We start from the raw sequence: 42840 nt of genomic DNA, 5'->3' as shown, positions 1-42840 counted from the left end.
GCGCCAAGAGCCGCGACCTGCACTACGAGCCGCTGCTGGCCGACGAGCTGGTAGCCGTGCGCCGGGCCACGCCCGCCGGGCCGCCGCCCGCGCCGCTGCCACTGGCCGAGGCTTTGGCTCACCCGCTTCGTGGAGGGCCGCGCCAAGAGCCGCGACCTGCACTACGAGCCGCTGCTGGCCGACGAGCTGGTAGCCGTGCGCCGGGCCACGCCCGCCGGGCCGCCGCCCGCGCCGCTGCCACTGGCCGAGGCTTTGGCTCACCCGCTGGTGCTGCGCGAGCGGGGTTCCGGCACCCTCGAAGTGCTCGAATTCGCCCTGCGTGAGCAGAACATCCGGCTCGCCGACCTGCGCGTGGCCTTCTACTTCGACAACACCGAGGCCATTAAAACCTACCTCGAAGCCGCCCCCGAAGCCCTGGGCTTCGTATCGCGCCGGGCCCTGACGCGGGAGTTGGCCGCCGGCCGGCTGGAACTGGTACCGATAGCCAGCCTGTGCCTGCCCCGGCAGTTCGAGGCGCTGTGGGTGCAGGGCCAGCCGTTAAGCCGTCCCGCCGAGTTGTTCTGGCGCTACGCCCGGCAGCAATATGGGTAGCATGACAGGCCGTTTCATGCATTCGTTATAACCAGAGGTTATACTCTATAACTATTTTAGATTATCGAACGGGGAGGGGTAAACGTACCTTTGCAGAGGTGTATCAACCCGCCCCAATTATGCCCCAAGTCCTGCCTGCCAAGCCCGAAACGGCAGTTCCTGCATCAGGCTCGGCTGGCCCTGGGCCTCATGCCGGCTTGCTGCCGAAAGTGGTATTCGGGCTGTTGCTGGCTTTTTGCCTCACGCCCTGGGCCTCGCCGCCGGTGGCGTTGGCGCTGGGCCTGGTGCTGGCCCAAACGCTGGGCAACCCCTTCCCGGTCTTTACCAAAAAATACACGGCCAAGCTGTTGCAGTTCTCGGTTATCGGGCTGGGCTTCGGCCTGAACGCCCACGCCGCAGTGCAGGCCGGCCGCGAAGGCATCCTGTTCACCATCGTCTCCATTTTTGGCACGCTGGTACTGGGCTACTTTGCGGGCCGCTGGCTGAAGCTGGGCCGGGTGCTTACCCACCTTATTTCCTGTGGCACCGCCATTTGTGGAGGCTCGGCCATTGCGGCGGTGGGGCCGGTAGTGGGGGCCAAGGATGAGGAAATGTCGGTGGCGCTGGGCACGGTGTTCGTGCTAAATGCGGTGGCGCTGTTCGCCTTTCCGCCCATCGGGCACGCGCTGGCCATGTCGCAGCAGCAATTCGGCCTGTGGTGCGCCATTGCCATCCACGATACCTCGTCGGTGGTGGGCGCGGCGGCGGCGTACGGCTCCGAGGCGCTGGGTGTGGCCACTACCGTGAAGCTGGCGCGGGCCCTCTGGATTATTCCGGTGGCGCTGGGCACGGCGTATTTTTTCAAGCAGAAAGATGTGAAGGTGAAGTTGCCCTGGTTTATTCTGGGCTTCATCGGGGCCATGCTGCTCAATACCTACGTGCCCGCTACCCACGCCGTGGGCCCCTGGCTGGTGCAGCTGGCGCGCCTGGGACTGGTGGTAACGCTGTTCTTCATCGGCGCGGGCCTGTCGTTTAAAACTATTAAGGCCGTCGGACTGCGGCCGTTTGCGCTCGGCGTGCTGCTGTGGGTGGTGATTTCCGCAGCATCGTTGTACGTTATCGTGAAACTGTAGGTAAAGGCGTTGTCATTGAGAGGAGAACCAAACAGTTTGGGCTGGTAAATCCTGATTTCCTTTTGAACTGAAAGTCCTTGTTGCCCATGCTGGCAGCAGGGGCTTTCGGCGTTTCGGGCAGGGGGCGGCCCGGACTGCGTATCTTCGCCCCGTTCTGCTTCGTTGCCCGTTACTTATGCGCCAGCTCGCCATCATCCCCAATCCGCACGCCAAAATCACGCTCTTCAGCTGGAATGGTAAGTACCTCATCAAGCTTGAAAAGGGCTCGTTTGAGCAGACCTACAAGGTGAGCGAGCTGGACCTGACCGGCGAGGAGGACATCCACCGGCTACTCGACAACGAATTTGTGCAGGCTGCCGTGGCCCGCTTCGCCGCCATGCAAACCGACCTGCAGGCCGCCTTCGACCGCCACGATATCTAACCCAGAGGCAACTGATGTGGGCCATGTGAGCGTAAGGCGGATAACGTGCGGAATGTATCGGAGCCACCCGTTTCACTCAATAGCTCATGCAGTTCGGCCCATACAACGCACATGCTGGCCTCATTTCTGTCTTAACTTTCCTTCCGATGAAAGCGCTATTGCCATTTCTGGTGCTGCTGTTGGCTGCTGCTACGGCCCAGGGCCAGTTGTACGAGGCCCGCGTGGGTAGCGTGAGCTTCGAAAAAAGGTCGCGTGATGCTGTGCAGGTGCAGGTGGAAGCTACCGCCGACTGGACCCGTGACTATTGGCAGCGCTGGCTCAAAGACAACTATAAAATCAAGCTGAAAGGCAACGGCGTGCTGAGGGTGGGCAAAAGCGACTACCTAACGGCCAGCCAGGTGCTGATTTCCAGCACTACCAACCAATTTGTCGACCTGTATTCGACGATAACGGCCCCATCCGATACGGTGGCCGAACTATCGGTGTGGGCTGCTACTGGCCCCGATACGTTTTTGGCAGCGTCGGGCCGCGAGTTCGGACCTATGCGGGATATTGTGCAACGCTTTGCTACGGCTGCCCGCCTGCAGGCCATCCGCGACGGAGTGAATGAAGCCGAAAAGGCCTTGGCCGCTGCCACCAAAGACAAGGAAAAGCTGGAGCGCAGCCGGGCAAATCTGGCCGGCAACACCAAATCCAACCTCGCTCGTATTGAGCAGCTGCATCAGCAGAACGCCGAAAACAAGCTCAAATCGGCTGACGATTCGGTAAAGCTGCTCGATAATGCCCGGCTGCTGGAGCTACGCCAGGCCCAGCTGGAACGCAATCGGACCCGATTGCTCAATCTCGACCGTCCGTAACGCCGTTTTTGTCGCGCTTCCCTATGGAGAAAGATCCCTCGCCCCTCGATACGCTTCGCCAACTCAAGGAATGGCTTGACGCCGGCACCATCACGCCCGACGAGTTTCAGACGCTGAAGCAGAAGCTGGTATTTGCGCCGGCTACTCCGGACGTTGCGCCCGAAGCCGCCGCGCCGGAGTTCCGTAGCCCCGAATTGCCGGAACCCGCGCCCACCGAGCCGGAACCTTCTGTTGCCATTGTGCCCGGCGTGGTACCCGAGACGCCGCCGCCGCCCGCTCCACCGGTTTGGCCAGAGCCGACCACCGTGGCTCCGGTAGAAATGATGCCCATGCTGCCGCCGGTTACCCACTTCCCGGCAGCCGGGCCCAACAGTGGCGCCGAGCAGGAATATGTGGAGGAAGATGCCTACACCGCCCCGCGCAAAAGCCCACTGATGACGATTGTGGTGGTAGCCGCCATTCTGGCCCTGCTGGCCCTGGTGGCATATCTGCTCACGGACGGCCGCGACTCGGAGCGCCTCACCAGCACCTCCCGCACCACTGCCGATTCGGTGGCGGTGGCCCCGGAAATCGGGCCTCAGACTGAGCAGATTGAGCTGCCGCCCGTTGCCGCCCCCGAAACTATTCGGGTGGCGCCTGTGGTCCCGCCTGTTGTAGCCCCGACACCCGCCGATACGGCTGCGACCGAAGCGCCTGTTGCGCCCACTGCCAGCCCGGTTCCGGCCGCGCCCGCCGCCGCAGATGCTTCGGTCGGGCTGTCGGCCAGCGCTGCCAAGGCCCGCGTAGAAACGATTCTGCAGCGCTATTACGCCGATTTGCAGGCGGCGCCCTTCACGGCCGCGGCTTACTTCGCGCCCCAGATTGAACGGTTTTATCTGATGCAGAACACGACTCCGGCCGCCATCAATGCCGAGCTGGCCAGAAGTCACTTTCCCGAGTTCCTGGAGGGCCAGAGCAGCATCCGGCCCGGCACGCTGCAGGTGAGCCCTCCGGTAGCCGACGGTTCGCGGGTGGTCACCTACGTGGAAAACGGTACCGCCTTCCGCCAGTCGCTGCAGAAGCGCCAGCAAACCGCCGCCCAGCTACGAGTACGGTTTGATAAGGACTTTAAAATCGTGTACCTGCGGCAGGAAAAGCTGCTGGAGAACAACTTTGAAGAGTAAGATTTCGACTCGCCTGAGGAAGCATGACACCGTCTCACTACGCCGGTTGACACCTCCCAATCCCGCTATGCATATCCGTCCCGTTCTGCTATCCGCCGTTGTGCTGCTTGGCCTCGGCTCCTGCCTGAAAGTCATCAAGCCGAGCAAGGATTTCGGTCAGTACGAGAACCCCATCGCGCCCGATTACGCCCAGGAGGCCAGCTGGGCCGCCCTGCCCACCCGCCGCGACTCGGCCGATGCGGTGCCGCGCAACACGCCCTTCAAAGACCGGCAGGCCACCGCCGCGGCCGACGTGTTTTACGTGCACCCTACCACTTACTACTGGCGCAAGCAGTGGAACGCCAGCCTCGCCAACGACCGGCTCAATCAGTTCACCGATGACGATGTAATTCGGAACCAAGCCTCGGCCTTCAACGCGGCGGCCCGGGTGTACGCGCCCCGCTACCGCCAGGCCACGCTATACAGCTTTTTCGTGGATGACCAGAGCACCAACGGCCAGAAAGCGCTGGACTTGGCGTATTCCGACGTAAAATTGGCCTTCCAGTACTACCTCGCCAACTACAACCAGGGCCGCCCCATCATTATTGCCGGCCATAGCCAGGGCACCGTGCACGCTACCCGGCTGCTACACGAGTTCTTCGACACCGACCCCCAGCTGCGCCGGAAACTGGTGGCGGCCTACCTCATCGGCTTCAAAGTAAAAACCGACGAGTACCAGACCCTGCGGCCCTGCGCTGACTCGACTCAAACCGGCTGCTACGTGGCCTGGAACACCGTAGCCTGGGGCAACGCCTACCCGCCCTTCGAAAACGGCGTGGCCGTCAACCCGCTCACCTGGACGCTCGACACGCTGGCCGCGCCCGCCCGCCTCAACCTCGGTGGGGTAGGGCAGGATTTCAACCGGCTCGATGTGGGCGTAGTCGATGCCAAAATACACCAGGGCCTGCTGTGGGTGCATCCGGCCAAGCCCTTGGGCTACCCGCGCTTTCTGCTGCCCGGCCAACCCCAGCTCTGGCACTCCTTCCACATTTCCGACTATGGCCTGTTCTACGCCAACATCCGCCAGAACGCGGTGGCGCGGGTACGGGCTTGGCAGGAGCGGGCGAAGTAGCCGTTCAGGACGACGCCTAAAGTCAAAAAAGGCCCCGCCGGCGAATTGCCAGCGGGGCCTTTTTAAATCCTGAACGGAAAGCTAACGGCTAAAAGCTGTCAGCTAACGGCTCAAACAAACCTAGCCTACAATGGCTACGCGCTTGAAGTCGGAAATCGTCAGGCCCTTGCTCGTCTTGTCGAGCAGCTGGGCGATGGTCATCGAGTTATCCTTCACGAACTCCTGGTTGAGCAGGGTGTTCTCCTTGTAGAACTTGTTGAGTTTGCCCTGGGCAATCTTCTCTAGCATCGCCTCGGGCTTGCCATCGGCGCGCGCCTGCTCTTTGCCAATCTCGATTTCGCGCTCGATGGTAGCGGCATCCACGCCGTCCTTGTCGAGGGCGACGGGCTTCATGGCAACAATCTGCATGGCTACGTCGCGGCCCACGGTAGCAACGTCGGCACCGCCTACGTTCTTCATGGCCACGAGCACACCCTTCTTGTTGTCGGAGTGAATGTAGGAAGCAACTTTCTCGGCCGTGATGTTCTCGTAAGCCGTTACGTCGAGCTTCTCGCCGATTTTGCCCATCAGGTCGGTGATGTGCTCCTGCAGCGAGCGGCCGTCGTCCTGCTTGGCAGCCAGCAGCTCCTCCTTCGAGGCAGCATCGCTCTTCACAGCCGTAGCCAGAATGCGCTGGGCCAGGTCTTTGAAATCGGGAACCTTCGAAACCGGCTCGGTTTCGCAGGCCAGCGACACCAGCTTGCCGTTGGTGCCATCCTCGCTTACGGCGGCCAGCACCACGCCTTCCGACGTTTCGTTCTCGGCGCGCTTGTCGGCAATTTTCTGGCCCTGCTTGCGGAGCAGGTCGCGGGCAACTTCGAAGTCGCCTTCAGCCTCTACGAGGGCTTTCTTGCAATCCATCATGCCGGCACCAGTCATGGTGCGGAGCTTATTTACGTCAGCGGCGGTAATTGTGGCCATTTGGTAGAAGTTAGGAGCTGGAAGCTAGAAGTCAGAATCTCAAAGGATAAAGCTGGTAGCTAAAAGCTAAATGTTAGAATTGAATGAAAGGAAAGAGCAGATGCGGATAGATGCAAAAAAGTCAGGAGCTAAGAGCTAGAATTTGCCAGGCGGTTTCCCTCTGATTCTAGCTCCTGGCTCCTGACTTCTAGCTTCTACAGAAGCGCCTATTCGTCGGCGTCCTGCTTTTCTTTGATGCCTTCTTCTTCAGCTTGCTTCTTGTCGGCGTCCTCTTTGTCGACTTTACGCTCCGACAGACCTTCTTCAATAGCCTTACCCACGATGCCCACGATGAGCTGGATAGACTTCGAGGCGTCGTCGTTGGCTGGAATCGGGAATTGTACCGACTCGGGGTTCGAGTTCGTGTCGCAGATAGCGAATACCGGGATACCCAACTTCTGGGCTTCCTTCACGGCAATGTGCTCGCGCTTCACGTCGATTACGAACAGGGCCGATGGCAGGCGGCTCAGGTCGGCAATGCCACCGAGTACCCGGTCGAGCTTCTCCCGCTCGCGCGACAGCATCAGCCGCTCGCGCTTAGCCAGGGCGGCGTAGGCCGTGTTTTCCTTCACCATCTTGTCGATGGTGCTCATCTTCTTCAGCGACTTGCGCACGGTGGCGAAGTTGGTGAGCAGGCCGCCCAACCAACGGTCGGTTACGTAGGGCATGTGAAGGCGCTTGGCCTCTTCGGTCACAATTTCCTGCGCCTGCTTCTTGGTCGCCACGAACATAATCTTGCGGCCGCTCTTCGCGATGTTGCGAATAGCGCTGGTCGCGTGTTCGAGCGAAGCAAGCGTTTTGTTGAGGTCGATGATGTGGATGCCGTTCTTCTCCATGAAGATGTACGGAGCCATTTTGGGGTCCCACTTGCGGGTGAGGTGACCAAAATGCGAACCGGCGTCCAGCAATTCTTTATAGGTGGTAGTCTGGGCCATGATAGGGTTCCTCTGGAATATTAGCGTTTCGAGAACTGGAACGAACGACGGGCTTTACGCTTGCCGAATTTCTTGCGTTCTACCATGCGCGGGTCGCGGGTCAGGAAGCCTTCCTTCTTCAAGGCAGGACGAACCTCCGCGTTGTCGCCCACGAGGGCTTTCGAGATGGCCAGACGGATGGCTTCGGCCTGGGCCGAAATGCCACCACCGCGCACGTTCACCTTGATGTCGTACTGGCCGACTTGCTCGACAGTAGCCAAAGGCTGGTTCACGATGTTTTCCAGGAGTTCATTGCCAAAATAGGCTTTCATTTCCCGGCCGTTGATAGTGATATTCCCTTGCCCGGCCTGCATGTAGATGCGGGCCACCGAGGTTTTTCTTCTACCAGAGGTATTGAGGATTTCCATTAAGTGGAGAATTAGAGAAAAAAGGAGCCGGGTTGCGGCTTACAGATGCGAGAAAGAAAGCGCCTTGGGCTGCTGCGCCTCGTGCGGATGCTCGGTACCAGCGTACACAAACAGGTTACGGAACTGCTCGGCACCCAGCTTGTTGCCCTGCAACATGCCGCGTACTGCGTGCTCAATCACCCGGGTCGAGTCCTTGGCCTTCTTGTCGCGCAGGTTAATGCGCTTCTGTCCGCCGGGGTAGCCCGAGTGGGTGATGTAGATTTTGTCCGTCAGCTTCTTGCCCGTTACCCGCAGGTTGTCGGCATTGATGACGATGACGTTGTCGCCACAATCCGAGTTGGGCGTGAAGGAGGGCTTGTGCTTGCCACGCAACATGTTGGCAACCTGGCTGCACAGCCGGCCCAAAGTGGCGTCGGCGGCATCAACCACAACCCAGCCCTTGTTGGCGTTGGCTTTGTTGACGGCAACCGTCTTGAAGCTCAGATGATCCATTGGGGAGGAGGATAAACGTTTGAAAATGAAGAAGAAGCCGCTGCCCGGGGGGGCAAAACGGACACAAAGTTACCGACTTCCGGCAAATATTCAAGCCAGGAGCTTAATAATTGTCTGAAAAGCAGTGGGAAAGGGGCGACAGAGGCAGTAGGAAAACAGCTGTCATTCTGAGCGCAGCGAAGAATCTCGCGTGCCAAAGCAACCTGTATTCTTGGGTCGCTTTGACACGCGAGATTCTTCGCTGCGCTCTGAATGACGTTCTTTCGTTGGTCCTCGTTTACCACTTATGCATACTGCCGCATGTTTTCCACCAGTACCCGAAAATCCTTGGGGTAGGGAGCCTCGATGGTCACCGGCTCGCCATCGAGCTTGGCGAATGTGAGCTGGGCGGCGTGGAGGGCAAAGCGCTTGATAAACGGCTGCTCTTCCTCGCCCTGCTTCACGTTGAACTTCTTCTTGAGCGTCGACAGGTAGAAGTTCTCGCCCCCATACATTGTGTCGCCCACGATAGGCGCCTGTAGGTAGGCCAGGTGCAGCCGGATCTGGTGCATGCGGCCGGTAATGGGCTGGCATTCGAGCAGCGTGTGGTGGGCGAATGCCTCCATGGTGCGCACTACCGTAACGGCTGGCTTGCCCTTATAGGCCAGCCGGGCTTTCCCCTTGGTAGTGGTTTCTATGCTTCGGTCGACGCGCAAACCGTCGTAGTGGTGCACGCCCCAGGCCACGGCGTGGTATACCTTGCGTACCTGCCGGTCTTCGAACTGCATGGCCAGGTGGCGGTAGGCGGCCGGGTTTTTAGCCAGCGCCAGCGCCCCGCTGGTTTCCTTGTCGATGCGGTGGCAGGCCTGTACGTCTTCGTACTGCTCGCGGGCCAGGCGCAGAATGTTGGGAGCCCCGCCGAACCGCTCGTCGAGCGTGGCCAGGAATGGGGGCTTGTTGATGACTACGAAATCGTCGTCTTCAAACAGAATCAGGTCTTCGAAATTGGGCAGCTTCATATAGAGCTGCAAAGGTAGGGGGTAGAGAAGTGAGAAGTGGGAGAGGTTGGTATGAAGAAGTGGGAAGTGAGAAAAAGGAACGTCATTCTGAGCATGTGGCGCATAGAGCCAGGGTCGAGCGGAGTCGAAGAATCTCTACCGCAATACTACTCCTGTCGGCTGCAGCGAAGCAGTAGAGATTCTTCGACTCCGCTCCGACCCTGGCTCTATGCGCCACATGCTCAGAATGACGTTCATACCCGCCTCTCACTTCTCCCTGGGCCTCGACAGCTTGAATTCGAGCGTGGTTCCTTCGCCCGGCTCACTTCGCACCCGAATGATGGATCTGTGGGCCTCCACTAAGTGCTTGCTGATGGCCAGGCCTAGCCCCGTGCCCCCCGCCGCCCGCGACTCGCGGGTGCGGCTTTTGTCGATGCGGTAGAACCGCTCGAAAATGCGCTGCTGGTGCTGTTTGGCAATGCCTTCGCCATTATCATGCACTTGAATGAGTACCTTTTTGGGCCCGGTTTCCAGGGTTACAATCACCTGCCCTTGCTCGCGGCCGTATTTAATGGCATTGTCAATCAGGTTGATGAGTACCTGCCGGATGCGGCCGCGGTCGGCCACCACGAGTACCGGATGGGTTGCATCAGGCGATTGTGTTTCGGGACCGGTAACTTCGGTGGACGCTAACCGCAACTCCAGGCGCACCTGGCGGCGAGCGGCCTGCAACTCCAGCTGCTCGAAAATGTCGTGCACCAGCTGGGTTAAGTCGAAGGACTGGCGGCGCATCCGCAACACGCCTTTTTCGAGTTGGGAGATAGTCACCAGATCCTGCACGAGCTGGTCGAGGGCGTCGAGGCTGGTGGCGGCTTTGCGCAGGAACTTGCGGCGCGTGGCCGCATCCATGCTGCCATTCGGACTTTCCTCCTCCTCGTCGAGCACGGTATGCACGAAGCCCTGCGCGGCGAAAATGGGCGTCTTCAGTTCATGCGACACGTCGGCCAGAAATTCGCGCCGTAGCTCCTGCAGGCGCTTCAACTCGTCAATTTCCTGTTGCTTGCGCTGGGCCATGTCCAGAATTTCCTCGCGCATGCGCTTGAGTGGCTCGGGCCGAAACAGCAGCTTGTTCGACAAGCGCCGGAAATCCTTGCGCTTGATGTGGTCCAGCTCCTGGTAAATGTTGTTGACCTCGCGGAAAATCAGGGCCTCAAACAGTAAATACAGCAGTAAAAAACACGCCGCCACGGTAATGCCGGCCGCCAGCACGGCCTGTTCGCGCGGCATCGTGGGCACCACCAGCACCAGCGCCGTCAGCACCAGCGCTACCAGCCCCGACAGTAGCAGGGCAATGCTGCGGGAAGATAAAACCAGGCGCATGTTTTTAGGTATTAGGCATTGGGTGTCAGGTCCTTCTGGTAGTGACTGAGAAAAGCGCAAATCAAGACCAGGAGCTCCTTCAGGCAAGTTGTTGTGGCAATCAATACGAAGCTTCTAATCCTCAATCCTTGACTCAATCAATATTGAACTTATAGCCCACACCCTTGATGGTCTGGATGTGGTGGTCGCCTACCTTTTCGCGCACTTTGCGCACGTGCACGTCTACGGTGCGGGCCAGCACGAACACGTCGCTGCCCCAGATATTCTGCAGCAGTTCCTCGCGGCCGAACACCTTATGGGGCGAGGCGGCCAAAAAGGCCAGCAGCTCGAACTCTTTTTTGGGCAGCGTGATTTTGCGGCCATCCTGGTACACGGCAAAGCCCGTGCGGTCGATGGTGAGGCCGTTGATGCTGATGGTGTCGGACACGTGCTGGGGCTCCTTGTCGCGGCGCACGTAGGCGGCCAGGCGGCTGAGCAGGGCCCGGGGCTTGATGGGCTTGGCAATGAAGTCGTCGGCGCCGGCATCGAAGGCGGCTACTTCCGAAAACTCCTCGGCCCGGGCGTCAGGAAAATGATGTAGGTGTCTTTGAACCGGGGCTGCTCGCGTAGCTGGCGGCAGGCGGCAATGCCGTCGAGGTGGGGCATCATCACATCGAGCAGCACAATATCGGGGCTGAATTGGGGCGCAATTTCGAGGGCCTGGCGGCCGTCGGCGGCGCTGGCCACCGTGTAGCCTTCCTTGCGCAGGTTGTATTCGAGCAGCTCCACAATGTCGGGGTCGTCATCGACTACCAGAATCTTGTAGGCGTTGGGGTTGGCGGCTGGTTGCACGGGCAGGGGCGGTTTAGGGTAGAACAGCAGGCGGGCAGATAAAAGTACGGCTGGCCGGCGTGACCGGCGTGTTATCGTTTCGTTACCCGGACCGCGGCGCCAGCCCACCAGCGCCGGCCGGGGCAGCTTGGCCGGCACTGGGTTCGGAATAGGCCACACGAAATCGGCCAGCCCGGCCCGCCGGGCCGGAGCAGTGGCGGCGGCAGTTACCAGCACCAGGCGGTAGCGAACGGGGGCAGATAGCAGCATCGGGGAAAAAGCGGGTAACGAAGTGAAAACGGCAGCCTGATGAACCCGGAAGGGCAAAAAAAAGGCGGCCCCTGTTGGGAGCCGCCTGGTGATACGTGCTATTTCTGAGCCACCATATTGAGCCGGTTTCGCAGGCCCTTGTACTTGTAGAGGTCCACTTTCACGGCCCCGACCAGCATATCGGCCTGAATAAGCACCGGTATCTTATTCTGGTCGTCGGAGAGGTAAACGGAAACGGCGTTTTCGCCTTTGAACAGCTTGTTCTTGGGCATTTTAGGCACCAGCCGGATAGCGCGAATGGTGCCGGCCTTGGTACTCACCGTTTCGCGGCCCTTGTAAATCACGTCCATGGGCAGGTTTTCCTCATCGAAGAAACCCTGCACCCGAATAACCTCGCCGGGCCGGCGCAGGTCGTAATTGAGGGTGCGCAGGTAGTAGAAGGCGCTGACGATGTCCTGCACGTTGGCCGGAACCTTAAAAGTGCCGCGCTTCACGTCGTTCTTGTCCTTCTTGTAGCTCTCCATGGTAGCCACGCCGCGCTGGTGGTCAAAATCGACGGTTTCGCGCTTGCGGTAGTTGTTTTCCTCGATGTTGCGATAGAAGCGCTGGGGCTGAATGCTGGCCGTGTCGATGTAGGAGCGCCAGGTGTCGCGGATGCGCAGGAAGTAGTCGAAAGAGCCGATAGTGCGGCCCGTAACGGTAGCCCGGTAGCAGGACCTGTCGTTGATGCGGTGCACGTTGTTGTCGAGCTCAATGGTAGCGTCGGCCGCGTTGATAAGGCCGTAATGCACTTTGTAATGTAGGGTCTCGCCCGTCTGGAAACTGGTGTTGTCAGCCGAGCGGGCCGGTTGTTTGGTTGGTCCGAAAGCCGCCAAACCCGTAATCAGCAAACAAAATATAAGTGAAAGCAGAAGCCGACGGCGAATAAGCATGAGCAGGTGCGGAACAATGAATCGGCCGATTCATTTCAAAAGCGGTGCCAGTAAAGATACTGGGTTTTAGGCGGGAGAAAACCTGCCGGTGTAAACCAAGGCAATTAAGCAACCCGCCAACTATGGCCCAGACACCGGCCTGGTGGGGGCTACGCACCGGAGTACGGGCCGTAGCCGAGGGGCTTGCGTCCCGCTAGCCAGCATAAAAAAAGCTCCCCCGGTTACCGGAGGAGCTTTCTTACAAAATGCAGACACGCGCTTACGCTTCGTCTTCGGCCTCTACCGGCTCCATGTCCTCTTCGGCGTCGGTGCTGCGGTCCTCATCGAGGGCCGCCATGGCCTCCTCGGGGTTGCCCTTCACCTTGGCCCGAATCTGGGCTTCAATTTTATCGGCCATTTCGGGGTTGTCCAGCAGGATGGTTTTCACGCCCTCGCGGCCCTGGCCGAGACGGTTGCCATCGTAGCTGAACCACGAGCCCGACTTGGCAATAATGCCCATATCAACGCCCAGGTCGAGGATTTCACCCACTTTGGAGATGCCTTCGCCGTAGATAATGTCGAACTCAACCACCTTAAAGGGCGGGGCCACCTTGTTCTTGGCCACCTTCACCTTGGTGCGGTTGCCAGTAATGTTGTCCTTGTCCTCCTTTATCTGGCCGATCCGACGGATATCGAGGCGCACCGAGGCGTAGAACTTGAGCGCGTTACCGCCGGTGGTGGTTTCGGGCGAGCCGAACATCACGCCGATTTTCTCGCGCAGCTGGTTGATAAAGATGCAGCAGCAGCCGGTTTTGTTGATGGTGCCAGTGAGCTTCCGTAGGGCCTGGCTCATGAGGCGGGCGTGCAAACCCACCTTCGAGTCGCCCATGTCGCCTTCCAGCTCGCCTTTGGGCACGAGGGCCGCTACCGAGTCAATTACAATAATGTCGATGGCGCCGCTGGAAATCAACTGGTCGGCAATTTCGAGGGCCTGCTCGCCATTGTCGGGCTGGGCGATGAGCAGGTTGGCCGTGTCGATGCCGAGCTTGCGGGCGTACACTGGGTCGAAGGCGTGCTCGGCGTCAATGAAGGCGGCAATGCCGCCCTTCTTCTGGGCTTCGGCAATGCAGTGCATGGTGAGCGTGGTTTTACCCGACGACTCGGGGCCGTAGATTTCTACTACGCGGCCCTTAGGCAAACCACCTACGCCGAGGGCAATATCGAGGCCGAGCGAGCCAGTGCTGATAACTTCAATGTCCTGCTGTATCCGGCTGTTGTCGAGCTTCATGACGGTGCCCTTGCCGTAGTTCTTGTCAAGCTTTTCGAGGGTCAGGGCCAGCGCCTTCAGCTTCTGCTGCTGCGGGGTCAGGTCTTTGCTATCGGCTTTGTCAGCTTTGTCAGCTTTCTCAGCCTTATCGGCTTTGTTGGAGTTTAAGGCCATCAGAAAAGGGGGTAAATAGATTTGCTTAGGTTTGGTGAAAGTAAGGCTTTTTGCCAGCTCATGCAACCGCTCGGGGGCTGCCGGAGGGGCTGGCATCTGGTAACGCCGGCCGACTATATTTTGTGCCCGCAATGCTAAAGAAATTCGTCCGATTCAGCATCTTTTTCTCGTGCTAAAATTTTTAGAATTCTGCCCTGCCTGCAGGCCCCTGATACTGACGCTGCTAGCTGGGCTGGCCGGCAGCACCCTGGCCCATGCTCAGCTCGACAACAGGGCTTTTCTGTACCGGGCTCCACTCGGCCCGAGCTACGAACACCAGTTGCGGCTGGAGGTGCAGGGGTTTCTGTTCAATAAAGACAACGAGTATTTCAACAAGATTGATCCTGGGCTAACCTACTTCGGGGCGCAACTGGCCCCGCGGCTGGTGTACTACCCGGCCGGCAACCTGCGCTTGGAGGCGGGTGTGTTTCTATGGAAAAACTACGGGACGCCCCAGTTGCGGCAGGTGCGGCCGCTATTCACGCTCAAATACCGCCAGGGGCCGCACACGCTATTGTTTGGTAACCTGGAAGGCAACCTGCACCACGGCTACATCGAGCCGCTATTTGATTTTGAGCGGGTGATAATCAATCGGCTGGAAGAAGGCATGCAGTACCAGTTGCAAACCCCGCGCACCAGCTTGGATGCGTGGGTAAACTGGGTGCGGCAACAGTACCGGTTCAGTAATTTCCAGGAAGAAGTGGCCGGGGGCCTCACGCTGGAACATCGCCTGCTGGCCGATTCGGCCCGGTGGTTGGTGGCGTTGCCGTTTCAGTTCACGGCTACTCACCGCGGCGGCCAGATTGATACCATCGATAAGCCGTTGCAGACTTTGTTTAACGGCGCCACGGGGCTGCGGGTGCGGCGCGGGCTGTCCTCCAACTTGGTGCGGGCAGTGCATTTTGATGGCTATCTGACGTACTTTAACGATTATTCTTTCACCGAGGAATTACCCTTCAAGAGCGGAACGGGCATCTACCTGAACGTGGGGGCTGATACGCGGCTTTCCAATCTGCAAGTGGCCTACTGGAGCGGGAAAGGCTACATTTCACCCCTTGGCGGCCGGCTCTACCAGTCGGTATCGTCTTCGGCTGTGGATGTGGGCTACACAGAGCGACAGCGCCAACTGCTGATTCTGCGGGTGCTACGCGACTACCGGTTACCGGGCCAGGTTATTCTAACCACCCGTTTCGAGCCCCTTTATGACCTCAACAACGGACTGTTCGACTTCTCGTTTGCGCTGTACCTGAATTTCAACCAGAGCTTTCTGTTAACTACGCTGCGCCCTAACCGCTAACTGGTGGAGGCTGAGCCTACCTGAAGAAGGCGGCCGCGTAGGGGCCTAAGAATAGAACATCTTACGTTTGCGCCTGCTCTTCGCGCCGCAAAATGTAGTGCAGGACCGGCGTAGTGCCCAAAACCCGGCGCAGCCAAGCGGGGCGGGCGCGCACCGGCAGCAGTTGGAAGCCCAAAGCCTCGGCTACAGCAATGCTGCGCGGATTTTCGGGTAGGCAGCGGATAATCAGGCGCGCCACCCCGAGCGTGTCGAAGCCGAAGGCAACGGCCGCTGCCAGCGCCTCGCGGGCATAGCCCTGGCCCTCGGCCTCAGCTGCCAGGTAGTAGCCAATTTCGAGGGAAACGGGGGCATGCCAGTTGGGCTTGAGACTGATGTCGCCGAGGTAGCGGCCGCCCGTGCGGTGCCAGATGCCGAGTACGTAGAGCCGGCCGGTGCGCCAGTCGCGCCCGAACTGCGCCAGCAGCCCGACGCTGGCCGATTCGGAGCTGGCCGCCGCCTCGCGGGCCGGGAAGGAAGGCCGCAGGCGGAGCCGGTTGGCGGCAATCAGGGCAAAGAACTCCGCTGCATCGTCGGGCGCGTAGGGCCGCAGCAGCAGGCGGGCTGTCAGGCGCGGAGCAGAGTTGGGGGCAGCGGCAGGAGCGGGCAAAGCGGCGTGTATGCGTTGGGAATGGGTGCGAGCAGGCGGCGGACGCTTTATAACGCAGAATGCGACGCTATGGCCCGTCCATGATTCCCGAGCACATCTTTTTGTAGCCCTGGCAACCGGCTGTTTGGGCTAACACCGGCCCGATGTAGAGAGGCATCTTTGCGTCTTATGGTTGAACGGCAGTTCGCAAGAGCCAACATCAGTAACGGCGAGACTCCAACTGTTGCGTCTCGTTTACAATACGAACACACCGTTGGAGAAACCGCAATAAATGGAAAAGCCACCTCACAGGAGGTGGCTTTTCTGATGTGATATCCAGCCGGTTGAAAGCGGCTATTTCGTAAGCTGCAGGCCAACACCGGAGCGCGATTGGGGCGGACTGCCCAGGGAGTGCTGGTTGCGCATCACGTTTACCTGGCGGGCGGCCTCGTTGAAGTACTCGAGCCGGCGAATGAGCATTTCCTTGGTTAGTACGCGGCCCTCGGGCGTGCGCATCAGACTCTTTTTGTCGGCCAGAATCCGCTGCATCATGGCCTCGTTGTGCGCTTCGTTGCTTTGGAACTGAGCCAGAAACTCGCGTACCTGCTCGCGGGGCGCGAGGTCGGGGGAAAGGCGGAACTGGCCGCCGCCCTGGTTGAGCACCTCGCTCAGCACGTACACTTCCAGCGGCAACGACACGTTCAGGGCCGTGGTGCTGATGTTGAGGCCCGCATCGAGGCCGCTGAGAATGATTTCGAGGTTGCGCTCAAACTGTTCGTAGTAACCGGCTGCTTCCATGATTAGGTCTTAGATATTAGGGGCTTAGATCTTAAATACTGTGCTGGAAAATATAAGGCCTATACTGATAGAACGTCTGCTAAGCCCTAACTTCCTAACACTTAAAACCTATTCAAAGTAGTTCTTTCACCAGCTGATCCACTGTAATGCCCTCGGCTTCGGCCTTGAAGTTGCGCACGAGGCGGTGGCGCAGGATGGGCAACGCTACGGCCTGCACGTCCTCGATATCGGGCGAGTATTTGCCGTGGATGAGGGCGTGGCATTTGGCCCCTACAATGAGGTGCTGCGAGGCCCGCGGGCCGGCACCCCACTCCAGAAGCTGGGTGGCACGGGCGGCGGCGCGGGCCGTGTTAGGCCGTGTTTTATGTACCAGCCCCACGGCATATTCCACCACGTTGTCGGCCACCGGCACGCGGCGCACGAGCTGCTGGAAGGCCTGAATTTCGTCGGCGTGCAGCACTTTCTCCACTTTCACCTGATGGTTGGAGGTGGTGTTCTTCACGATTTGCAGCTCCGCCTCGTAGCTGGGATAGCCCAACTCAATGTTGAACATGAATCGGTCGAGCTGCGCCTCGGGCAGCGGGTAGGTGCCCTCCTGCTCGATGGGGTTCTGGGTGGCCAGCACGAAGAAGGGGCGGGGCAATGCGTAGCGCTTGCCGGCTACCGTTACGGCGTACTCCTGCATGCTTTCGAGCAGCGCCGCCTGGGTTTTAGGCGGTGTCCGGTTGATTTCGTCGGCCAGCACAATGTTGGCGAAAATCGGGCCCGGCACAAAGTGGAAGTCGCGCTCCTTATTGAGCGTTTCCGAGCCCACAATGTCGGAGGGCATCAGGTCGGGCGTAAACTGCACGCGGTTGAACGACAGGTCCAGCGCATCGGCAACGGTCTGGATAAGCAGCGTTTTGGCCAGCCCGGGCACGCCTACCAACAGGCAGTGGCCCTGCGAAAAAACAGCGGTCAGCACCAGCTCCACCACGTCTTCCTGCCCAATAATGACTTTGCCAATTTCGCGGCGCAGCTTCTGGTAAGCGGCAGCCAGCGCGTCAGCGGCTTCTTTATCGGAGGCGAAGGGCATTCTGGGAGGAGCTAGGAGTTAGTGGCCAGGAGTTAGAATCAGTTAAGGGAAGCAGACCGACAACGTAAAAACGGCATTCTAGCTCCTGACTTCTAACTCCTAGCTTCGTTAGTTAATCGAGTTCAGCAGCTGGCAGCCGGCGTACTCGGGGTCTACTTCGAGGAATACGGTGCCGCGGTTGAGGGCAAACCAGGCGTCGAGGGCTTTGTTTTTCTTTTGGTTAAGGGCTGCGGCGGCAATCTTCTGGTAGTCGTCGTTGAGGTTAGCCTGGTGGGGCGGGCTGTTCGATTTCAGGTACAGAATGCGCACGGCATCTTTCCCGTCCTCGGTGCGGTAGGGCAGGGGCATGCTGACGCTGCCCACTTTCATTGTGTCGATGGTGAAGAAAATGGCCGGGTCGAGCTGGTCGAGGGGCAGGTAGGTGCTGGCGTCGCGGCGGTTCTGGAACAGGCCACCGTTGCCGCTGGTCAGCTTGTCGTCGGAGTTATCTTTGGCCGCCTTAGCGAAAGTAAGGCTGTCGGTCATAATCTGCCGGCGCAGCTTGGTCAGCAGCAGCGAGGCATCGTTGGTGTCGGTCGTGCCGGTTTCGGGCTTGAGCAGAATGTGGCGGGTGCTGTACGAGTCGCCTTTGCGCTCAATGAGCTGGATGACGTGGAAGCCGAACTGCGACTCGACCACCGGCGAAATACCGCCCGGCTCAAGGCGCAGCGAGGCGGCCTCATACTCGGGCACCAGTTCGCGGCGCTTGAAAAAGCCCAGATAGCCGCCCTCTACAGCCGAGCCCGGGTCCTGCGAATACTGCTTGGCCAGGGTGGCAAAATCCTCGCCGGCCACAATACGGGCCCGCAGCTCGTTGAGCTTGGCCTGGGTGGCCTGCTTTACCTTGTTGTTCACTTGCGCCACTTTCACAATCTGCCCCACTTCCACTTCCGAGGAGTAGTAGGGTAGGCTGTCTTTGGGCATGCGGTTAAAGTACTGGCGTACCTCACGCGGCGTTACCGACACCTTGCCGGCAATCTGGTCCTGCATTTTCTGCTGAATCAGCTGCTCTTTCACCTGCGTGCGCAGTTCGTCCTTAATTTGCTTAAGCGGCTTGCCGTAGTATTCCTCCAGCTTCTGCTCCGAGCCAATCTGCTGCACGAAATAGCCCATACGGCGGTCCAACTCGCTTTTTACCTGGTTTTCCTCCACTACCACCGAGTCGGTTTCGGCCTTGGCCAGCAGCAATTTGTTGAGGGCCAGGCTCTGCAGAATCTTGCACTTGGTGTCGGGTGGCAGCGGCTTGCCCTCGGCGCGGGCCAGCTCCTGGCTGTAAATGCCCTCCAGGTCCGATTTCAACACAATCTGGTTGTCGACTTTAGCAATGATGCCATCGACTATGTTACGGCCCATCGGGCGCCCAACACCCAGCTGCGCGTGGCCGGCTGTAGCCGTAACAACCAGTAATGTCAGGCTCAGCAGGGCCTTAAAGGCTGGTACTCGCAAAAAAATACGCATGAATCTGGTTCTAATGCCCGTCCCGGCAATATGCCTGGAAAGGGTTGGCAAAAGGCTCAACGCCCAAAGCCGCCCGTAAATTTCGTTATAAATCCTTGCACCGGCAAAAACCGCGCATGCTTCTGGTTACGGGAGCCTGTTTTGGGGCCGGGCGTTGCATCAGGGAGTGCAACTGCTGGTATGAAAGAAGCGAGAAATCCGGCTCAACTCAATGAACAATGTTGTTCAGCGGTTTGAGCCGGATTTCTCGCTTCTCTCAGAATGGCAGCGGCTTACTTGGTTATCAGCTTCTCTACCTCGGGCTGGTTGATTTTCACCGGGTTCTGCGCCTTGAGCTGCTCCAGCCACTCTTTTTCCAGGTAGTTCTGGTAGTCGGAAGTAGCCTGGCCGCGGGCCTCGTTTAGGGCCTTGGGGCCGGCCGGCAGCTGCTTATCAACGATGACCGTGTAGTAGCGGCCCTCCAGCTCAGTCTGGTACAGGCCGGGAGCCTTGTCCATAAACTGGTCGGCGGCTTTGTTTTCGCCCTTGGCAAAGCTGCGCTGCTGAATCTGCACGGCCAGCGGGTTTTTGTCGTTGAGGCGCTGCTCAATCAGGACCGGATTGCGGGTCATGGCACCCAGGATCAGTGCATCGGAGGCAGTGGCGTACTGCTTGGGCTGGCTGCTACTACCGCTCATCAGCTTTACCCGGCCAGCGCGGACGCCCTGGCCAACAAGGTACTGCTCCACGGCAGCCTGGCGCTGGGCCGCTAGCTTGGCGGGCACTTTGGCGCGGCTGGAAGCGGTTGCCTGCACTAGCATCGTGGTGTCGGCTTCCAGCATACGGCCGGCCAGCTCTTCGAGCGCGGCTTTGCTGGCGGGTAGCAGTGTGGCAGTGCGGGCCTGGAATTTCAGCACGGCCGGAATGCCCTCCGTAACGGGCAGGTAGGTATTGCCTTGGCCAGTAGAGGTGATTTTGTTGCCAACTATAGTTGTCGTTTTCAACTCGGCCGGATTAGGAAAGTAGCCTTGCGCGCGCTGCCGCAGCTCGGGTGTGGCCGCGCTGATAACGGTGGCCTGCACCCGTGGGCCCCACTGGTAGTTGGTCTGGTTGGCGGCGAAGAACTGCTGCAGGCCTACGGTGTCCTCGACGGCCTTGCTCCACACCTTCTCGTCCATCAACTGGAACAGCAGAATACCGTCGCGGTACTCTTTTACTAGCATGCGGTAGTCCTCGTACTTGTTTTCGAGGTTGGCCTTCTCGTATTCGGTCAGGCGCTGGTCTACGTACTGGTCGTAGAGCTGCTGCATGGCAAAGCGCGGCTCGGCGCCGGCGCGGGGGCGCTGGCTTTGCTGGGCGTAGGTCAGGAAATCCTTCACCAGGTAGGGTTGCCCCTGAATGGTGAACAGGGCCGAGTTGTCGGTGATATTCTTACTAGCCTTGCCAGTGGCCGCGGCCGGGGCCGAGTAGGCGAACCGGCCCTGCACCAGCGAGGTGTCGGCCTTGGCCAGCACGTACTCTTTCACGGCCGGAATCTCCACGAAGTTGTTTTCGCGGCGCACGCGCTTCAGGAAAGCGGCGCGGTTTAGCTCGGAGCGCGAATCCTTGGAAACCTTGCTTTTAAGCGTGGGCTCCATGGCTTCAAACGAAGGCACGGGCTGCTTCTCAATCAGCTTGATGATGTGCCAGCCATAGGGCGTCTGCACGGGCGGGGCAATGTCGCCGGACTTTTGCAGCTTAAAGGCGGCCTCCTCGAACGAGGGAATCATGCGGCCGGTGCCGAATGCGGGCAGCTCGCCGCCGTTGGGTGCCGAGCCGGCATCCTCCGAAAACTGGCTTACCAGCTTGTCCCAGTTCTCGTTGCGGCGGGCCAGGCGGGTGTACAGTTCGTCCACCTTCTTCTTGGCCGTGGCCGAGTCGGCGGCGGGCATGCCGGGTGTGGCCCGAACCATGAGGTGGGCCACCTTTATTTCGCCCTGCGCGGGGCGCACATTATCTACCTTGATGAGGTGGTAGCCAAAGCGCGTGCGTACCGGCGCCGATACCTGTCCGGCGGTGGTCGAATAAGCCGCCGACTCGAAGGGGTACACCATCTGCATGGCCGTGAAGTAGCCCAGCTTGCCGCCGTTGCCATTCGCCCCGCGGGCCGATGGGTCGTCGGAGTTCTCGCGGGCCACCGTATTGAAATTTTCGCCGCCCTCCGTCACGCGGCGGCGCAGGCTCATCGTCTTCTCGTAGGCGGCCAGCGTGTCTTTGGGCGTGGCATCGGGTGCCACGGTTATCAGCAGGTGCGAGGCGCTGATTTCCTTGCTCAGCCGGTCGTAGGCCTCGCGCACCAGCTGGTCGGTTACGCTTTTCTCGGTGAGGTAGGGCTGGGCCAGCTGCTGCTTGTAGCCCTCCAGCTCCTGCCGGAACGCCTGGGTCGTATCGAGGCCCCGCTGCTCGGCGGCCAACACCTTCAGCTTGAAATTGGTGTAGAGGTCAAGGTATTCCTGCACACTGGCTTTGGTGCCGAAAGCAGGGTCGGAGCTGTTGTTTTTCCGGTATACGTAGGCAAATTCCGAGGCCGGAACGGCGGTAGTGCCCAGGGTTTCGACGGCGGCAGCCGGGGTAGTTGTGGCAGGTTTGGTGGTCTGGCACCCGGCGAGCAGGGCCGCCGCAGCAGTGCCGGCAAACAAAAAACGGTTGTGCATACTTGCGAAAGAAGGGAATCAGCGGGCGTAATTCCGGATCGAGCCAACGGGCCGGATACGGATAACTACAATTTTACGGATTTTTTCCCGGCGGCCGCAGGTGGCTGCCCGTGTTGTGCCGCCGGCTCAGGTCAGGGTTTTGTAGAGGCGGCAGATAGTGTGCTCGCCGGTTGTGCTGTATTCCACCCGGTCCATAATGCGGTTGACGAGCATCATGCCCACGCCACCTTTCTTGCCCACGCGCACAAACTCGCGCAAATCGGGCTCCTGATACAAGCCAGGTGAATAGGTGGAAGCGGTGCCATCCTCAATCTCGAAGCCAAACTCGTGGTTAAGGATGGTCACGCGCACATCCAGAAACTGCTTTTCATCTTCGGCATTCGCATGAATGATAAAGTTGGCTACCACTTCATCCACGGCCAGAATCAGCTGGTTAACGAGCACATCCGAAAGCTGCTGCCCGGCCAGGTACTCGCCCACAAAGTCGCGCACCACCTTCAGGTTGCGACGGTTGCAGCTAATACGGATGGCGTGTTCCATGCCTTGGAAATGGGGGCAGAGCAGTTTCGGAGAGTTAAACGGCAGCCGCGTCGGCCTCCGAAGGCACAATGGTCATCAGCGAATCGAGACCCAAAATCTCGAATACGTTGCGCACTTTCTCCTGCATGTTGAAGAACACCAGCTTCACGTTGGCGTCCTGGAAGGTTTGCAGGTGCGAGATGAACACGCCCAGGCCTGCCGACGAGATGTAGTTGAGCTGCTGGCAGTCGATGAGTACCTTTTGGGTGCGAAGAATCTCGGGCTTGCTGAGCTCGTTATCGAGCAGAACAGAGGAGCTGGCGTCCAGCTCTCCATTGAGAGCCAGCGTGAGCGTGGTATCGGTGGCGTGTTGCGTTATTTTCATGGCTTGAAGCTACGTTAATGCCCGGCTTCGGGTTGGGCCGACCGGAATTTAATCACCAGCAGCGTCTGGTCGTCGTGCATGGGCTGGCCCTTGGTGAACTCGTGTAAATCGGCCAGAATGTGGGCCTTGATCTGGTCGGCATCGAGGTAATACGATTCTTCCAGCATCCGCTGCAGGCGCTCCTCACCGTACTCATCCTGGGCCGCGTCGCGGGCTTCCACGATGCCGTCGGTGTAAATCACCATCACGTCGCTGGGGTTGTAGTCGTAAAACTGGTTCTTAATGTGCTTCTCGTAGCCATCGTGCCGGATAATGCCCAGCCCCAGCCCGGGCGTCTGGAAATACGACACCTCTTCCTTGATAGAGTGATAGTAGAGTGTGTGGCAGTGGCCGGCCCGGGCAAACACGAAGCCACCGTGCTCGTAGTCGATGATATAGAGCGAAGCCGTGATAAAGGCCGACTTTTCGAGGCAGCGGCCCAGCGCATCGTTGGCCTGGGTCATGAACTGGCTGGGCACCGGGTATTTCTCCCGCTCGTTGCGGGCCAGTGGGTTTTCCTGCATCAGGGCATGAAAAATACCCTTCATCTGGGCCACATGGAAGGCCGCCGTTACGCCCTTGCCGCTCACGTCGCCGATAAGCACGGCCAGCCGGCGGCCCGGCAGGTGCAGAAAGTCGTAGAAGTCACCGCCCACTTCGGTGGCGGCCACGGCGTAGGAGCTGATTTCAAACCAGTTGTCAATCGGCAGGTTCTTCGGAATGAGGCTGTCCTGCACGGCCGAGGCAATCTTGAGCTCGTCCTGCACGCGCTGGGTGCGCATGGAGGCCTGAATGAGCTGCAGGTTTTCGATGCTGAGCACCGTCTGGCTGGCAAAGGTCTGCAGGATACTCAGGCTTTCGCGGTCGAAGGCCTGCACCGGCTCCTGGAGTAGGTAAATGTTGCCGTACTGCCGCTTACTGGAGCTGAGCGGCATCACCATCAGCGAGCCGAAAGGCAGCTGCAGCTGGCGGAAGCTACCGCCGGACAAGTCGTTGTTGAAGTACTCGAGGTTGCCGAGATTGAATTCGGCCAGCATTCCGCGGATGGCACTGCCCTGATCGGCGGGCAGCTGATAGTACAGATCGTGGCGGTCCTCTTCGTCGATGGCTTCAATTTGCAGCCAGGCAGCATCGGCACCGGTTGTCTGGATGGCCGAGTCGAAGAACATCTGGTATACCTCGGCCGTCGTCTGGCCCCGCTGAATAAGCTGGGTGAGGCGCTGCATGCTGAGAATCTCCTCGCGCTTCTGCTCGAAGACGCCTGCTGTGGGCAGGTTGAAGAAGGTTACCAGCAGGCCCATAAGCGCATAGAAGCTGGCGAAGAAGGCGTTGAGCAGCAGAAAGGCATTCTGAGGGGCGGGCCCCACCATGCGGAAACCGAGCCGGGTGTACAGGAAATAGGCCACGAATATGCCCATCACCCCAATAATGGCCAGTTGGAGTAGCACCGCCTCCAGTTTTTGGCGGCGGCTGAGGTAGGCCACCCACTTCTGGCGGCCGCTCAGGTAGACACCAAAGGCAGCCAGCACACCCAATACCGCCGCCGACAGGCCCGCCGGGGGAGTGTAAGGCAGCAGGCGCAACAGCAGTGTAGCGCCCAGCAGCAGTTCAAAAGCTACCCATTGCCGTTGCAGCCGCTCGGAGCTCCGAAACAGCATCAGGGTCCGCCAGGCATAGTTGGTGCGGGCCAGCAGCAGCACAAACAGCCCCACATTGAGCGTGTACAATACGGTGTGTAGCACCGAGCCGGTAGTATAATCGGGTAGCAGCATTTGCAGCAGCTGGTGCAGCCCTACACTGCTTACCGCCAACAGCGCCGGACCCAGCAGCATCCGTTGCAGCAGCCCGATAAAATCAACCCCGCGCAGGCGCTCGGGTGATTTGCGCTCGTACAGAAAAACGACGGCCGTGAACAGTGCCTGCAGAATCAGAATCAGGCCGGCCGGAGTAGAATAAGGCACTCCACCCAGGCCCGGATGAGCGTAGAGCAGCGCGGCGGCCAGCAGCGCCAGCCAGCTTAGCAGCGCGGCAATACCTAGTAAGGAAAAAGGCTTCCGAAGAACAGCCATGCAGACAAAGTAAGGAAAAGCCAACCCAGGCAAAGAGCGCGGCGGAAGGAAACAGGAGGCCAAGATACGCGGCCCGCCAACAATAGACTACTTCCGGTCAGATTAAGCAGCGTTCTGCCCAATCTGCCAGGTGGTTATTAAAGCAAATACCCCGGAAGCAGCGCCCCGGGGTACTCGCGTAAGCTGCCAATCGGCTATTTTTAGCGGCTGCTGTAGTTAGGCGACTCGCGCGTAATCTGTACGTCGTGGGGGTGCGACTCGCGCAGGCCGGCCCCGGTGATGCGCACGAAGCGGGCGGTTTGCAGCGCCTCGATGGTGGGCGTGCCGCAGTAGCCCATGCCGGCGCGCAGGCCGCCCGTGAGCTGGTAGAGGACCTCGGCGGCCAGCCCTTTGTAAGGTACGCGGCCCACAATACCCTCGGGCACGAGCTTCTTCACGTCGTCCTCGGCATCCTGGAAGTAGCGGTCTTTGCTGCCTTCCTCCATGGCTTCCACCGAGCCCATTCCCCGGTAGCTTTTATACTTGCGGCCCTCAAACAGGGTCATTTCGCCGGGGGCCTCGTCGGTGCCGGCCAGCAGCGAGCCAATCATTACGGTGCTGGCACCGGCCGCCAGGGCCTTCACCACGTCGCCCGAGTACTTAATGCCGCCGTCGGCAATAATCGGCACGCCGGTGCCCTCCAGGCCGCGGGCGGCTTCGAGCACTGCCGAAAGCTGGGGTACGCCGATACCGGCCACAATGCGGGTGGTGCAGATAGAGCCAGGGCCCACGCCCACTTTCACGGCGTCGGCGCCGGCGTCGGCCAGGGCGCGGGCACCCTCGGCGGTAGCCACGTTGCCGGCAATAATTTCGAGGTCGGGGAACTGCTGCTTGAGGCTGCGCACGGCGTCGAGTACGCCCTTGCTGTGGCCGTGGGCGGTGTCTACACTGATTACGTCCACGCCCGCTTCCACCAAAGCCGTTACGCGCTCGGCCAGGTCGGCCGTTACGCCCACGGCGGCACCCACCAGCAGGCGGCCCAGCTCATCTTTGCAGGCGTTGGGCGTGCGGCGGCGCTTCCGGATGTCTTTGTAGGTAATAAGGCCTACAAGCCGGCCTTCCATATCGATAACGGGCAGCTTCTCGACCTTGGAATCCTGCAGAATTTCTTCGGCGGCGGCCAGCTCGGTGCCGGCCTTGGCCGTTACAAGCGGCGTGGCCGTCATCACCTCGCTCACCGACCGCGCCATGTCCTTCTCGAAGCGCAGGTCGCGGTTGGTGAGGATACCTTTGAGGCGGCGCTGCTCGTCGATAATCGGGATGCCGCCGATATTATGCTCACGCATCAGTTGCTTGGCTTCGGCCAGGGTAGCGGTTTCGGTGAGCGTGAACGGGTCGAGAATCATGCCGCTCTCCGAGCGTTTTACGCGGCGCACCAACTCGGCCTGGGCCTTGATGCTCATGTTCTTATGAATGATACCGATGCCACCTTCCTGGGCCAGCGCAATGGCCATTTCGGCCTCGGTCACGGTGTCCATAGCTGCCGACACGAAGGGCAATTGCAGCCGGATACGGCGGGTAAGCGGGGCGCCGGTGTCAACGTCGCGGGGCAGCACCTCGGAGTAGCCAGGCAGCAGCAGCACATCGTCGTAGGTGAGGGCCTCGAAGGCAATTTTGGCGGCGTGGTCGGCCATGGCAACAAGAGAGTTAGAAGGTGGCTTGTTGCAGGACAAAGTTAGGGCGCAGAGTTGGGTTTTCAGGAAAATGCCCAAAAAAGCAGCAACCGGCACCGCGCAGGACGGACAGTTGCTGCCGTAGTCGGGCCAACGGGCCTGGTTTAAAACCCCCGGCTCGCTCTTGCAGTTATAAACCCCAACCGTGCCATCCCGGCGCGGCAGATACTTAGCTAATTCAACTCATGGCAACTACCAAAAACTGGTTTATTACCGGCGTCAGCTCCGGTTTCGGCGCCTCGCTGGCCGACTTGCTACTCGAAAAAGGCGACAAAGTAGCCGCTACCTTCCGCAAGCAGGAACAGGCCGATGAGTTCACCAAAAAAGCCAACGGCCAGGGCCACGGTTTCGTGATGGAGGTAACCGACGAAGCTCAGGTTAAAAAAGCCATTGCCGACGCCATTGCCCAGCTCGGCCACCTCGACGTCATCGTGAACAACGCCGGCTACGGCTCGCTGGGCAGCATCGAGGAAATCGACGCCGAGGAAGTGCATCGCCAGTTCGACGTGAACGTGTTCGGGCCGCTACACGTGCTGCGTGCCGTGCTGCCCCACCTGCGCGAGCGGAAAAGCGGCCACGTGCTCAACATTACTAGCATCGGTGGCCTGAAAACCTTCCCCGGCGTGGGCGTTTACAACGCCAGTAAGTTCGCCCTCGAAGCCATCGGCGAAAGCCTGGCCCAGCAGGTGAAGCCGCTTGGCATCAAGGTCACCAACATCGAGCCCAGCGGCTTCCGCACCGAGTGGGCCGGCGCCTCAGCCACCTACGTCGATACCAATATTGAGGATTACCGCGCCACCGTGGGCGAGAATCTGAAAGGCATCCAGAGCTACAGCGGCAACCAGCCCGGCGACCCCGACCGCGCCGCCCAAATCATGTACGACCTCGTGCACGCTGAGGGCGACGCGCCCCTGCACCTGCCGCTGGGCAAAGCCGCCGTCAAAGGCGCCCGCGAGAAGTTTACGGGCCTGGTAAAAGAACTGGCCGAAGTAGAAGAAACCGGTAATTCGGCCGACTTTCCAAGCTAGATTTTAGGGTTTAAAGGAGCTTCATTTAGAGCGAAGCGAAGAATCTCGCGTGAGTTGTTACAACGGTTGTTGTTCAACGACTCACGCGAGATTCTTCGCTTCGCTCTGAATGACGTTCGTATTTTCCGCTAACCACTAACCACTAAAGCCCGTTCTGCTTCTTTGTGCCGCGCACGGCCTGGGCTTCGAGCGGGTTTTCGGGCCAGTAGTGCTTGGGGTAGCGGCCGCGCAGCTCCTTGCGCACTTCGAAGTAGGAACTATTCCAGAAGCTGCGCAGGTCGCGGGTAACTTGGGCGGGGCGGTAGCCGGGCGACAGTAGATGCAGCGTGAGCGGCACCCGGCCGCCGCCCACCGTCGGCGTGTCGAGCAGGCCGAATACCTCCTGCAGGCGCACGGCCAGCACCGGTGCTTCGGGGGCGGCGTAATCGAGGCGGATGCGTGAGCCGGTGGGCACTTCGAGGTGGGTAGGAGCGAGGCGGTCCAGCTCCTGGCGCTGGCTCCAGCCGCCCGGCAGCCGCCCCAGCAGGGCTTCGTGGAAGTCAATTCGGCTCAATTCGGCCATCGACTTCACGCCCGTCAGGTAGGGCCCCAGCCAGTCGCCCAGCTCCGCCAGCAGTACCTCATCCGACACCTCAGACCAGTTTTCGGGGAAATGATGCTGCACAAACGCCAGCCGCTCGCGGAGCTGCGTGGCGGCCTCACTCCAGGGCAGCCCGGCTATGCCGGCGGCCTGCACCGCGCCCAGCAGGGCCGTGGCTACCAGGGCCGGGTCGGGGTTGGGTAGATTGACATCCGATAACACCAAAGCTCCGAGGCGGCGCAGGCGGCGGGCCGTTACGCGGCCGGTGGCTTCGTCCCAGCGTACTTCGTCGCGGGTTTCAATCTGCTGCGCGAAGTGCTCTTCCAGCTCGGCCCGACTCAGGGGCGCGGCCAGGCTGGCGCGGGGCTGGGCGGTGTAGCCATCGAGGGCCGCAATGGCGAAAAACTGGTCCTGCTGCCCGAAGAACTCGGCTGGGAGGGTGGCCCGTTGCCCGCTCAGCAGGCGCACCCGCTCGGGCGTTTCGCGCTGGGCCAGGCGGTCGGGGTAGGCGAGGGCGGCCAGCAGCCCGGCCATGTCGGGCTCGACTTCGCCCTTCGCGCCGGCCCGCTGGCGCAGTACGGTGGCCGCTTCGCGCACCCGGCGCAGGCCGCCGCATCGGGCACTAGGCCGGGGAGTGGGGCGCGGCCGGTGTGCAGGGCTTCGAGGCGCAGGCGCAAATCGGGCGGGCCGAACGAGCCGTCGGCGGGGCGCAGAATGTCGCGCTCGGTGAGCAGGGCGGCCAACGCGCAGGCCGTAGCTCCGTGCCCTATTTGTTGGCCCCGGGCCACCAGATGAGCCAAACGCGGGGCCAGCCCCAGCCGGGCCAGGGCGCGGCCGTGGGCGGTGGGCGGCCCGGCCGGCGTAACAGCCTCCAGCCGCACCAGCAGCTCGCGGGCCTGGGCCAGGGCCAGGGCCGGCGGCACATCCAGCCAGCGCAGACTATCAGCCGCGTATGCGCCCCACAACGCCAACTCCAGCGCCAGCGGGCTCAGGTCGGCGGTCAGGATTTCGGGCGGCAGGTGCTGCGGTAGCTCCCGGAATTCGGCTTCGGTCCAGAGGCGGTAGCAGGTGCCGGGGCCGAGGCGGCCGGCGCGGCCCCGGCGCTGGTCGGCGGCGGCCTGGCTGGCGGGCTCGGTGCCCAGCGTGGTGAGGCCGGTGCGCGGCTCGAAGCGCGGGATGCGGGCAAAGCCGCCATCCACCACAATACTCACGCCCTCAATAGTAAGGCTGGTTTCGGCAATGCTGGTGGCCAGCACCACCTTGCGGCGGCCAGACGGGGCGGGGCGCAGGGCGGCATCCTGCTGCTCGGCGGGCAGCTCGCCGTGGAGGGTGTGGATGATAATATGGTCGGGTAGTGAGGCCAGCTTGGCGGCCACCCGGCGCTGGTCGGCCAGGCCGGGTAGGAATACCAGCACGTCGCCGGTGGGGTGGGTTTGCAGGGCCTCGCGCACGAGTACCGGCACGAGGTCCTGGAGCTTTTCGTGGGGGCGGCGCGAGGCGCTGGCGGCGCGCTGGGGGCTCAGGTAGTGGGTTTCGACCGGAAACATGCGGCCCAGACTGCTCACGACCGGCGCGCCGAGCCAGCGGCCCAGCCGCTCGGCATCCAGCGTGGCCGACATTATCAGCAGCCGCAAATCGGGCCGCAGTACCTGCTGGGCGTCGAGGGCCAGGGCCAGGCCGAGGTCGGCCTGCAGGCTCCGCTCATGAAATTCATCGAACAGCACGGCGGCCACGCCTTCCAGGGAGGGGTCGTCCTGAAGCTGGCGGGTGAGGATGATTTCGGTGACGACTTCGATGCGGGTTTTGGCGGAAATCTTGCTTTCCAGCCGCATGCGGTAGCCCACCGTTTGGCCCACGGGCTCGCCCAGCAGCTGGGCCATGCGCGTGGCCGCGGCCCGCGCCGCCAGCCGCCGGGGTTCGAGCACGATTATTTTCTGACCCGCGCACCAGTCGGCTTCCAGCAGCGCCAGCGGCACCAGTGTGGTTTTGCCGGCGCCGGGCGGGGCCTGCAGCACGGCCACATGATGGGTTTCGAGCGTGGCGAGCAGCTCGGGAAGGGCGGCGGTGATGGGCAGGTCGGGGAAGCGCATTTAGTGGTTTGGTGTCGCGGGGCCTAATACAACGCTACTGAAGCATCCACCCGTCGGCTCCAGGCATCGATGCCGCCGCGCAGGTTCAGCAGGTTGGTCAGTTCGTGGCGGTGCTGGAGATAGGCCAGCGCCTGCATCGAGCGCACGCCGTGGTGGCAGATGAGCACCACGGGCCGGTCGTCGGGCACTTCGTCGGCGCGGGATGCCAATTCGCCTAACGGAATCAGCAGGCTGCCTTCGATGCGGCAGAAGGCGTACTCCTCGGGCTGGCGCACGTCGATGAGCTGGAGGTTTTCGCCGCTTTGCAGGCGGGCGTGCAGGGCTTCGGGCGTGAGTTCGGGCAGCATCAGTAAACAGGTAAAAAGCCGGATGAGCCGTAAAATTACCCCGCCGCTGGTTAGCTTTGACCAACCGGCCCATACGGAGCCGGCGCAATTCATCTGCTGAAACCGAATTGGAAGAACTGTACAGACTCTGGACCTCGGCGGCCGGCAACGGCCCGCTCGAATGGGTAGCCGTCGTGACGGGCTTCGCCTGCGTGTGGCTGGCGGCCCGCGAGTCGCTCTGGAATTTTCCGGTGGCCATCGTCAGCTGCGCGCTGTATGTGGTGGTGTACTCGGGGGCCACGCTCTACTCCGATGCGTTTCTACAAGTGTTGTTTATCGGGCTGGCGGCGCTGGGCTGGTACCAGTGGCTGTACGGCGGGCGCAACCGCTCGGAGCTGCCCGTAACCCGCACCCCTATGTGCGAGTGGGTGGGCTGCGCGGCCTTTGTGGCGGCCTACACGCTGGGCGTGGGCTACTACCTCCAGCACCACACCGACGCCGCCCTGCCGCACTGGGACGCCTTCACGACGGCCGGCAGTCTGGCGGGCCAGTTTCTGCTTATTCGCAAGCGCCTCGAAAACTGGTTTGTCTGGATTGTGGTCGACATCATTTACGTGCCCATTCTCTGGTACAAGCACCTGTACCCCACCAGCGCCCTGTACGTGCTCTACCTCGGCCTGGCCGTGTATGGCTACGTGGAGTGGCGCCGGGCCCTACGCCAACATGCCACTCGTTCCGTTCCGCTTTCTGCCTGACTCGCTATGAAAAAACCACTCTACTTTCTGCCAGCCGACGTTCCGTTTCCCGGAGCAGCCCGCTGATGCTGCGCGTTGCCCTCACCGGCCCCGAATCGACGGGCAAAACCACCCTGAGCCGGCTGCTGGCCGGACATTACCACACCGCCTGGGCTCCCGAGTACGCCCGCGCCTACCTCACCGGCCGTGGCCCCGGCTACACGCTTTCCGACCTCGAAGACATTGCCCGCGGCCAGCTGCGGGCCGAGGAGCAGGCCGTAGCCGAAGCCCAACGCCTGGGCCGGCCGCTGGTGTTCTGCGACACCGATTTGCTGGTGATAAAAATCTGGGCCGAGCACTCGTTTGGCTACTGCCCCGACTGGATTTTGCGCCGGATGGAGGAGCAAAATTACGCGCTGTTACTGTTGCTGAACGTGGACCTGCCCTGGGAGTCCGACCCGTTACGCGAGCATCCGCAGCACCGCAATCATTTTTATACCCTTTACCAGCGCGAACTCCGCGGCCAACTGTCGAACTTTGCCGAAATCTGCGGCCCGCCCCCTCATCGTTTCGAGCAGGCCTGCTTTCACGTCGATGAGCTGCTCGGCCGGCAGCCCCGTCCCGAACAGGCGCTGGGGTAACTTTATGGGGTGGCTGCCGTTTTTTGCCCGGTAGCGTATAGGTGGGGGTTCTGTGATGATGAAGTCAGCTATATGCTTATCAGGTAGTAAAATAGGTATTGCAATGATTCATAGCCTCGAAAACGAGCACTGCCGCGTTCAGGTAAACACCCGCGGCGCCGAGCTGATCAGCTTTGTACACCTCGATGCGGCCGGCGAGCTGGAGTACATCTGGCAGGCCGACCCCGCCTATTGGGGCCGCCACGCGCCGGTGCTGTTTCCGGTGGTGGGCCGCCTGCCCGACAACCAGTACCGCCACCAGGGCCAGACCTACGAGATGGGGCAGCACGGCTTTGCCCGCGACCGGGAGTTCGTGCTGCTGCACCGCAGCGAGTTCGAGCTGACGTTTGAGCTGCGCGACGATGCCGCCAGCCGGGCCGTTTACCCGTTTGGGTTTGCGCTGCGCATCAGCTACCGGCTGGCGGGCTCGACACTCACGGTGGGCTGGGAGGTCGAAAACCCGGATTCCGCGGAGCTGCTGTTCAGCATTGGGGCGCACCCGGCTTTCCGCTGCCCGCTGCTGCCCGGCGAAACGTTTGACGACTATGAATTCGTCTTCGATCATCCCGTCAGCCTCGACCAGCACCTGCTACAAAACGGCCTGTTCAGCGGCCAGACTGCGCCGCTGCTGCGCCACGAAAGCGTACTGCCGCTCAGCTACGAGCTGTTTGCCCAGGATGCGCTGGTCTTTCAACACTTCGATTTTACCAGCCTCACGCTGCGCAGCCGGCGTTCGGGCCGCAGCGTGCGGGCCCGTTTCGAGGGCTTCCCCTACCTGGGCCTCTGGACGGCGGGCCCGGGTGCTGGGTTCGTCTGCATCGAGCCTTGGCATGGGCTGGCGGGCAGCGTGGGTGCGCCCGTCGAGCTGGCCGATAAGCAGGGCATTATGAGCCTGCACGCCGGCCAGCAGTTTATCACTTCTTACAGTCTCACCGTTGCCTGATACCACCACTTCCGACATCACCATCCGGGCCATTTCGGCGGCCGATACCTACGAGCTGCGCCACCAGGTACTCTGGCCCGGCGAGCCAATGGCCTATATTAAGCTGGGCAACGACGAAGCCGGATTGCATTTCGGCGCTTTCCGCAATGGCAAGCTGGTTTCGGTTATCTCGCTGTTTATTGATGGCAGCGTGGCCCGGTTCCGCAAGTTTGCCACCCGCCCCGACTGCCAGGGACAGGGCATCGGCTCGCAGCTGCTGCGCCACGTAATCAACGAAGCCCGCCGCCACGGTGCGCGCCGCCTGTGGTGCGACGCCCGGGCCGTAAACGAGGCCTTCTACCGCGCCTTCAAGCTGGAGCCCGAAGGCAACCGCATCTACCGCGGTACCGAGCCGTATGTTCTGATGGCCAGGGATTTGTAGCGGACGATAGTTAACAGAAGCACGTCATTCAGAGCGAAGCGAAGAATCTCGCGTGAATCGTTAAACAACAACCGTTGCAACAATTTACGCGAGATTCTTCGCTTCGCTCTGAATGACGTTCTTTCCCTAATCCCTAATCCCTAATCCCTAATCCCTAATCCCTAATCCCTAATCACCGGGCGGCGATTGTAGTCGGGTTCCCAGTCGTTGATGGGGCGGGAGATGCCGGGAGGCAGGTCGAAATCGGGCAGGCCATCGTCAATTGGTTCGCCGCCGCCGCTGTCGTCGTCGTTGCCGGGAGCCGGGGGCTGGCGCAGGCGGCGGCTGGGCATCAGTAACACAAAGGCAGCGAAAATAAGCGCGACAAGCATATACAGAAGGCTGGGGACGGACATGGCGCGGGAGGCTGAAAAGGAACGAGAAGGGCTCCGGAACCGAATGGGCTATTTACTGCAACGGGCAGTGGCCCCGGCTTGTTCTTAGCGTGCCCGGGTTTTTGGCCGGGTTGCCGCAGCGGGCGGGGCGTATTTCTAAGATAGCTGATTGTCAGTAGAAAACGAAGCCGCCCACTTTTTTTGCACTGGTCGGCCGCGCCTAGCCCGCCAAAACCAGATTTAGCGGTGTACCTTCGCCGCACAGTTTAGGGGTGCCCCAAGCTACGCGAGTAGCAATAAGGCTGAGATCATACCCATTGAACCTGATCCGGGTAATGCCGGCGAAGGGAACAAACGATCCGCGAGCGAAACACCCATGGGGGCCGACCCCTGGCCCTGGGTACGTTCCACTTTTTCCATTTTTCACTTTTGAAAACTGTTTTAACCACCGGACTGGCCCTGCTGGGGCTATCGTCTGGCGTGGCCTGGGCCCAGGGGCCTGTGGCCGGCACCATTACCGATGCCCGCACCGGCCAGCCGCTGCCCGGCGCCACCTTGCTACTCGACGGCACGCCCAGCGGCACTACCGATGCGGCCGGCGCCTTTAGCCTAGCCGCCGTGCCGGCCGGCCGGCACGAACTGCGTATTACGTTTATGGGCTACCAGGCCTTTGTGCAGACTTTGCAAGGGCAGACCGAAGCCCAGCGCGTAGCGGCCCGCCTGCAGCCCGGCGGAGTGCTCACCGGCGACGCTCTCGTAACGGCCCAGCGCGCCTCCGACCGCACCGCCACCGCTTACACCAATCTGGGCAAGCAGGATATTGCCAAGCGCAACTTCGGCCAGGATCTGCCCTACCTGCTCGACCAGACGCCTTCGGTGGTGGTTACGTCGGATGCCGGGGCGGGAGTGGGCTACACCGATATCCGCATCCGGGGCACCAGCAACACGGGCATCAACATGACCATCAACGGCATTCCGTTGAATGATGCGGAGTCGCACGGCTCGTTTCTGGTGAACCTGCCCGATTTATCCTCCTCCATCAGCTCCATCCAGATTCAGCGGGGCGTGGGCACGAGCCAGAACGGCGGGGCGGCTTTCGGGGCCAGCCTCAACATCTCTACCCTCGACAACCGCCCCGAGGCCTACGGAGAAACCAGCAATTCGTACGGCTCCTTCAATACCTGGAAAAACACGGCCCAGTTCGGTACCGGCCTGATCGGCCAGCACTTCACCGTTGATGGCCGCCTCTCGCGTATCAGCACCGACGGCTACATGAACCGGGCGGCGTCGGATTTGAAGTCGTACTACCTGGCCGCCGGCTACCAGGGCAAGAACACGCTCGTGAAGTTCATCACCTTCTCGGGCCGCGAGAAAACCTACCAGGCCTGGAACGGCGTGCCCGAACCGGCCATTACCGGCAACGAGGCCCTGCTGCAGCAGTTTGTTGATAACGGCGAGTTGAGCCCTGCCGATGCCGAACGGGTGCGCCAGGAAGGCCGCCGCTACAGCTATTACACCTACGACAACCAGACCGATAACTACCAGCAGAACCACTACCAGCTGCACCTTTCGCAGGCCTTGGGTGAAGACTGGAGCCTGGGCGCGGCTCTGCACCTGACCCGCGGTCTGGGCTACTACGAGAGCTTCCGGGCCAACCGCAAACTCGCCAACTACCAGCTGCCCAACATCACGCTCGGCGACACCACCATCAAGCGCACCGACCTGATCGACCGTAAGTATCTCGACAACTACTTCTACGGCGGCACCTTCGCGCTCAACTACCAGCCCAAAAGCAACGACCGGTTGCAGGCCACGGTGGGCGGCGCCTGGAACCGCTTCGTGAACGACCATTACGGCGAGGTTATCTGGGCCCGGTTCGCCTCTACCGGCAATATCCGCCACAGCTACTACTTCAACGACGCCACCAAAACCGACTACAACGCCTACGCCCGCGCCACCTGGCAGGTGCTGCCCCAGTTCGGCGTGTATGGTGATGTGCAGATACGCCACATCGACTACGCAATTGACGGGCTCGAAGACGACCAGAACGACGTGCGCACCCGCGCCCGCTACACTTTTCTTAATCCCAAAGCCGGCGCCACGCTCACGCTGGCGGCGGGCCAGCAGCTCTACGCCAGCTTCGCCGTGGGCCAGCGCGAGCCGGTTCGCTCCGACTTCACCGACCGCCCCACCGGCGACCAAGGCGCCAAAGCCGAGCGCCTCAACGACTTCGAGGCCGGCTACCGCCTTCGCAAAGCCGATGTGAACCTGCTCGGAGCCGGCGGCTCGCTGAGCTTCGAGGCCAACTATTTCTACATGCGCTACCGCAACCAGCTGGTAGCTACCGGGCAGCTCAACGACGTAGGCACGGCCCTGCGCACCAACGCCCCGCGCAGCTACCGCACCGGCCTCGAACTTACTGGCGCGGCTTCGGCCCTGCAGAATCGTGTCAGCCTCAGCAGCACGCTCACGCTTAGCCGCAACCGCATCCTCGACTACCGCGCCATCACCTACGACGCCGACTACAACCCCGTGATGGCGGCCGAGGCCCGCACCACCACCATTTCTTACTCGCCCTCGGTGGTGTCGGCCCACACGCTCGAAGCCCAACCGCTGGCGGCCGTGCCGGGCCTGCGGGCGGCGCTGCTCTACAAAACCGTCAGCCGCCAGTACCTCGATAACAGCACGAGCGAAGACCGCCGCATCAGCCCCTATCAGGTGCTCGATTTCCGGCTACGCTACACCATCCGGCCCGCGTTCATGAAGGAAATTGAGCTGGGCCTGCTGGTGAACAACGTGCTCGACCGCCGCTACGTGGCCAACGGCTACACCTACGGCTACCCCGGCGCCGACGGCCGCCAGCAAACCTTCAACTGGTACTTCCCCCAGGCCACCCGCAACTTCCTGGTATCAGTAGGGGCTAAATTCTGACCACGGATTAGTACGGATTTTAACGGATTTTGTAGTAGGCCCTGCTGGTCATGTTCTTCAGCAGCAAAATTAAAAGAGCCGCCTCAGTTGAGGCGGCTCTTTTAATTTCAATCGTCTACGAAATCCGTGCTAATCTGTGGTCAGATGATTAGGCGTACCCCGCCCAGCTCGGAAATCTGGTAGGGGAACCGGTCGCCGGGGGAGCCGATGAACATGAAGTTTTTGGGCACGTTCCACTCTTCTGAGAGGCGGTCGATAAGCTCGGGACCGAAGTGACCGGGCATGGCCACAAAGTCCACCCGAATCTGGTCGTAGGCCCGGTCGAGCACCTCAATGTCCTTGAGCAGCTCGGGCGGGTAAGTTTCGCCCTCGCGGAGCAGCGTCACGATTTTGAGGCGGTTGGTAAACTCGTTTTCCACCACGTAAGCCATCACTTTATTGAGGTTCGACACGTTGTCGCCCTTGGTGAAAAACACGAATTCCTGCTGATGCAGCTCGCGGGTGGCCTTTTGTATCTGCAGACGGCTGAAGCGCGAAACCCCCGGATATTTGTGGGCAAACGAGTTGGCGGCGGCCAGAACCAACTCCAGAATGGAGGCCCGGTTGAGCATGATATAAACGATGGCCATCGAAGGCAGGAAGTACTGCAGAAAGACAATCAGAAACTTCGGGTTCAGCTGCACATTGCCGTACAGTGCCACCAGAACACTGATAAGCGCCACGGTAACCGTCAGAATACCGGCGTACACCGGGCGCGGCAGGTTGGGGCGCTTGCTCTTGAGCAGGAAGTTACCGATGGCAAACAGCGCCATCACCGACAGGAAAGAAATAGTGTAAACGCCCGCCAGCGGCTTGATGTCGCCATTGGTAATAAAGAGCACCGAAGCGCAGAGCAAGAAAAAGGTAATTAGAATGACGTAGTTACTGTTGCGGGCGTTTTCCTTGAGGAAAAACTGGGGCAGAATCCGGTCCAGGGCCATGCGTTTCATCAGGCCGCTCACGCCCACAAAGCTCGTCAGCACGGCTCCGCTGAGCACGGCCACGGCATCAACCGAAATGAGCGTGCCCAGCCACGGACCGCCGGCAACAGTGCCCAGGTACGAAAGCACCGTTTCGGCGTGCTCTTCTACCTGACCTATCGGTATCGCGGCAATGGCCAGAAAGGCAATAACCGGATTGAAGAAACTAACCACTATCCACATGTTGCGCAGGGTTTTGGCAAACACGCCGGGGGCCTGCTCCTCCACGAAATTGGCCGAGCTTTCGAAGCCCGAAATACCCAGCATGGCCGCGCTGAATCCAAAAAACAGGGCTGTTACGAGGCTGCCGCCGGGGACGGGGGCTGAGAAGTTGAGCGAAAGTGTGCTCAAGTCGTGGGTGAATAAAAACCAGATAACCGTGCCCACCAGCACCGTGAGCGAAACCAGGTGGACCAGGAAAATAGCTACGGCCACTTTCGCCGACTCGGAGATGCCCAGGATAGTGAGGGCCAGAAAGAGTCCCAGCAGCCCCAGCGTGGCCAGGTTGATGTTGAACCCGTCCCAGAGTGTATGCAGGTAGTGCATGGCCTCGGCGGCCGAAATAACGGCCGTAGCCATGTACGAGAGGATGGTCAGGCAAGCGGCCATAGCGGCGTTGCGCTTGCTGGTGGTGTTGAGCAGTACGTTGTAGGCCCCGCCGTTAAGGGGCAGCGCGCCTACCACTTCGCCATATATTTTACGAAACAGAAACAGCACCGCCGCTACAATCAGCAGGGCCACGAAGGCGTATTGGCCGGCGTAGGCAATGGCTAGGGCTGAAACGTAGAGGCAGGAGGAGGAAATATCGTTGCCACAGATGGCGGTGGCTTCCAGTTCGGTTAGCTTCTTGTGTTCGCTCATAGGAAAGAAGGGCGGAAAAGGGGTAGGCGGCGGTTGAAAATAGGGTTGAAAACTAGGTACGGGAAAAAAGCCAACCCGACTATCCGTCGGGTTAAGTTACATCTTTTCGGGTCTGCCGCTGGCCGAACCATCGGCCCCAGTAGGCTGTTCTGCATCCGGAAAGCCCTATCTTTGAACCTGATTCCCACTCTATAGTCCACTCCTTATGTCTTCTGAAACTGACGTTCTCTCGCCCCAGGCCAAAGCCCATTCCGCCCAGCGCGGCTCTACCAACGCGGCCGGTTTCACCGATTACTTCGACCTCGACGGCCTGCTGACGGAGGAGCACAAGCTCATCCGCCAGAGCATCCGCGACTTCGTAAAAAAGGAAATCAGCCCCAATATCGAGAAGTGGGCCCAGCAGGCGCACTTCCCAAGCGAAATCGTGCGCAAGTTTGGTGATGTCGGCGCGTTCGGCCCCACCATCCCGACCGAGTACGGTGGCGGCGGCCTCGACTACATCAGCTACGGCCTGATTATGCAGGAAATTGAGCGCGGCGACTCCGGCATGCGCTCCACGGCCTCGGTGCAGGGCTCCCTGGTGATGTTCCCGATTTACGCCTACGGTTCGGAGGAGCAGCGCAAGAAGTTCCTGCCCAAGCTGGCCAGCGGCGAGTGGCTCGGCTGCTTCGGCCTGACGGAGCCCGACCACGGCTCGAACCCCGGCGGCATGACCACCCGCATTGAAGATAAGGGTGACTACTACCTGCTCAACGGCGCCAAACTCTGGATTTCCAACTCGCCCGAGTGCCAGGTGGCCGTGGTGTGGGCCAAAAACGAGGAAGGCCGCATTAAGGGTATCATCGTGGAGCGCGGCATGGAAGGCTTCACGACCCCCGAAATCCACAACAAGTGGAGCCTGCGCGCCAGCACCACCGGCGAGCTGGTATTCGACAACGTGAAGGTGCCCAAGGAAAACCTGCTGCCCGGCATCGACGGCCTCAAAGGCCCCCTCAGCTGCCTCGATTCGGCCCGCTTCGGCATTGCCTGGGGCGCTATCGGCGTGGCGATTGACTGCTATGAGTCGGCGCTGAAATACAGCCTGGAGCGTGAGCAGTTCGGCAAGCCGATTGCCGCTTTCCAGCTGCAGCAGAAGAAGCTGGCCGAAATGATTACCGAAATCACCAAGGCTCAGCTGATGGTGTGGCGTTTGGGCGTGCTCAAAAACGAAGGCAAAGCCACCAGTGCCCAGATTTCGATGGCCAAGCGCAACTCCGTCGAAATTGCCCTGCACATTGCCCGCGAAGCCCGCCAGATTCACGGCGGCATGGGCATCACCGGCGAGTATCCCATCATGCGCCACATGATGAACCTCGAATCGGTGCTCACTTACGAAGGCACCCACGACATCCACCTGCTCATCACGGGGGCCGATATTACCGGCATCCAGGCGTTTAAGTAAGCGCGGAGTTGAGTAAATTCAAACGGCCGTTCTGGAAACAGAGCGGCCGTTTGAACTTAGACGAGTTGCTCAAACCAGTCGTCAATTTCTGGCCAAATAGTAAATTGTCTGGCTGAAAACGGTGCTGCCGCCGCTAGATATTTCGCTCGGAACTATACTTACGATGTGCCAGCCATCGGCCGCGTAAGTGTTCACGGTGGCCAGCGCAACCTTATGTACTTCAGTCATGTTGGCGGCCATCTGCTTAGCACTGAAGCGGCTGAAATCCACTTCTTGCATTCGCTCCTTGCCATCGGCTGCTACGGCCACGATGCTGGCCTGGGCGTCGAAACCCAGCGAAACCCGGGAAATAATCATCATGTAGCCTGCCCCGCTCGTTTGAGCCGAAGCCGTTAGGGGAGTACCAAAGCCCATGCTCAGCAGCAGGCTTAGCAGCAAAATTTGATTTTTCATCAGATGAAAAACTGAAGGGTGGAAAAAAGGGTGCGGTGGCCGCTTGCTGAAGCGCCCGCCGCAACTTTCTTGCCACGCCCTTATTATTGCTGCTGCCCGGCGGTTGCCCGTTGCCGTTACCGCAGCTCATCGAAAGCATACTGGCCCGTACTCCAGAACTCGTCGAGGGCTAGTAGCCGGGGCTTAAAGAAGGGGATGAGCCGGGGCCAATCGTCGCGGGAGAACAGGTTAGCGGGGCGCAGCTCGCAGTAGATGCGGGCCAGCGGCTGGCCGCTTTCGTTTATGGCGGCCGGCTCCCAGGTCCAGGCCTCGCCGGTGGCCTCTTCCAGCATCGGCCGCATCTCCCGGAACTGCTCGAAGAACAGTTCCCGCAGGCCCTCGTCGGGGTGGGTAATTTCGATGCTGACGGTGGCGTAGCGGTTGTCGGCGTGCAGGCGGAAGTACACGTGTTTGAGGCCGGTTTTATAGTTCATCCAGTTCACCGGTCCGCCATCGGCCGACGGCACGGGCTGCATGTACTGGCCCAGCGTGGTCCAGAAGGCCTGGCGGAGCTGGGTGGCTTCGGTCTTGCTATACATAGGCGGCAAAGGTAGCGGGCGGGCAAAAGAGGCCGGCCGAACCCGGGCAAACGCGGCCTGCGCCGCCGGGTTGCCCAACCCGGCGCGACCCAAACCCGTTTCGCTGCGTAGTTTAGGGCCTCACTACGCCTCTCTTCCCATGTCCGATTCTGCCCCCGCCAACGCCTTGGTGCTACTCGAATGCCTTGTGGCCGGCACCACCCACCGCCCCGGCCTGCGCGAGTTCGAGCCGAAACTGCAGCCCGGCCAGCCGCTGGCCCTGGCCCGCGAAGCCGACAGCTCCTACGACGACTGGGCCGTGCGCGTGCTCACCAGCGGCCCCGGTGAGGACTTCTGGCTCGGCTACCTGCCCGAGGGCCGCAACGAAACCGTGGCCCGCCTGCTCGACGCCGGCTACCCGCTTTCGGCCCGTCTCACCCACAAAGCCTGGGAAGACGAGTGGTTGCACCTGGAAATTGAAGTGCTGCTGGCCCAGTAGAACGAATCAGCAGGAGCTATAATAGGATAGTCATTCTGAGCGAAGGCGCAGCCGTAGTCGAAGAATCTCTACTGCCAAAGTATTTCCCGACGACAGGATTACTATGGCGGTAGGGATTCTTCGACTACGGCTGCACCTTCGCTCAGAATGACAGTTCATCACCTACAGTTCATCGGCCAGCGCTAGCACCTGCTGCCGGGCCTGCGCTATTTCGGGGTTGCCGGGGAAGTTTTGCTGCACCCACTGCGTGAAGCCGCTGACGATGCTGCCTACTGCCTCGCGGTTGCTGGCCGGAGCCGGCTCGCTGGCCCGGCGCTCCTCCTCCGATAAGGTCGGGAAGGAGTCTTCCAGCCCCATATGGCTCATCAAATCCGACACGAACACCATGCCGCACACCTGCAGGGCCTGGTAAAGCTGCACCACTTCGGGCATGCTGAGCGGCAGCGGCTCGTGGGGCTGCGCGTGACCGAGCCGGGCAATAAGGGGCTCCAGGGTGGCGGGCTGCAGGTGAGGCAGCGCCTGCACGGCCTGCGCAAACGGGTGGTCGGTATCCTGCGGCAGGCTGACGGCCAGCAGCAGCGCCAGGCGCATAATATGCAGCTGCGGTGGCAGCGGCCGCAACTCGGCAACGGGCCGCGCCGCCAATTGTGCGGCCAGAAACCCCGCAAACGCTTCCTCTACGCCCAGCCGGTGCAGCCCCAGCGAGGCCACGCCCGCCGGGGCCGCTACGTGCTCCTCCAGCTGCCCCAGAAAAGCGTTGCTCAGCTGCTGGCAGTAAGTCAATAGTTGGCCCAGCTGCTCCTCGGTGATGCTCATAGCCTGCCGCACGTAGGCCAGCACCGGCGCGGCCAGGCTCGTTTCCAGTGTCAGGCCTCCCAGCAGCAGCAAGTGGTACACGGCCAGCGGCTCCCGCCGCAGGGCGGCCAGGAGTTGCGCGTGGCTGCTGATACCGTTGAGCCGTTGCACAGTAACTGCGTCGAGGCCGCTAAGCTGGTAAATACGGTCGGTGGCGGGCGTGGCGGGCCGGCTCAGCAACTCCAGCGCGGCCATGCCGTGCAGGTTCAGGGTGTGGGTTAGTTGAGCGTAGAAATCGGCTGGCAGGGTATCTAGCCAGGAATCAGAAGCGGACATAGCAGGTATAGCGGATGAAGGCTGCAAGGTACAGCCCTAGTTGTATAGTCCCAGCGTGAGGTGGGTCGGGTCCTGGGTAAAGTTAACGGGGTTTTTCTGCCACTCGGCACAGACAAATTCATGTGGCGTGAGGCCGCGCAAGGTCTTAAGCCGTTTGGCGTGGTTGTA

The 42840-nt window shown here is 60.7% G+C and carries 40 protein-coding genes, 2 pseudogenes and 1 riboswitch; of the genes and pseudogenes, 15 read left to right on the top strand and 27 right to left on the bottom strand.

Annotated features, from left to right (window positions below):
* Positions 1-129: 129 nt before the first annotated feature.
* The 6 genes from D0N36_RS16355 to D0N36_RS16330 all read left to right on the top strand — a co-directional run bounded on the left by D0N36_RS16355 (position 130) and on the right by D0N36_RS16330 (position 5255).
* On the top strand, positions 130-591 hold the full coding sequence (locus D0N36_RS16355) for a LysR substrate-binding domain-containing protein (protein WP_242478963.1): 462 nt from the start codon (positions 130-132) through the stop codon (positions 589-591).
* A gap of 119 nt (positions 592-710) precedes the next feature.
* Positions 711-1703, top strand: a complete 993-nt coding sequence (locus D0N36_RS16350; protein ID WP_242478962.1) for a YeiH family protein — start codon at positions 711-713, stop codon at positions 1701-1703.
* A gap of 175 nt (positions 1704-1878) precedes the next feature.
* Positions 1879-2124, top strand: coding sequence for a hypothetical protein (locus D0N36_RS16345; protein WP_116942903.1), 246 nt, complete (start codon positions 1879-1881; stop codon positions 2122-2124).
* 146 nt (positions 2125-2270) lie between these two features.
* Positions 2271-2981: a hypothetical protein gene (locus tag D0N36_RS16340; protein WP_116942902.1), complete on the top strand. Its 711-nt coding sequence runs from the start codon at positions 2271-2273 to the stop codon at positions 2979-2981.
* A 23-nt stretch (positions 2982-3004) separates the two neighbouring features.
* Positions 3005-4144 (top strand): SHOCT domain-containing protein, encoded by a 1140-nt coding sequence (locus D0N36_RS16335; protein ID WP_116942901.1) that lies wholly within the window; start codon positions 3005-3007, stop codon positions 4142-4144.
* Between the two features lie 67 nt (positions 4145-4211).
* Entirely contained in the window at positions 4212-5255 is a 1044-nt protein-coding gene (locus D0N36_RS16330; RefSeq protein ID WP_116942900.1) for a DUF3089 domain-containing protein, read from the top strand.
* A gap of 120 nt (positions 5256-5375) precedes the next feature.
* On the opposite strand, the gene tsf is transcribed toward D0N36_RS16330, so the two are convergent.
* The 9 genes and pseudogenes from tsf to recA all read right to left on the bottom strand — a co-directional run bounded on the left by tsf (position 5376) and on the right by recA (position 13877).
* The gene (gene tsf, locus D0N36_RS16325; RefSeq protein ID WP_116942899.1) at positions 5376-6215 is read right to left on the bottom strand and encodes a translation elongation factor Ts; all 840 of its coding nucleotides are present in this window, start codon (positions 6213-6215) and stop codon (positions 5376-5378) included.
* Positions 6216-6421: 206 nt separating this feature from the next.
* On the bottom strand, positions 6422-7189 hold the full coding sequence (gene rpsB / locus D0N36_RS16320; RefSeq protein WP_116942898.1) for a 30S ribosomal protein S2: 768 nt from the start codon (positions 7187-7189) through the stop codon (positions 6422-6424).
* Between the two features lie 20 nt (positions 7190-7209).
* Entirely contained in the window at positions 7210-7596 is a 387-nt protein-coding gene (gene rpsI / locus D0N36_RS16315) for a 30S ribosomal protein S9 (RefSeq protein WP_092741435.1), read from the bottom strand.
* A 39-nt stretch (positions 7597-7635) separates the two neighbouring features.
* Positions 7636-8088 carry a 50S ribosomal protein L13 gene (rplM, locus tag D0N36_RS16310; RefSeq protein WP_092772531.1) on the bottom strand — a complete coding sequence of 151 codons (453 nt, stop codon included), beginning with the start codon at positions 8086-8088 and terminating at the stop codon, positions 7636-7638.
* Between the two features lie 284 nt (positions 8089-8372).
* On the bottom strand, positions 8373-9086 hold the full coding sequence (locus D0N36_RS16305; RefSeq protein WP_116942907.1) for an RluA family pseudouridine synthase: 714 nt from the start codon (positions 9084-9086) through the stop codon (positions 8373-8375).
* A 246-nt stretch (positions 9087-9332) separates the two neighbouring features.
* Positions 9333-10445 (bottom strand): sensor histidine kinase, encoded by a 1113-nt coding sequence (locus D0N36_RS16300; protein ID WP_116942897.1) that lies wholly within the window; start codon positions 10443-10445, stop codon positions 9333-9335.
* Positions 10446-10578: 133 nt separating this feature from the next.
* Positions 10579-11282: pseudogene (locus D0N36_RS16295) on the bottom strand (response regulator transcription factor).
* 341 nt (positions 11283-11623) lie between these two features.
* Entirely contained in the window at positions 11624-12415 is a 792-nt protein-coding gene (locus D0N36_RS16290) for a DUF3108 domain-containing protein (RefSeq protein ID WP_242478961.1), read from the bottom strand.
* Positions 12416-12716: 301 nt separating this feature from the next.
* Complete coding sequence (gene recA / locus D0N36_RS16285) at positions 12717-13877, bottom strand: recombinase RecA (RefSeq protein ID WP_410504168.1); 1161 nt, start codon at positions 13875-13877, stop codon at positions 12717-12719.
* A 169-nt stretch (positions 13878-14046) separates the two neighbouring features.
* On the opposite strand from recA, the gene D0N36_RS16280 reads away from it, so the two are divergent.
* Complete coding sequence (locus D0N36_RS16280; RefSeq protein ID WP_116942895.1) at positions 14047-15213, top strand: hypothetical protein; 1167 nt, start codon at positions 14047-14049, stop codon at positions 15211-15213.
* A 61-nt stretch (positions 15214-15274) separates the two neighbouring features.
* Here the strand turns inward: D0N36_RS16280 and D0N36_RS16275 are convergent, their stop codons facing one another.
* The 9 genes from D0N36_RS16275 to guaB form a co-directional block, all read right to left on the bottom strand.
* On the bottom strand, positions 15275-15859 hold the full coding sequence (locus D0N36_RS16275; RefSeq protein ID WP_190242725.1) for a GNAT family N-acetyltransferase: 585 nt from the start codon (positions 15857-15859) through the stop codon (positions 15275-15277).
* A 333-nt stretch (positions 15860-16192) separates the two neighbouring features.
* Entirely contained in the window at positions 16193-16636 is a 444-nt protein-coding gene (locus tag D0N36_RS16270; RefSeq protein ID WP_116942893.1) for a hypothetical protein, read from the bottom strand.
* Between the two features lie 112 nt (positions 16637-16748).
* Positions 16749-17711 carry an AAA family ATPase gene (locus tag D0N36_RS16265; RefSeq protein WP_116942892.1) on the bottom strand — a complete coding sequence of 321 codons (963 nt, stop codon included), beginning with the start codon at positions 17709-17711 and terminating at the stop codon, positions 16749-16751.
* 108 nt (positions 17712-17819) lie between these two features.
* Positions 17820-19208 (bottom strand): peptidylprolyl isomerase, encoded by a 1389-nt coding sequence (locus D0N36_RS16260; protein WP_116942891.1) that lies wholly within the window; start codon positions 19206-19208, stop codon positions 17820-17822.
* A gap of 272 nt (positions 19209-19480) precedes the next feature.
* A complete protein-coding gene (locus D0N36_RS16255) occupies positions 19481-21880 on the bottom strand; it encodes a peptidylprolyl isomerase (protein ID WP_116942890.1) in 2400 nt (799 codons plus the stop codon).
* Positions 21881-22006: 126 nt separating this feature from the next.
* Complete coding sequence (locus D0N36_RS16250) at positions 22007-22420, bottom strand: ATP-binding protein (RefSeq protein WP_116942889.1); 414 nt, start codon at positions 22418-22420, stop codon at positions 22007-22009.
* A 34-nt stretch (positions 22421-22454) separates the two neighbouring features.
* Positions 22455-22784, bottom strand: a complete 330-nt coding sequence (locus tag D0N36_RS16245) for an STAS domain-containing protein (RefSeq protein WP_116942888.1) — start codon at positions 22782-22784, stop codon at positions 22455-22457.
* Between the two features lie 14 nt (positions 22785-22798).
* Positions 22799-24892 (bottom strand): PP2C family protein-serine/threonine phosphatase, encoded by a 2094-nt coding sequence (locus D0N36_RS16240; RefSeq protein ID WP_116942887.1) that lies wholly within the window; start codon positions 24890-24892, stop codon positions 22799-22801.
* A 200-nt stretch (positions 24893-25092) separates the two neighbouring features.
* Entirely contained in the window at positions 25093-26565 is a 1473-nt protein-coding gene (gene guaB, locus D0N36_RS16235; protein WP_116942886.1) for an IMP dehydrogenase, read from the bottom strand.
* 224 nt (positions 26566-26789) lie between these two features.
* Here guaB and D0N36_RS16230 point away from each other — a divergent pair, with 224 nt between their 5' ends.
* A complete protein-coding gene (locus tag D0N36_RS16230) occupies positions 26790-27632 on the top strand; it encodes an oxidoreductase (protein WP_116942885.1) in 843 nt (280 codons plus the stop codon).
* Positions 27633-27774: 142 nt separating this feature from the next.
* Here D0N36_RS16230 and D0N36_RS19805 read toward each other — a convergent pair whose 3' ends face one another.
* The 3 genes from D0N36_RS19805 to D0N36_RS16220 are packed head-to-tail and all read right to left on the bottom strand — an operon-like array spanning position 27775 to position 30649.
* On the bottom strand, positions 27775-28746 hold the full coding sequence (locus D0N36_RS19805; protein ID WP_242478960.1) for an ATP-dependent helicase C-terminal domain-containing protein: 972 nt from the start codon (positions 28744-28746) through the stop codon (positions 27775-27777).
* Positions 28668-30302, bottom strand: a complete 1635-nt coding sequence (gene hrpB / locus D0N36_RS19800; RefSeq protein WP_242478959.1) for an ATP-dependent helicase HrpB — start codon at positions 30300-30302, stop codon at positions 28668-28670. The genes D0N36_RS19805 and hrpB overlap by 79 nt, the downstream gene beginning before the upstream one ends.
* A 23-nt stretch (positions 30303-30325) precedes the next feature.
* Positions 30326-30649, bottom strand: coding sequence for a rhodanese-like domain-containing protein (locus D0N36_RS16220; protein ID WP_116942884.1), 324 nt, complete (start codon positions 30647-30649; stop codon positions 30326-30328).
* A 107-nt stretch (positions 30650-30756) separates the two neighbouring features.
* Here D0N36_RS16220 and pnuC point away from each other — a divergent pair, with 107 nt between their 5' ends.
* The 4 genes from pnuC (at position 30757) to D0N36_RS16200 (ending at position 33406) form a co-directional block, all read left to right on the top strand.
* A complete protein-coding gene (gene pnuC, locus D0N36_RS16215) occupies positions 30757-31383 on the top strand; it encodes a nicotinamide riboside transporter PnuC (protein ID WP_190242724.1) in 627 nt (208 codons plus the stop codon).
* 65 nt (positions 31384-31448) lie between these two features.
* Positions 31449-32003 carry an AAA family ATPase gene (locus D0N36_RS16210; RefSeq protein ID WP_116942882.1) on the top strand — a complete coding sequence of 185 codons (555 nt, stop codon included), beginning with the start codon at positions 31449-31451 and terminating at the stop codon, positions 32001-32003.
* 103 nt (positions 32004-32106) lie between these two features.
* Entirely contained in the window at positions 32107-32985 is an 879-nt protein-coding gene (locus tag D0N36_RS16205; RefSeq protein WP_190242723.1) for an aldose 1-epimerase family protein, read from the top strand.
* Positions 32978-33406 (top strand): GNAT family N-acetyltransferase, encoded by a 429-nt coding sequence (locus D0N36_RS16200; RefSeq protein WP_116942880.1) that lies wholly within the window; start codon positions 32978-32980, stop codon positions 33404-33406. The genes D0N36_RS16205 and D0N36_RS16200 overlap by 8 nt, the downstream gene beginning before the upstream one ends.
* Before the next feature lie 161 nt (positions 33407-33567).
* On the opposite strand, the gene D0N36_RS16195 is transcribed toward D0N36_RS16200, so the two are convergent.
* Positions 33568-33777, bottom strand: a complete 210-nt coding sequence (locus tag D0N36_RS16195) for a hypothetical protein (RefSeq protein WP_116942879.1) — start codon at positions 33775-33777, stop codon at positions 33568-33570.
* A gap of 261 nt (positions 33778-34038) precedes the next feature.
* Positions 34039-34149, top strand: a riboswitch (TPP riboswitch).
* 60 nt (positions 34150-34209) lie between these two features.
* Here D0N36_RS16195 and D0N36_RS16190 point away from each other — a divergent pair.
* Positions 34210-36711, top strand: coding sequence for a TonB-dependent receptor (locus D0N36_RS16190; RefSeq protein ID WP_116942878.1), 2502 nt, complete (start codon positions 34210-34212; stop codon positions 36709-36711).
* A gap of 140 nt (positions 36712-36851) precedes the next feature.
* Here D0N36_RS16190 and D0N36_RS16185 read toward each other — a convergent pair whose 3' ends face one another.
* Positions 36852-38591, bottom strand: coding sequence for an APC family permease (locus D0N36_RS16185; protein ID WP_116942877.1), 1740 nt, complete (start codon positions 38589-38591; stop codon positions 36852-36854).
* Between the two features lie 205 nt (positions 38592-38796).
* Here D0N36_RS16185 and D0N36_RS16180 point away from each other — a divergent pair, with 205 nt between their 5' ends.
* Positions 38797-40032 carry an acyl-CoA dehydrogenase family protein gene (locus tag D0N36_RS16180; protein ID WP_242478958.1) on the top strand — a complete coding sequence of 412 codons (1236 nt, stop codon included), beginning with the start codon at positions 38797-38799 and terminating at the stop codon, positions 40030-40032.
* Positions 40033-40113: 81 nt separating this feature from the next.
* Here D0N36_RS16180 and D0N36_RS16175 read toward each other — a convergent pair whose 3' ends face one another.
* Together D0N36_RS16175 and D0N36_RS16170 are read right to left on the bottom strand one after the other, a co-directional pair.
* Positions 40114-40485, bottom strand: a complete 372-nt coding sequence (locus D0N36_RS16175) for a DUF4177 domain-containing protein (protein WP_116942876.1) — start codon at positions 40483-40485, stop codon at positions 40114-40116.
* Positions 40486-40601: 116 nt separating this feature from the next.
* Complete coding sequence (locus tag D0N36_RS16170) at positions 40602-41063, bottom strand: DUF4268 domain-containing protein (RefSeq protein WP_116942904.1); 462 nt, start codon at positions 41061-41063, stop codon at positions 40602-40604.
* A gap of 139 nt (positions 41064-41202) precedes the next feature.
* On the opposite strand from D0N36_RS16170, the gene D0N36_RS16165 reads away from it, so the two are divergent.
* Positions 41203-41541 carry an HIRAN domain-containing protein gene (locus D0N36_RS16165; protein WP_190242722.1) on the top strand — a complete coding sequence of 113 codons (339 nt, stop codon included), beginning with the start codon at positions 41203-41205 and terminating at the stop codon, positions 41539-41541.
* Positions 41542-41703: 162 nt separating this feature from the next.
* Here the strand turns inward: D0N36_RS16165 and D0N36_RS16160 are convergent, their stop codons facing one another.
* Together D0N36_RS16160 and D0N36_RS19795 are read right to left on the bottom strand one after the other, a co-directional pair.
* On the bottom strand, positions 41704-42672 hold the full coding sequence (locus D0N36_RS16160) for a hypothetical protein (protein ID WP_116942874.1): 969 nt from the start codon (positions 42670-42672) through the stop codon (positions 41704-41706).
* Between the two features lie 36 nt (positions 42673-42708).
* Positions 42709-42840: pseudogene (locus tag D0N36_RS19795) on the bottom strand (IS481 family transposase); the annotation flags it as partial.

Source organism: Hymenobacter lapidiphilus, from assembly GCF_003417065.2.
Classification (GTDB): Bacteria; Bacteroidota; Bacteroidia; order Cytophagales; family Hymenobacteraceae; genus Hymenobacter.
Note: the sequence above shows the minus strand (reverse complement) of the source record. Positions and strands in the feature narration are given on the sequence as shown.

Coding starts and splice junctions, on each gene's coding strand:
- D0N36_RS16350 (WP_242478962.1), top strand. CDS start 711: ATGCCCCAAGTCCTGCCTGCCAAGCCCGAAACGGCAGTTCCTGCATCA.
- D0N36_RS16345 (WP_116942903.1), top strand. CDS start 1,879: ATGCGCCAGCTCGCCATCATCCCCAATCCGCACGCCAAAATCACGCTC.
- D0N36_RS16340 (WP_116942902.1), top strand. CDS start 2,271: ATGAAAGCGCTATTGCCATTTCTGGTGCTGCTGTTGGCTGCTGCTACG.
- D0N36_RS16335 (WP_116942901.1), top strand. CDS start 3,005: ATGGAGAAAGATCCCTCGCCCCTCGATACGCTTCGCCAACTCAAGGAA.
- D0N36_RS16330 (WP_116942900.1), top strand. CDS start 4,212: ATGCATATCCGTCCCGTTCTGCTATCCGCCGTTGTGCTGCTTGGCCTC.
- tsf (WP_116942899.1), bottom strand. CDS start 6,215: ATGGCCACAATTACCGCCGCTGACGTAAATAAGCTCCGCACCATGACT.
- rpsB (WP_116942898.1), bottom strand. CDS start 7,189: ATGGCCCAGACTACCACCTATAAAGAATTGCTGGACGCCGGTTCGCAT.
- rpsI (WP_092741435.1), bottom strand. CDS start 7,596: ATGGAAATCCTCAATACCTCTGGTAGAAGAAAAACCTCGGTGGCCCGC.
- rplM (WP_092772531.1), bottom strand. CDS start 8,088: ATGGATCATCTGAGCTTCAAGACGGTTGCCGTCAACAAAGCCAACGCC.
- D0N36_RS16305 (WP_116942907.1), bottom strand. CDS start 9,086: ATGAAGCTGCCCAATTTCGAAGACCTGATTCTGTTTGAAGACGACGAT.
- D0N36_RS16300 (WP_116942897.1), bottom strand. CDS start 10,445: ATGCGCCTGGTTTTATCTTCCCGCAGCATTGCCCTGCTACTGTCGGGG.
- recA (WP_410504168.1), bottom strand. CDS start 13,877: ATGGCCTTAAACTCCAACAAAGCCGATAAGGCTGAGAAAGCTGACAAA.
- D0N36_RS16270 (WP_116942893.1), bottom strand. CDS start 16,636: ATGGAAGCAGCCGGTTACTACGAACAGTTTGAGCGCAACCTCGAAATC.
- D0N36_RS16265 (WP_116942892.1), bottom strand. CDS start 17,711: ATGCCCTTCGCCTCCGATAAAGAAGCCGCTGACGCGCTGGCTGCCGCT.
- D0N36_RS16260 (WP_116942891.1), bottom strand. CDS start 19,208: ATGCGTATTTTTTTGCGAGTACCAGCCTTTAAGGCCCTGCTGAGCCTG.
- D0N36_RS16255 (WP_116942890.1), bottom strand. CDS start 21,880: ATGCACAACCGTTTTTTGTTTGCCGGCACTGCTGCGGCGGCCCTGCTC.
- D0N36_RS16250 (WP_116942889.1), bottom strand. CDS start 22,420: ATGGAACACGCCATCCGTATTAGCTGCAACCGTCGCAACCTGAAGGTG.
- D0N36_RS16245 (WP_116942888.1), bottom strand. CDS start 22,784: ATGAAAATAACGCAACACGCCACCGATACCACGCTCACGCTGGCTCTC.
- D0N36_RS16240 (WP_116942887.1), bottom strand. CDS start 24,892: ATGGCTGTTCTTCGGAAGCCTTTTTCCTTACTAGGTATTGCCGCGCTG.
- guaB (WP_116942886.1), bottom strand. CDS start 26,565: ATGGCCGACCACGCCGCCAAAATTGCCTTCGAGGCCCTCACCTACGAC.
- D0N36_RS16230 (WP_116942885.1), top strand. CDS start 26,790: ATGGCAACTACCAAAAACTGGTTTATTACCGGCGTCAGCTCCGGTTTC.
- D0N36_RS19805 (WP_242478960.1), bottom strand. CDS start 28,746: ATGGCCGGGCTGCTGGCCGCCCTCGCCTACCCCGACCGCCTGGCCCAG.
- hrpB (WP_242478959.1), bottom strand. CDS start 30,302: ATGCGCTTCCCCGACCTGCCCATCACCGCCGCCCTTCCCGAGCTGCTC.
- D0N36_RS16220 (WP_116942884.1), bottom strand. CDS start 30,649: ATGCTGCCCGAACTCACGCCCGAAGCCCTGCACGCCCGCCTGCAAAGC.
- D0N36_RS16210 (WP_116942882.1), top strand. CDS start 31,449: ATGCTGCGCGTTGCCCTCACCGGCCCCGAATCGACGGGCAAAACCACC.
- D0N36_RS16205 (WP_190242723.1), top strand. CDS start 32,107: ATGATTCATAGCCTCGAAAACGAGCACTGCCGCGTTCAGGTAAACACC.
- D0N36_RS16195 (WP_116942879.1), bottom strand. CDS start 33,777: ATGCTTGTCGCGCTTATTTTCGCTGCCTTTGTGTTACTGATGCCCAGC.
- D0N36_RS16185 (WP_116942877.1), bottom strand. CDS start 38,591: ATGAGCGAACACAAGAAGCTAACCGAACTGGAAGCCACCGCCATCTGT.
- D0N36_RS16180 (WP_242478958.1), top strand. CDS start 38,797: ATGTCTTCTGAAACTGACGTTCTCTCGCCCCAGGCCAAAGCCCATTCC.
- D0N36_RS16175 (WP_116942876.1), bottom strand. CDS start 40,485: ATGAAAAATCAAATTTTGCTGCTAAGCCTGCTGCTGAGCATGGGCTTT.
- D0N36_RS16170 (WP_116942904.1), bottom strand. CDS start 41,063: ATGTATAGCAAGACCGAAGCCACCCAGCTCCGCCAGGCCTTCTGGACC.
- D0N36_RS16165 (WP_190242722.1), top strand. CDS start 41,203: ATGTCCGATTCTGCCCCCGCCAACGCCTTGGTGCTACTCGAATGCCTT.
- D0N36_RS16160 (WP_116942874.1), bottom strand. CDS start 42,672: ATGTCCGCTTCTGATTCCTGGCTAGATACCCTGCCAGCCGATTTCTAC.